The following is a 57671-nucleotide window of genomic DNA, read 5'->3' as shown; positions in this document are numbered from 1 at the left end:
TCGTTCAGCGGCCCGGGGGTGAGCAGCACGATGCGCGAGCGCTCGCCGGCCGGGCTGGCACGCATCAGCCCGTCGAGCAGCGAACGGAAGCTCGATGCGATGCGCTGCACCCGCAGGGCCGCGAATTCCTCGTGCAGCTGCGGGCCGATGATCAGCCGGTTCTCCAGCAGGTAGCCCAGGCCGGAGGGCGCCTGCAGCCGCTGCGCCAGCACCGTGAAGCCGCCCTCGGGCGTGCGCGCCAGGTCGAAGGCGGCAATGTGCAGGTGCGTGTTGCCGCGCGGCCAGAGGCCGTGCACCGGGCGCAGGTATTGCGGATGCGCGAACACCAGCGGCGGCGGCAGCAGCGCGTCGCGCAGCAGGGTCTGCGGGCCGTAGATGTCGGCCAGCGTCAGCTCGAGCAGCTTGGCGCGCTGCTGCACGCCCTGCTCGATGACGGCCCAGTCCTCGGCACTGACGATGAAGGGCAGCAGTTCCAGCGGCCAGGGCCGGTTGGATTCGCGCGGCTCGGCATAGACGTTGTAGGTGGCGCCATCCTCGCGCACGCGCTGCTGCACGCGCAGCTGGCGTGCGCGCAGGTCGCCCCAGCCGTCAGCGCCCAGCGTGTCGAAGAACCGCTGCCACAGCGGTGCCAGCGCAGCGGCCGCACCGCCCGCGGTCAGGGCACCGCGCAGCTCGTCGAACTGGCCCGGCGTGCCGCGGTGCGCGACGGCCGCCGCCAGCGCGGCGGCATCGGGCAGGTCGTCGTCGCCGAGCAGGCTGGATTGCATCCCCGCATCATGCCCTGCGCGAGGCGGCTCCCGCATCGGGCCCTCCCCCCTTGACCCGGTGTGATGTCAGCGCGCCGTGCGCAGGTCCAGCGTGAACGGGAACTCCAGGCTGCGTTCGGCCGGCTTCAGCGCCATCGGTCCCGGCGTGTGGCCGATCGTGAAGAAGCGGGCCAGCCGCCGACTCTCGGCCTCGTAGGCATTGACCGGGAAGGTGCTGTAGTTGCGCCCGCCCGGATGCGCCACGTGGTACTGGCAGCCGCCGAGCGAGCGTTCCATCCACCGGTCGACCAGGTCGATGGTGAGCGGCGCATGCGGCGCGATGGTCGGGTGCAGCGAGCTGGGCGCCTGCCAGGCGCGGTAGCGCACGCCGACGACGAACTCGCCGACGCGGCCGGTGGGCTGCAGCGGCGCCACCTGGCCGTTGACGGTGACCACATGGCGCGGGTCGACCAGGCCGCTCAACTTGATCTCGAGCCGCTCGAGCGACGAGTCGACATAGCGCACCGTGGTGCCCTGGGCGCCTTCCTCGCCCATCACATGCCAGGGCTCGAGCGCATTGCGCAGCGTCATGTGCACGCCGCGCGCCGTCAGCTCGCCCACCTTCGGGAAGCGGAACTCGAAGTGCGGCGCGAACCAGTCGAGCTTGAAGTCGAAGCCGGCGCGCGCCATCTCCTCGATCACGTCCTCCATGTCCATCCACACGAAGGTGGGCAGCAGGAAGCGGTCGTGCAGCTCGGTGCCCCAGCGCACCAGCTCGGCACGGTAGGGCTCGTGCCAGAAGCGCGCCACCAGCGCGCGCAGCAGCAGCTGCTGCACCACGCTCATGCGCGCATGCGGCGGCATCTCGAACGCGCGCAGCTCCAGCAGGCCCAGGCGGCCGGTGGAGGAATCGGGCGAGTACAGCTTGTCGATGCAGAACTCGCTGCGGTGCGTGTTGCCGGTGACATCGACCAGCACGTTGCGCAGCGTGCGGTCCACCAGCCAGGGCGGCATCTGCTGGCCGTAAACCGCCTTGCTGCGCTCGATCTCGGCCAGCGCGATCTCGAGCTCGTAGAGCTGGTCGTTGCGCGCTTCGTCGACCCGCGGCGCCTGGCTGGTCGGGCCGATGAACAGGCCCGAGAACAGGTAGCTCAGGGCCGGGTGGTTGTGCCAGTAGGCCAGCAGCGAGGCCAGCAGGTCGGGCCGGCGCAGGAACGGCGAATCGGCCGGCCGCGCGCCGCCCAGCACGAAGTGGTTGCCGCCGCCGGTGCCGGTGTGGCGACCATCGAGCATGAACTTCTCGCTGGACAGGCGCGACTGCCACGCGGCGTCGTACAGGAACTCGGTGTGCTCGACCAGTTCCTTCCAGTCGTGCGCGGGGTGGATGTTGACCTCGATGACACCGGGATCCGGCGTCACCTGCAGCATCTTCAGGCGCGGATCGCGCGGCGGCGGATAGCCTTCGAGCACGATCTTCACGCGCAGCTCGGCCGCGGTGGCCTCGATCGCGGCGAGCAGGTCGAGGTAGTCCTCCAGCCGCTGCAGCGGCGGCATGAAGACGTACAGCACGCCGCTGGCCGTGCCCTGGGCCTCGGCCTTCGGGCCGTTGGCGCGGCGCGGGTCGCGCACCTCGACCACCAGCGCGGTGCGGGTGATCCAGTGGGCGGATTCGAAGCGCTGGGGCGCGCGCGCCAGGTCCGCCGCAGAGAGGGCCGTGCCGCCAGCCGACGAGCCGTCACCGGCACCGGCCGCCACGCCCGCCTCCGGGTCTTCCCACAACGGCCGCTGCAGGCCCACGGTGCCGCCCTCGGCGAAGCCACCGCCGATGACATGCGAGGCGTACTGCGACTTCACGGTTGCCGCCGCCGGCAGGGCACCGCGCGGGGCGAAGGGGTCGGTCTCGATGTGGTACGGGTACTCGGTGCCGCGCACCCAGGGCAGCGAATCGAGCGGCAGGCGGTAGCCCATCGGCGAATCGCCGGGGAACAGGTACATGCGCTCGTCGCGGAAGAACCAGGGGCCGGTGACCCAGGTCGGGCCGCTCAGGCCGGGCCCATGTTCGGGCCGGATCGGCAGCGCGTAGCCCACCGGGTGGTCGAGCCCCTGCGCGAACACGCGCCGCAGGCGGATGCGTTCGAGCTCGTCATCGAGCCGCGCATCGAAGGGGTCGACGTTCACCGGCAGCCGGCGCTCGCGCCACAGGTAGTACCAGGTGTCCTCGTAGCCGGTCTGCACATGGTCGGCCGTAACACCCAAACGGCGCGTCAGCGCCTGCATGAAGGCCAGCGCATCGGCCGAGGTGTAGGCATGCGGATCGCGCTCGTCGGCGAACAGCGAAGGGTCGTGCCAGCAGGGTTCGCCGTCGGCGCGCCAGCAGATCGACAGTGCCCAGCGCGGCAGCTGCTCGCCCGGGTACCACTTGCCCTGGCCGAAGTGCAGGAAGCCGCCCTGGCCATAGTGCGCGCGCAACCGGTGCACCAGGTCCTGCGCCACCATGCGCTTGGTCGGGCCCAGCGCATCGGTGTTCCATTCCGCCCCATCGCGGTCGTCCACCGACACGAAGGTCGGCTCGCCGCCCATCGTCAGCCGCACGTCGCCGGCCACCAGCTGCTCGTCCACCGATTCGCCCAGCGCCAGCATGGCCTGCCACTGGTCTTCGGTGTAGGGCTGGGTGACGCGGGGCGATTCCCAGATGCGGGTGATCGCCATGTGGTGGCTGAACTCGACCTCGCACTCGTCGACCGCACCACTCACCGGCGCGGCGCTGGAGGGCTGCGGCGTGCAGGCCAGCGGGATGTGGCCTTCGCCAGCCAGCAGGCCCGAGGTGGGGTCGAAGCCGATCCAGCCGGCGCCGGGCAGGTACACCTCGCACCAGGCATGCAGGTCGGTGAAGTCGACCTCGGTGCCGCTGGGGCCGTCGAGCGCCTTCACGTCGGGCTTCAGCTGGATCAGGTAGCCGGAGACGAAGCGCGCGGCCAGGCCCATGTGGCGCAGCGTCTGCACCAGCAGCCAGCCGGTGTCGCGGCAGGAGCCGGAGGCATTGACCAGCGTCTGCTCCGGCGTCTGCACGCCGGGTTCCATGCGGATCAGGTAGCGGATGTCCTGCTGCAGCCGCTGGTTCAGGCCGACCAGGAAATCGATGGTGCGCTGTTCCTTCCGGTCGATGGTGTCGAGGAAGGCCTGGAAGGCTGGCGTGGCCGCGTCCTTCACGAGGTAGGGTGCCAGCTCCAGTGCCGGCGCCTCGTCGTAGGTGAACGGGAACTTCTCGGCACCGGGCTCGAGGAAGAAGTCGAACGGGTTGTAGACCGACATCTCGGCCACCAGGTCGACGGTGACGCGGAATTCGGTGGTCTTCTCGGGGAAGACCAGGCGCGCGAGGTAGTTCGAGAACGGGTCCTGCTGCCAGTTGATGAAGTGGCCCTCGGGCTCGATCTTCAGCGAGTACGACAGGATGTTGGTGCGGCAGTGCGGCGCCGGCCGCAGCCGCACGATCTGCGGCGAGAGGCCGACGCGGCGGTCGTACCGATAGTGCGTGACGTGGTTCAGCGCGACGTGGATCGACACGGGAAGCCTTCGGTTTTATGCAGGGACGAGGAAATCGCGGCTGATGCCGGCGCCGATGTCGTTGACACGGTCGAGGAACTGCGTCAGGAAGGCATGCAGGCCGGTGGCCAGGATCTCGTCGATGCGGCCGAACTGCAGGTCCGAACGCAGGCGGCCGGCGCGACGGCGGGTTTCGCCGCTCTGCTCGTTGGCCACCTGGTCGAGGTTCAGCACCACCTCGTTCATGCAGGCCGCCAGCGAGCGCGGCATGTCGGGCCGCAGGATCAGCAGCTCGGCCACCTTGTCGGGCCGGATCACGTTCCGGTAGACCTTGCGGTAGATCTCGAAGCCGGACACCGAGCGCAGGATCGCGCTCCAGTGGTAGAAGTCGACTTCCGGCGCGTCGTCCGAGCCCCAGGAGCCGAAGTAGTCGCCGGCCAGCGCGTGGAACTTCACGTCCAGCAGCCGCGCGGTGTTGTCCGCGCGCTCCAGGAAGGTGCCGATGCGGATGAAGTGCAGCGCCTCGTCCTGCAGCATCGTGCCCACCGACACGCCGCGCGACAGGTGCGAGCGGAACTTCACCCACTCGAAGAAGTCGGCCGGGTCGCGGTCGATGCTGCCGTCGCGCAGCTTGCGGTTGAACTCCAGCCAGGTCTGGTTGGTGGTCTCCCACAGCTCGGTGGTCAGCGTGCCGCGCACGGCCCGCGCGTTCTCGCGCGCGGCGCCCAGGCAGCAGGCGATGCTTGAGAGGTTGTTGGTGTCCTTCACCATGAAGTGCATGACGTTGGTGGCGTTCACCTTGTCATGCCGCTGCTTGAACGCCTGCGTGAGCTCGGAGATGCCCAGCACCCCGTCCCAGCCCTGCTCGGCGCGGTCGGCCGACTGCGGCAGCAGCGAGGTCTGGTAGTTGACGTCCAGCATGCGGGCCGTGTTCTCGGCGCGCTCCATGTAGCGGGACATCCAGAAGAGATGGTCAGCGGTACGCGACAGCATGTGTTGTGTTCTCCGTCAGGCCTCGAGCACCCAGGTGTCTTTCGTGCCACCGCCTTGCGACGAGTTGACGACAAGCGACCCCTCCTTCAACGCCACGCGGGTCAGCCCGCCCGGCACCATCTGCACGCTCTTGCCCGACAGCACGAAGGGCCGCAGGTCGATGTGCCGCGGCGCGATGCCCTTCTCGACGAAGGTCGGGCAGGTGGACAGCGCCAGCGTGGGCTGCGCGATGTAGTTGGTGGGGTTGGCCACCAGCTGCGCGCGGAAGGCCTCGACCTCGGCCTTGCTCGCCGCCGGGCCCACCAGCATGCCGTAACCGCCGGCGCCGTGCACTTCCTTCACCACCAGCTCCGCCAGGTGGTCCAGCACGTACTGCAGGTCGGCCTTCTCGCGGCACAGGTAGGTGGGCACGTTCTCCAGGATCGGCTTCTCGCCGAGGTAGAACTCCACCATCTTCGGCACGTAGGGATAGATGCTCTTGTCGTCGGCGATGCCGGTGCCGATGGCGTTGCACAGCGTGATGTTGCCCTTGCGGTAGACCTCCAGCAGGCCGGCGCAGCCCAGCGTCGAATCGGGCCGGAAGGCCAGCGGGTCGAGGAAGTCGTCGTCGACGCGGCGGTAGATCACGTCCACCCGCTTCGGGCCCTGCGTGGTGCGCATGTAGCAGAAGCCGTCCTTGACGAACAGGTCCTGGCCCTCGACCAGCTCCACGCCCATCTGCTGCGCCAGGAAGGCGTGCTCGAAATAGGCGCTGTTGTACATGCCGGGGGTCAGCACCACGACGGTGGGCTCGTTCACCGAGGCCGGCGCCACGTCGCGCAGCGTCTCGAGCAGCAGGTCAGGGTAATGCGCCACCGGCGCGATGCGGTGCTGCGCGAACAGCTCGGGGAACAGCCGCATCATCATCTTGCGGTTCTCGAGCATGTAGCTCACGCCCGAGGGGACGCGCAGGTTGTCTTCCAGCACGTAGTAGGTGCCGCTGCCGTCGGGCTGCGCCGCGCGCACGATGTCGATGCCGGCGATGTGCGAGTAGATGCCGCCGGGCACGTCCACGCCCATCATCTCGGGCCGGAACTGCGCGTTCTTCAGCACCTGTTCGGCGGGCACGAGGCCGGCCTTCAGGATCTCCTGGCCGTGGTAGACGTCGTGGATGAAGCGGTTGAGCGCGTTCACGCGCTGCGCCAGGCCGGCCTGCATGCGCTGCCATTCGTCGGCCGGAATGATGCGCGGGATCAGGTCGAAGGGAATCAGCCGCTCGGTGCCCGAGCCATCCTCGTCCTTCGCGCCGTACACCGCGAAGGTGATGCCGACGCGGCGGAAGATCATCTCGGCCTCTTCGCGCCGAGCGGCCATCACCTCGCGCGGCTGCTGCTGGAGCCAGCGATCGAAGTCGCCGTAGTGGGGGCGCACGGCACTGGCGCTGGCCTGCATTTCGTCGAAGCTCGGGGTCATGGGCTGCCTTCTCCTGCCGTAGGTTTAGCAACATCCGCACCAGCCGCGGGCAGGACCCAGTGCCAGTAGCGTCGCTGCACTGCGCGCGTGCACATCGCCGCACCATCGTGCCACAGCCATGCACCGCATTGGTCGGTGCGAACCAGAGGTATGCCGCGCTCCGCATAGCGCGCCAGCACATCCGGTGCCGGGTGGCCGAAGCGGCTGCGGTAGCCGGCCTGCACCACCGCCACGCGCGGCTGCACCGCATCCAGCCATTCGGCGCTGGACGAGGTGCGGCTGCCGTGGTGCGGCACCAGCAGGATGTCGCTGCGCAGCGCCGGGCCCAGGCGCTGCAGCAGCACGGCTTCCTGCGGGGCCTCGATGTCGCCGGTCAGCAGCGCGCTGCGGCCCTGGGCATCGACCACCCGCAGCACGCAGGACATCGCGTTCGACTTCTGCGGCTGCGCATAGTCTTGCGCCAGCGGGTGCAGCAGCTCGAAATGCACGCCGTCCCAGTCCCAGGACTGGCCCGCCTCGCAGCGCCGCTGCGGCACCGCGCCCTGCAGCAGCGCGTGGCCGGCCTCCAGCGAGCTCAGCAGTTCACGCGGCGGCAGCGCCGCCAGCACCGAGGCGGCGCCGCCGACATGGTCGATGTCGCGGTGGCTGAGCACCAGCAGGTCCAGGCCGAGGTCGTCCTGCGCCTGCAGCAGCGGCACCAGCACGCGCTGGCCGGCGTCGCTCTCGCGCGAATACTGCGGGCCGCTGTCGTACAGCAGCCGGTGCGTGCGCGTGCGCACGATCACCGCGGTGCCCTGCCCCACGTCCGCCGCCACCAGGTCGAACGCGCCCGGCCCCGGCCGCTGCAGCGGCGGCCACAGCAGCGGCACGGCCAGCGGCAGCGCCAGCCAGCGCAGCCGCCACGGCCACGGCAGCAGCCCGACCACCGCGGCGGCCAGCCCGCAGACGATGGCCCAGGTCGGCGCGGCCGGCACCTGCCACACCGCACCCGGCCAGCTCGCCAGCCAGGCGAGCATCGCGACCATGCCCTTGGCCACCAGCGCCGCCAGCCACCACAGCGGGGCGAGCACGACGCCCCCCATCGCCAGCGGCGTGATCATCAGGGTGACCAGCGGAATCGCGATCAGGTTGGCGATGAAGCCGACGATCGACAGCTGCTGGAAGAACACCAGCGACAAGGGCGCCAGCCCCAGCGTGGCCACCAGTTGCGAGCGCAGCGCGCCGTTGAGCGCGAGGCGCCAGCCCGGCGGGCGCGCCGGCCCGTCGGCGGCGTCGACCACCCGCTGCATCGGCTCGGAGGCCAGCAGCAAGGCCACGGCCGCGAACGAGAGCCAGAACCCCGCCTGCAGCAGCGCCCAGGGGTCCTGCACGATCACCGCCACGCCCGCGGCCAGCAGCACCATCAGCCAGGGCCAGCGCAGGCCGGCGCTGCGCAGCAGCACGCCCACCGCCAGCATCAGCAGCGTGCGCACGGCCGGCACGCCCCAGCCGGCCAGCAGGGCATAGCCCGTGGCCACCGCCAGCCCGCCCCAGCCTCCGGCCAGCGGCGCCGGCAGCCACAGCGGCAGCCGCGCGCTGCGGCGCCAGGCCCAGCCCACCACGCCGCCGGCCAGCCACGCGAACATCGTGACATGCAGGCCGCTGATCGACATCAGGTGCGCGATGCCGGTGTTGCGGAACAGGTCCCAGTCCTCGCGCTCGATCGCTGCCTGGTCGCCCACCACCAGCGCAGCCAGCACGCCGGCCAGGCGCAGGTCGCTCACTTCACGTGCTATCGCCTCGCGGAGGGCCTGGCGTACCCGCTCGACCGGGTGCGCCACGCCGTCGGCCAGCCGCTCGGCCGCCGGCCCGCGCGCCGCCACGCGCACGTAGCCGGTGGCACGCAGGCCCTGCTCCCACAGCCAGAGCTCGCTGTCGAAACCCTGCGGGTTGATCGCGCCATGCGGCCGCTTCAGCCGCACCGGCAGGCGCCAGCGCTGGCCCGCGCGCAGCTCGGCACGGGGGTCGGCCAGCGCGGCTTCGTCGGCGAAGCCGCGATACCAGCCGAGCGCGATGTCCGAAGGCAGCGGCACCGGCCGACCCTCGGGCGTGACGGCGGCCTCGACCTCGAACCGGAAGCGGGTGCCCGAGGGGCCGACCTGCGGCATCGCGGCGACGATGCCAGTGACCAGCAGGTCACGTCCCTCCAGCGCCGGCGCCAGCTGTTCGGCCAGCCGCACACCGGCACGCAGGCCGGTGCTGGCAAAGGCCAGCAGCGCGAGGCCCAGCACACCCAGGACCAGGCCGCCGCCAGCGGCCAGCTGCCGCTGGCGGACGCTCATCTGCCACCCTAGCGGCAGCAGCAGCAGGCCCGCGCCCAGCAGCAGCCCATAGTGCAGCGGCAGCCACAAGGCCGCCTGCTGCAACTGCAGCGCAACGCCCGCTGCCCACGCCAGCCCTCCCCAGGCGATGCGCCATCCCGGGTGGATCCCTGGTGTCGCCATGGTGACAGTGTAGAGGGCTCGCCCTGTCTGCCCGCGACCACGCACCCGGGGTCAACCCACCCCCAAGTCGCGGGGCGCATGTCACCGAAACGTTACATCCAGCAATTTGGCGTGAGATAAATCGTTCACGAGAGCCGACATGCGCGACCGATGCACGCTCGGCCTGTTCATCCTGACCCACCCTCACAGGAAGTTTTTGCCCATGCTCAAGCGCACCCGCTCCCTCAAGTCGACTGCCCAGCGAACCCTCGGCACGCTGGCCGTCGCCCTTTCCGCCACCTTCGGCCTGTCGGCCCAGGCGGCCCTCGTCAGCGAGCTCGGCGATGCCGGGCAGACGCAGGGCACGGCCCAGGTCACCACCGGCAACGGCGGGTCGATCAGCAGCATCTTCGGCTCGATCGCCTCGACCACCGACGCCGACCTGTTCGTCATCTACATCGCCAATCCGGCACAGTTCCGCGCAACGACCGACAACGCTGGCACCGATGCGGGCCTGGACACCGAGTTGTTTCTGCTGACCCTGGCAGGTGCGCCGGTGTATCTGAACGACGACGACCCGAGCGGTACCACGCTCGGCTCGACGCTGCCGAACGGCGACGCGCTGGGTCCCCAGAGCGCCGGCCTGTACATCCTTGGCATCTCGATGAGCGGCTACGACCCGGTCAACAGCAATAACCAGCTGCTGTTCGCGAACGGGCTGCCGACCGACTTGCGCGGCCCCGCCGGCGGTCTCCAGCCGAGCGTGTTGGGCGGCTTCGACGGCGGCGGCTTCTTCGATCCGGGCAACTACGAGATTCAGCTCCGCGGCGCCAGCTTCGCAGTGCCCGAGCCCGGCAGTGCGGCCCTGGTGCTGCTGGCCGGCGGTGCACTGTTCGGCGTGAGCCGCCGGCGCACCACCCAGGCCAAGGAAAGCAATACCGCTTCCGCCTGAGTCCCCAACGGGGCCGCCCCAACCGGGCGGCCCTTTTTGTTTCCCCGGGCACGACCCGACCAAGAACCTAGACGAGGACACTGTTCAATGGATAAGCAAGCAGGACTTCATCGCGTTTTGTCCGCCATCGCGGCCCGCACGTGGCCGGTTGGCGCCTTGTTGATCGCCGCCAGCGCCGCGCACGCCACGCCGGTACCGCAGAAGCTCGGTGGCGCGCTGCAGGAGCTGGCGGCACGCCAGTTCACCGCCGCCAATCCGCAGAGCGCGCTGGCACAGCAGCGGCGCGCCGCCGCCGCCATCAGCGGCGAGCAGATGACCGCCAGCGACACCGACTCGGTGATGCGCGACGAGCTCGGCCGCGTGCTGGTGAACATCCTGGTCGACGGCTCGGCCTCGCACGACCGCGTGCGCGCGCTGGTCGACGCGATTCCCGGCGTCAAGATCTCTGCCGAAGACAAGGGCTATCGCGCCGGCATCATCGAAGGCTTCGTGCCCGAGGCCGCCTTGATCCCGCTGGCCAAGCTGCGCGGGATCTCGGCGATCCATCCGGTGGTGCGCCCGGTCACCAACGTCGGCGCGGTCACGCAGCAGGGCCTGGTGCAGCACCGTGTCGACCAGATCTCGCAGGACGGCACCGGCATCACCGTCGGCGTGCTGTCCGACTCGTACAACACCGCCCGCTACATCGTCGGCACGACGACGACGCTGACGGTGCGCGAAGCACAGGACATCGCCAGCGGCGACCTGCCGGGCCCCGGCAACCCGGCCGGCAACACCACGCCGGTGACGGTGCTGAAGGACTACGGCACCTACCCCAACACCTCGGCCACCGATGAAGGCCGCGCGATGGCCCAGCTGGTGCACGACATGGCACCGAAGGCCCGCCTGGGCTTCGCCACCGCCTTCGACGGTGACGTGGCCTTCGCCAACAACATCCGCGCGCTGGCCGGCGTGCAAGGCCTGCCGAACTCGCGCCCTGACTTCGCCGCGCAGGTGATCGTCGACGACGTGCAGTATTTCAACGAGGGCATGTTCGCCGACACCATCATCGCGCAGGCGGTGGACGACGTGACGGCGATGGGCGTGTCCTACTTCTCCTCGGCCGGCAACACGCCACCGACGCAGGGCTATGCGTCGGACCTCCGCATCGTGCCGGTGGGCCCGAATGCCACCGCGGGCACCAACATCAACCTGACCGGCGTGCCGGCCAACCTGTACGCGGGCGGCTTCCACAACTTCCGCAGCGACGGCACGCAGGACATCGCGCAGACCGTCACGCTGTCGAACCGCCAGCTGCGCTTCGTGCTGCAGTGGGATGATCCGTACGACGTGACGCCGACCACTCTGGGCCCGGTCGTGCTGCAGCAGCCCGGTGCATTGACGAACGCTGCGCCAACCTTCAACACCACATTCAACAATCCGGTCGCAGGCAAGCAGTACCAGGTCGACGTGCAGGGGGTCTCCGACTTCGGTGGCGACCTCGATGTCATCGTCGCCATCATTCAGCCGGATGGCACGACCTTGCAGACCATTGACACGGGTGCGGGCGAGACCTTCTCGTTCTTCGCCCCGCAGGCCGGTACCTACACGATCCGCGTGACCGGGTTCAACAACGACCGCGGCACCTTCACCGTGACGGTCAATGAAGGCAGCGGCGTCTCCAAGATGACCAGCGACTTCAACGTGCTGTTCTTCCGCCCGGACAACGGCGCTTACCTCGGCGCCGTGGCCGAGAACAACCTGGCGAGCAACCGCCCGGTGGAACTGCCCGGCACGCTGACCTTCCCGACCGGCCTGACGCAGGTGCAAATGGTGATTGCCCGCGCGAACACGCCGAGCGCACCGCAACCGGCTTCGCGCCTGCGCTACAAGGTCCTCAATGCGGCGTTCCCGGCAGAGTACGTCTCCTACAACACACCCATCACCTACGGCCACAACTCGGCCGCGGGTGCCAACGGCGTGGCCGCGTACAGCCCGTTCCAGCCCAACATTCCGGAAGACTTCACGTCCACCGGTCCGGTGCGCATCGTCTGGGACCGCAACAACAACCGCATCCCGGATGCCCAGCAGGTGCGCCTGAAGCCCAACCTCGCCGCGATGGACGGTGGCAACACCACCTTCTTCAGCAGCGACACGGGCCGCGACCTGGACGCCTTGCCGAACTTCTTCGGCACCAGCGCGGCAGCGCCGAACGCAGCGGCCATCGCCGCGCTCGTGCTGCAGGCCAAGGGCGGCCCGGGCTCGGTGACGCCGGCGCAGATGCGCACGATGCTGCAGAACAGCGCCTTCCCGCACGATCTCGATCCCTATCGCGCAACGGCAGCGGCCGTGGCGTTGCCCAACCGCGGCAAGGTGTCGATCGCGATGGACGGCGACAACTCGGTGCAATCGGTCAGCGATGCCAATGGCACGACGATCGCCTACACCGGGACCAGCAGCATCACCAGCATCACGTTCAATGCGCAGAACGGCAACCCCGGCGGCGGCAACGTGTCGAACCCGAGCACGCCGGGCCTGGTGTACGACACGCGCAGCGTGGCGGCCGGCGGGCAGCCGTTCATCGTCGGCAGCGGCAGCGTCACGGCCGCCGACGCGACGGCGACCTTCAGCAACCCGGCGCCCGCACCGTCGGTGGCCGGGATGTACTACACGGTCAAGATCGACTTCACGCCGGGCGTGTTCACCGGGGGCAAGACCTTCAAGTTCGGCCTGGACCGCGACGAGTACCGCTCGGCCTTCCTGCCGCCCAACGGCGATTCGCGCAACGGTTCGTCGGCCGACCTGGCCGGCTCCGGCGTGCGCATCCCGGCCGGCACCATCGCCACCGGTGGCATCACCTTCACCGGCACGCTGGCCGATGGCTCCACCTTCAGCGGCGTGATGACCAACCGCATCGGCGCGGGCTACTCGTTCCTGGACGGCTTCGGCTTCATCAACGCGCAGAGCGCGGTGAACCAGCCGCTGCCCTGAACGAGAAGGCACCGGGGTGCCAAAAAGGGCGGTGGCAACACCGCCCTTTTTTCATGTCCCCGCGGCTGTCAGTGCGGCGCCTGCGGCTGCAGCAGCCGCTGCACGGCGCCCACCAGGGCCTCATGCTCGTCGCGGAAGCCCAGGCCCTGCAGCGCGCCGCGCAATTCCTCGCTGAAGCCTTGCGGGCCGACTTCGCGCAGTTGGCGCAGCAGTTCGGCCCAGGCCGTCTCTTGTTCGATCATCATGCGGCGATGCTAAGCAGCCGGCCCGGCGCCGGCCGGTGACTTTTTTCCCTCGCCGCCCCCCCGGGCTCAGGGGAGTCAGCCGCGGCGCCGCAGGTTCAGTGCATTGGCCGCCAGGATCAGCGCGGTGCCGGCCACCGTCAGCGCGTCGATGCGCTCGGCATACACCAGCCAGCCGGCCAGCGCGGTGAGCGGCACGCGCAGGAAGTCCATCGGCACCACCACGGTGGCATCGGCATGGCGCATGGCCCGGGTCATGCAGTAGTGCGAGAAGGTGCCGCAGAAGGCGATCAGCAGCACCCAGCCCCACACGGTGGACGAGGGCCAGCGCCAGACCGCCAGCGCCGGCACGATGCCGATCAGGCTTTGCACCACCAGCATCCAGAAGATGATGACCACCGCGTCGTCGCTGCGCGTCAGCGACTTCACCAGGATCACCGACACCGCGAAGCCCAGCGCCGCCGCCAGCGCGATGGCCTGGCCGGGGCTGATGCCGCTGCTGGCGGGCCGCACGATCACGGCCACGCCCATCAGGCCCACCACCACCGCCACCAGCTTCCAGCGCGTGAGCCGCTCGCCCAGAAAGGCCGCCGCCAGCAGCACCGTCCACAGGGGCATCGTGAACTCGATGGCCACCACCTGGGCCAGCGGAATCAGCGTCAGCGCGACGAACCAGCCGTACTGCGCCGCGTAGTGCACCGCGTTGCGGCCGGCATGCTGCAGCAGCCGTGCGCTGCGCATCGAGCGCAGGCCGCCATGCGCGCGCACCAGCGGGTACAGCAGGCCCATGCCGATGACCGAGCGCATCAGCATGATCTGGAACACCGCCAGTTCGCGCGTGGCCTGGCGGCCCGCGACCGCGATCACCACCATCAGCGAAAGCCAGCCGCCCATCCACAGCGCGGCCTTGCCGAGGGAATGGGCGTCGTCAGGGGTCGAGGGGGTCGTCAAGCGTCGGTATCCGCAGCATCATTGGGCCGCCAGCACGGCCGGGCCGGCAGTGTAGGTCGGCTGGCATATCCTCATGGTCCGGGAGACGATGCGATGAGCCCTGCCCCCTCCGCCCCGGCGCCGACCCAGCTGCCCGAGGCCGTGCGCCAGGCGCTGCAGCGCGGCAACCTGTTCGACGCGATCAAGCTGATGCGGCAGTCCGGCGTCACCAACCTGGGCGAGCTGCGGGCCGTGCTGGAGGCCGAGGCGCGGCGCGCCACGGCCGGCAAGCCGCCGGGCGCCGCCAAGGGCACCACCGCCAGCACCACCGCCTCCGGCGACGCGGCCCGTTCGACGCGCCGGCCACCGGCCAGGCCGGCACGTCCGGTGGCGCCCGTCCCCGAGGCCCAGCACCTGCCACGCCCCGCGACCATCGAGGACCTGACCCCGCGCGACGGCCTTTCGCCCGGCGAAGTGCCGCGCAGCAGCGAGCTGCCGTGGTGGCTGCTGATCATCGCGGTGATCGCCGGCGGCCTGCTGATGCACCTGTGGCGCCGCGGCGGCGACGTGTGACGGGCGCCTGCCGCCGCTACAGCGTGCGGCGCAGGGCCTCGAAGAACAGGCTCGACTGCTGCCGCTCGCCCTGGATCTGCCCGGCCACGCGGCGCGTCAGGGCCTCGTCCACCGGCGCCAGGGGCAGCCCGGTGGACAGCGCCAGCACCATCAGTTCGCAGGCCCGCTCGAGGTAGTAAAGGTCGTCGTAGGCGTAGGCCAGCTGCTCGCCGCAGACGATGACGCCATGGTTGCCGAGGAACACGATGTCGGCCCCGGCCATCGCCCGCGCGATGCGCTCGCCCTCGGCGGTGTCGAGCGCCAGACCGTTGTACTGCGCATCCACCGCGATGCGGCCGTGGAAGCGCATCGCGTTCTGCGAGCTGCGGGTGTCCAGTGCGCGCTGCGTGGTCAGCGTCAGCGCGGTGGCATGCGGCATGTGGGTGTGCAGCACGTGGGTCTTGCCGGCCATGCGGTGCACCGCCGCATGGATGAACATCGCGGTGGGCTCCACCTCGTGCCGGCCGGCGAGCCTGCGGCCCTGGGCGTCGACCATCACGATGTCGTCGGCCTGCACCTCGCGCCACAGCAGGCCGCGCGGGTTCAGCAGGAAGCGCGCGGAGCCATCGGGCAGCGCCGAGCTGAAGTGGTTGCAGACGCCCTCGGCAAAGCCGTGGTGCGCCGCGGCGCGCAAAGCCAGCGCCAGGTCTTCGCGGGCCCGCCGCACCAGCGGCGAGGCGTAGTCGTGCAGGTCGGTGGATGGGCTGTTCATCGGGCCGATTCTGGCCTGTCGCGGCACGGGGATCATGCGCCGCGTGTACGATCCCGTTCCCCTCGAACTCCGCACGCGTGTGGCCACCATGTCCGTCTACGACAAGATCTCCCAGCTCGGCATCACCCTGCCGCCGGTGGCCGTGCCGGCCGCGGCCTACGTGCCCTTCGTGCGCACAGGCAACCTGGTGTTCATCTCCGGCCACATCGCCAAGAAGGCCAACGGCGAACCCTGGGTCGGCACGCTGGGCCTGACGATGACCACCGAGGAAGGCAAGCAGGCCGCCCGCGCGATTGCGATCGAGCTGCTGGGCACGCTGCAGGCGGCGGTGGGCGACCTGAACAACGTGGTGCGCATCGTCAAGCTCATGAGCCTCGTGAACTCGACCACCACCTTCACCGAGCAGCACCTGGTGACCAACGGCGCCTCGGAGCTGTTCGCCGAGGTCTTCGGTGCCGCCGGCCAGCATGCGCGCAGCGCGTTCGGCGTGGCACAGATCCCGCGCGGCGCCTGCGTCGAGATCGAGATGATCGTCGACGTGCGGTGACCCGCCCGATGTCCCGGCCCGCCTCGACCGACCGGCTGTTCGTCGCCCTCGCCGTGTTCGCATTCGGCGCGGTCGGCGCGGCACTGGTCTCGCAACACGTGTTCGACATGCAGCCCTGCCCCTGGTGCGTGCTGCAGCGCCTGATCTTCGTGGCCGTGGGGCTGGCCGCGCTGCTGGGGCTGGCCTGGCGCACGGCGCTGGGCCGGCGCATCGGGGCGCTGCTGGCCGCCGCGTTCGCCGCCTGCGGCATCGGCGCCGCGCTGTGGCAGCACTTCGTCGCGGCCGCCTCGGCCTCCTGCAAGGAGACGCTGGCCGACCGCATCGTTGGCGGCCTGGGGCTGGACAGCCTGTGGCCCGAGGTGTTCGCGGCTTATGCCAACTGCGCCGAGGCCAAGGTCGACCTGTTCGGCCTGCCCTACGAGTTCTGGAGCCTGGCGCTGTTCGTGCTGCTCGGCGCCGCCGCGCTGCGCCTGATGCGCACGCCGCGCTGACACGGGTCCTGACGCAGCGCAAGGCGGCCGGCACGGCCACCGGGCAGCATGCGCGGATGACCCAAGACAGCGATGTGTTGATCGTCGGCGCCGGCCCGGCCGGGCTGGCGCTCGCGGTCGCGCTGGCCGATGCCGGCCTGCGCAGCCTGGTGCTCGAACAGCAGCCGCTGTCCGCGCTGGAACAGCCCGCCGAGGACGGCCGCGAGATCGCGCTGACGCACCGTGCGCGCCGGCTGATGCAGGCCTGGGGCTTGTGGCAGCGGCTGCCCGAAGAGGCCATCGCGCCGCTGCGCGAAGCCCGCGTGCTCGACGGCGAAGCGCCGACCACGCTGAGCTTCGGCGCCGGCGACCGCCGCGGCCAGGAGGCCCTGGGCTGGCTGGTGCCCAATCACCTGATCCGTGCCGCCGCGCTGGCCGCTGCGCAGGCCCACCCCTCGGTGCAGCTGCTGGGCGAGGCCCGCGTCAGCGCGCTGAGCCTCGGCAGCCACGGTGCCCGGCTGCACCTGGCCGACGGCCGCGACGTCAGCGCGCCGCTGGTCGTGGCCGCCGACAGCCGCTTCTCCGGCACGCGGCGCCTGGCCGGCATCGGCGCCTCGATGCACGATTTCGGCCGCAGCGTGGTGGTGGGTCGCGTCGCCCGCAGCGCGCCGGATGACGGCATCGCCTGGGAGTGCTTCCGCTATGGCAACACGCTGGCGCTGCTGCCCTTGAACGGCGGCCTCAGCTCGGCCGTGGTGACGGTGGACAGCCGCCAGGCCGCCGAATGGCTGGCGCTGGACGATGCGGCCTTCGCCGCGCGCATCGAGGCCCAGGCCGGCGGCCGGCTGGGCGCGCTGCAGGCGGCCGGTCCGCGCCACCATTACCCGCTGGTGGCCGTGTATGCCCACCGCTTCGCGACCCATCGCTGCGCGCTGATCGGCGATGCCGCGGTGGGCATGCACCCGGTCACCGCGCACGGCTACAACTTCGGTCTCTATGGCGTCGAGGCCCTGGCCGATGCCTTGCGCCAGGCCCGTGTGGCCGGCCAGGACATCGGCAGCCTGGCGGCGCTGCAGCCCTTCGAGCGGCGCCACCGGATGGCAACCTTGCCGATCTACCTCGGCACCAATGCCATCGTCTCGCTGTTCACCGACGAACGCACGCTGCCCAGGCTGGTCCGCCGCACGGTGCTGTCGGCCGCTGCGCAGGCGCCGCTGCTGGGCGGCGCGATCCGCGGGATGATCACCCGGCAGCTGATGGGTCAGCGCTGGCGCGAGGCGCGCTGACGCGCAAAGAACGCGGCCATCAGGCCCAGGGCGACCAGCACCAGGCTGGCCGGCTCGGGCACCGTCTGGCCGGCCGGCGGGTTGCGCACTGCGAGCAGGAAGTCCTGGCTGCCGGCCTTCTCCAGCGCATAGACGCTGAACAGGCTGGTCGTGACGCCGGCCGCGCCGGCCAGCAGCGCATTGGCCTGCGTCTTGTACGCGCTGGTGTCGGCGAAGCTGCCGCTGGAAACGGTGAAGTCGGTGTCGTACACCAGGTTCCACACTGCCAGCTGCATCGCGGTGGATTCGGCCGCGGTGTCGACCATCGTCGGGTTGGCGCTGACGTAGGTCAGCAGCTTGCCCAGCGCGGTGGACTTGCTGGCGTCGCTGTAGCGGCCGCCGAAATAGCTGGCGCCGTCCACCACGTTGTACTGCAGCATCGGGTTGCTGCTGAACGAGAAGTGCTCGGTCAGCTCGATGCAGTAGGTGTTGAACGCGCTGGTGTCGAACTTCCCGCCCGGCGTGCCGCTCAGCGAGCCGGTGAAGCCACCGGCCGCGCCGGCGTAGCTCTGGCCGATGCCGTAGGTGGCATGGACGCTGTTGCCGCTGCCATAGGTCCAGCCTGTGAGCGTGACGTTCGCGGCCGAGGCCGCCAGGGCGGCGCCGGACAAAGCCAGGGCCGTGGCCGCGCGGGCCATCCAGAGATGCATGTGCTTGTTCCCAACGAAGTGCTTGTCTCGCCTGGCTCGGCGAGATCAGTGCATCGGAGGATACGGATACAAGCAGTTTCAAACCACCCCGCGCTCCGGGAGGCCGCGCCCCGCCTGCGCATACTTGCCGTGAGCGATGTCACGACAAGCCGCGGCAGTGCCGGTGGCGGCCGTCACCAATGCCCACCGAGCGTCGCGTACAGGCGGATCACCGGATCGTTCGGCGAGGGCTGGTTCGGGTCCTCGCGCACCAGCATGCGGTCATTGTTGCCGCCGGCGTTGTAGGACCAGCGGCTCCAGTGCAGCTTCTGCGTTTCGAAGTAGCGCAGCAGGTCGCCCTCGTAGCGCAGCTGGCCGATCGCCTGGCTGCTGGCGCCGAACTGGTCGACGTACAGCGGCACCTGGTAGTCGCCGCGGAACTTGAGCGGCCATTGCAGGTACCACGCGATGAAGCCGGGGCTCAGCGTCTTCGGGTAGTTGTCCGTCTCCCTGCGGCGGTCGTTGAACACCTGCTCCATGTCCTGCCCCGGCTTGCCGCCGTCCAGCAGCGATTGGTAGCCGTCGGGCGGGTTGGCCATCGGATAGGCGGGCTTGGTGTCGTCGACGGTCCAGCTGCCGTCCTGCACCCATTCCTTGGGCATCAGGAAGTTCACCTCGTAGATCAGCCGGTTGCGGTAGAAGGGCAGCAGCTCGGTGGCGTATTCGGGCCGCGCGTACTCCATCGTGTCGTAGTTGTAGTCCGGGCCGACGAAGAACGGCGTCACGCTGTCCAGGCCGCTCAGGTTGTCCATCAGCGCCTTCTGGAAACGCAGCAGCGTCATCACCCGGTCCGGGTCGCCGGTCTTGTTGACGCTGGGCTCGGCCAGCAGCCCATAACCCGCAATGTAATCGTCCGCGTGGTAGCGGGCGACCAGCGTGCGCCAGGCCCGCTGGTAGTAGGCGAAGTCGGCGCAGCGCGTCGGCTCCGTGCAGTCCAGCGTGATCTTGGTGATGTCGTAGAAGGCCGGATCGTTGGCAACCTTGTCGTTGGCCCGCATCTCCAGCAATATCCAGATCTTGCGGGCCTGAAGCAGCCGCACCCATTCGTCGATCTGCGCCAGGTAGTTCGGGTCGAAGCCGGTGTCGTTGTCGGCCCGGTTGTCCGGGATGTACGAGATGCGCAGCCGTGCCAGGTTCATGCCGAACTTGCCGGCCAGGGCGTCCGCATCGGCCGCCGTCAGGCCTTCGAGGTTGGCGCCGCGCAGCCGTATCGGCTGGCCGTCCGGGCCGTGCAGGTCGCTGCCGTGGATGCTCAGCCGCAGCGGCCCGCAACCCTCCGGCGGGCAGGCCGTCTTGCGGGGCGTTGCGCTGTTGGCCTGGCGTAGCGAGTCAACCGGGGTGGCCGCCGTGTCGCTGCCGCCACCGCAGGCGGCCAGCAAGGCCGCGGCGGCCAGCGTGGCGGCCTGCAGGCCGCGCCGGAACCGGCGAATCGGGTGCGGAAGTTCGCGCATCGGGTAAGCCTCCAAGGTGCTTGTCAGACAGGCACCTTAGGCAGGGCCGCGGCGCTTCGCCAGCGGCACCCCGGCGAACGGTTGATCGCTCGCCGCGAGGCGTTGTCCGCGGCCCGCGAACGGGCGCGCAGTCCTCAGCGCAGAGAAGCGTTGAGCTTGTCGAGCGCAGCCGCGCCCGGGCACAGCTCGGCCTCGCCAAGCTGGTTCAGCGGCCTGGCCACCGTGTTGAGGCCGTGGTGCATGTCCTGCGCCCGCGGGTCGACGTAGAGCAGCCCCGTCACCACCTCGCCCTGTGCCTGCAGCGCCTGCACCTGGGCCATGGCCTTGACCCGGTCGGTCGGGTCGTAGTCGGCATGCAGCTTGCGCAGCCGCATCACCGTGCCATCGGGCTGCGGCAGCATGATCACCGCGCCGGGTTCGGGCTCGGCGTGGATTTCGGGCGCCAGGTCGATGAAATCGATGCGGCTGACCGCGTCGTTGTGCTCGCGCACATGGTCGTAGCTGCGCGTGCTGCCGGCGTGGTTGTTGAAGGCCACGCAGGGGCTGATGACGTCGATGAAGGCCGCGCCGCCATGCGCGATGGCGCCCTGGATCAGCGGCACCAGCTGCGCCTTGTCGCCCGAGAAGCCGCGCGCCACGTAGGTGGCACCCAGCTGCAGCGCCATGCCGATGAGGTCGACCGGCGCATCGGGATTCACGACGCCCTTCTTGCTCTTGCTGCCGCGGTCGGCGGTGGCCGAGAACTGGCCCTTGGTGAGGCCGTAGACGCCGTTGTTCTCGACGATGTAGACCATGCGCACGCCACGCCGCATGGCATGCGCGAACTGGCCCAGGCCGATGGAGGCCGAATCACCGTCGCCCGAGACACCCAGGTACAGCAGCTCGCGGTTGGCCAGGTTGGCGCCGGTCAGCACGCTGGGCATGCGGCCGTGCACGGTGTTGAAGCCGTGGCTGGCGCCGAGGAAGTAGTCCGGCGTCTTCGAGCTGCAGCCGATGCCCGAGAGCTTGGCCACGCGGTGCGGCGCGATGTCCAGGTCCCAGCAGGCCTGGATGATGGCGGCCGAGATCGAATCGTGGCCGCAGCCGGCGCACAGCGTGGAGATCTTGCCTTCGTAGTCGCGCCGCGTGTAGCCGACCTTGTTGGTCTTCAGGGTCGGGTGGTGCAGCCGGGGCTTGGCAATGTAGGTCATCGGGTCACACCCTTTCCTTGCGCGGGGCGACCGCGAGCTGGTGCACATGGCCGGTGATGGCCTGGGTGATGAAGCGTGCGGTGATCGGCGTGCCGTCGAAGTGCAGCACCTTGATCAGCCGCGCGGGGTCGATCTCGAGCTCGTTGATCAGCAGCGTGCGCATCTGCGCGTCGCGGTTCTGCTCGACGACGAACACATGGTCGTGCGTGGCGATGAACTCCGCCACGCTGGCCGGGAACGGGAACGCGCGCAGGCGCATCGCGTCGAGGTGGATCTGGCTCTCTGCCAGCGACTCCAGCGCCTCGTCCATCGCCGGCGAGGTGGAGCCGAAGTACAGCACGCCCAGGCGCGTCTTCTTCGCCGCGGCATGCAGCTGGGGCTGTGGCACCAGGGTGGCCGCGGTGGCGAACTTCTTCAGCAGGCGCTCGACGTTGTAGATGTAGTCCGGCCCCGCCTCGGAGTAGCGTGCATAGGCGTCACGCGTGGTGCCGCGGGTGAAGTACGCGCCCTTGCTCGGGTGCGTGCCGGGCAGCGTGCGCCAGGGAATGCCGTCGCCGTCCACGTCCTTGTAGCGGCCGAAGTCGCGGCCGGCCTCCAGCTCCTCGGCCGTCATCACCTTGCCGCGGTCGTAGCGGCGGCTGTCGTCCCAGGCCAGCGGTTCGCACAGGCGCTGGTTCATGCCGATGTCGAGATCCGTCATCACGAACACCGGCGTCTGCAGCCGGTCGGCCAGATCGAGCGCGGTGGCCGCGAACTCGAAGCATTCCTTCGGGTCCTGCGGCAGCAGCAGCACATGCTTGGTGTCGCCATGCGAGGCATAGGCGCTGCTGATCAGGTCGGCCTGCTGCGTGCGCGTGGGCATGCCGGTGGACGGCCCGCCGCGCTGCACGTCGATGATGGTCATCGGGATCTCGGCGAAGTAGGCCAGGCCGATGAACTCGGTCATCAGCGAGACGCCCGGACCCGAGGTGGCGGTGAACGCGCGCGCGCCGTTCCAGCCGGCGCCGGTGACCATGCCGATCGAGGCGATCTCGTCCTCGGCCTGCACGATGGCGAAGCGGTGCTCGCCGGTCTCCGGGTCGACACGGAACTTGCGGCAATAGCGGTCAAACGCCTCGGCCACCGAGGACGAGGGCGTGATCGGGTACCACGCGCAGACCGTGGCGCCGCCGTACACGCAGCCCAGCGCGGCGGCGGCATTGCCTTCCATGAAGATGCGGTCGCCCACCTTGTCGGACGGCACCACGCGCAGGCCGCAGCCGGCATGCTGCGGCGGCATCAGGTGGTCGCGTGCGAAGCCGCGGCCCGAATGCAGCGCGCGCACGTTCGATTCGAGCAGCCGTTCCTTGCCCTTGTACTGCTCGCCGAAGAGCCGCTCGATCACCGCCGCGTCCACCTCCATCAGCACCGAGAGCGCGCCCAGCACCATGATGTTCTTGAACAGCGTGCGCTGGCGCGGGTCTTCGTAGGTGGCGTTGCAGATCGCGGTGACCGGCATGCCGATGACCGTGATGTCGTCGCGGAAGGCGCCGGGCGACAGCGGCTTGGTGGAGTCGTAGAACAGGTAGCCGCCGGGCTCGACCTCGGCCACGTCCTGGGCCCAGGTCTGCGGGTTCATCGCCACCATCATGTCGATGCCGCCGCGCCGGCCCAGCCAGCCGCGCTCGCTCACCCGCACCTCGTACCAGGTGGGCAGGCCCTGGATGTTGCTGGGGAAGATGTTGCGCGGGCTCACCGGCACGCCCATGCGCAGGATGGCCTTGGCGAACAGCTCGTTGGCCGAGGCCGAGCCCGAGCCGTTGACGTTGGCGAACTTGATGACGAAATCGTTGACCGCTTCGAGCCGCTTCATGCCAGGGTCTCCACTCTCACCGCACTTTGCGTGCTATCACGGCAGGCTGCACCGGCCTTCGTCGTCAGCAGCAGGAACTTCTGCATGTCCCACGCGCCGGTGGGACAGCGCTCGGCGCACAGGCCGCAGTGCAGGCACACGTCCTCGTCCTTGACCATCACGCGCCGTGTCTTCAGCTCGGGGCTGACGTACAGCGCCTGGTCCGCATGCAGCGTCGGCGCATTCAGCCGGCCGCGCAGCTCGGCCTCGTCGGCATTGCCGGTGAAGGTGATGCAGTCCATCGGGCAGATGTCCACGCAGGCATCGCACTCGATGCACAGCTTCGGGCTGAACACCGTCTGCACGTCGCAGTTCAGGCAGCGCTCGGCTTCCTTGAACGCGGTGGCCACGTCGAAGCCCAGTTCCACCTCGACCTTGATGCTGGCCAGCGCCTTCTCGGCCTTGGCCCAGGGCACCTTGAAGCGCAGGTCGTTCGACACCGCGTTGTCGTAGCTCCACTCGTGGATGCCCATCTTCTGCGACATCAGGTTCACGTGCGGCGGCGGCCGCTGCGTCACCGCCTCGCCGTGCAGGAAGCGGTCGATCGAGACCGCAGCCTCATGGCCGTGCGCCACCGCGGTGATGATGTTCTTCGGGCCGAAGGCCGCATCGCCGCCGAAGAAGACCTGCGGCAGCGAGGACTGGAAGGTCGTCGCGTCCAACTGCGGCAGGCCCCACTCGTCGAAGGCGATGCCGCAGTCGCGCTCGATCCACGGGAAGGCGTTCTCCTGTCCGACCGCGATCAGCACCTCGTCGCAGCCGATCTCGACGTCGGGCTGGCCGGTGGGCACCAGCTTGCGCCGGCCCTTGTCGTCGTACACCGCCTGCACGAGCTCGAAGCGCATCGCAGTGAGCGTGCCCTTCTCGTCGTGCACGAAGGCCTTGGGCACGTGGTAGTTGAGGATAGGGATGCCTTCGTGCATCGCGTCCTCCTTCTCCCAGGGCGATGCCTTCATCTCCTCGAAGCCCGAGCGCACGATGACCTTCACCTCGTTGGCGCCCATGCGGCGTGCCGAGCGGCAGCAGTCCATCGCGGTATTGCCGCCACCGAGCACGATGACGCGCTTCTTCACGCTGGTGATGTGGCCGAACGAGACCGAGGCCAGCCAGTCGATGCCGATGTGGATGTTCTCGGCCGCTTCCTTGCGGCCGGGGATCTCGAGGTCGCGGCCGCGCGGCGCGCCGCTGCCGACGAAGACGGCGTCGAAGCCTTCCTTCAGCAGCGCGCCCATCGAGGCCACGTACTGGCCCGAACGGAACTCGACCCCCAGGCCGAGGATGTAGCCGCACTCCTCGTCGATCACCTCCTCGGGCAGGCGGAAGCGCGGCACCTGCGTGCGCATGAAGCCGCCGGGCTTCTTCTCGCCATCGAACACGGTGACCGCATAGCCCTGCGAGGCCAGGTCGCGCGCGACGGTCAGCGAAGCCGGCCCGGCGCCGACGCAGGCCACGCGCTTGCCGATCTTCGGCTGCGGCCGCGGGATGCGCGCGCGGATGTCGTCGCTCTTGAAGTCGGCCGCCACGCGCTTGAGGCGGCAGATGGCCACCGGCTCGGGCTTCTCGGCGTTGTGTTCCTCCACGCGGCCGCGCCGGCAGGCGGGCTCGCAGGGCCGGTCGCAGGTGCGGCCGAGGATGCCGGGGAACACGTTGGACACCCAGTTGACCATGTACGCATCGTCGTAGCGGCGCTGCGCGATCAGGCGGATGTACTCGGGGACGGGGGTGTGGGCGGGACACGCCCATTGGCAATCGACGACCTTGTGGAAGTAGGCCGGATCTGCCACGTTGGTGGGCTGCAAGCGTCTGTCTCCTGGTCAAGGATGCAGGCGGGTGGCCCTCGTGCGGCCATTGTTGTCGTTGAAGCCTGCTCGGTGCAGTCTACGCCCGCGCCGAGCGACCGCGGAATGCAGGGACACCCGCAGGCTTGACCTAATACAGGCGCTGCACAATCGCTGCCCGTTCGACGAGGAGACGAGATGAAAGCCCTTGGCATGACGATGAAGCGCAGCACGCGCCTGGTGCTGTGGTCCGCGGTGGCCCTGGTGGGGGCCGGCAGCGCCGGTGCACTGATGGCCCAGGCCAGCGGCCTGAGCCGCACGCTGGTGGGCCGCGCCGATGTGTCGGTGCCCGGCCGCGAAGCGGTCGTGGCCCGCGTCGAAGTGGCGCCCGGTGCGAAGGCGGGCCGCCACACGCATCCCGGCGACGAGATCAGCTACGTGATCGACGGCGAGGCCACGCTGCTGATCGACGGCGAAGCCCCCCGCGTGGTGAAGGCGGGCGAATCGTTCGTGATCCCGGCCGGCGTGGTGCACGATGCCCACAACGCCGGCAGCACGCCGACCCGGCTGGTCGGCGTCTACGTGGTCGAGAAGGGCAAGCCGCTGGCCACGCCGGCGCCTTGAGCGGCGGCCGGCAGATCGCCGGCGACTTGATCGCCAGCCGGCCCGCCGCCGGTCGGTGCCAGCAGCGGCGCACCGAGTTCCACCCGGTTGCGACCGCCCTGCTTGGCGCGATACATAGCGCGGTCCGCGCTGGCCACCAGGGCCGACGCGGTGGCCGGCCCCTGCCCTGCTTCGGCCACCGCCACGCCGACGCTGGCGGTCAGCGTGAAGCCCAGGGCGGCGGCGGATTCCGCCTCCAGCGTGCCCCGCAGCCGTTCGCCGGCCGCCAGGGCCGAGGCCCGATCGCTGCCCGGCATCAGCACCAGGAATTCCTCGCCACCCCAGCGGCCGACGATGTCCCCGGCGCGCGTGTGCGCGGCCAGCGCACGGGCCGCGAAGACGAGCGCCTGGTCGCCCACCGCATGGCCCAGTGAATCGTTGATGCGCTTGAACTGGTCGATGTCGATCAGCGCCACGGCCACGCCGGCCCCGGACCGCGCATGCTGGGCCCAGGCCTGCGCCAGCCGGGCCTCCATCGCGCGCCGGTTCAGGCAGCCGGTGAGATGGTCGTGCGCGGAGCTGTGCCGCAGTTGCACGATCAGCCGCGACATCAGCAGGAACAGGTAGCCGAAATTGAAGATGGCCGACACCACCAGCGAGCCCAGCACGTTCGGCACATGCGAAGCCTCGCGCACCTGCGCGATCTGCTGCGCGCCCATGGTCAGCTGCATGGCCATGGCCGCCAGCGCCAACAGGCCGTAGACGATGCCCGCGGTCAGGCCGATGGCGGTGGTCAGGCGGCCATAGTCCTGCCGCAGCCGGCGCCACAGCGAGGGCGCGGACCCGAGCAGCACGGCCGCCACCGACCCCTCGTAGCCCAGGCGCCGCACGGCCAGGGCCGCGGCAGGGTCGGTCATGGCGTACTCGGCCACCACCACCGTGCCAATGCCCAGCACCAGCACGCCGAAGGTGAGCCGATCGAGCTGCGCGCGGCCGGACGCGAAGACGTCGACACCGCGCACGATGCAGCAGAAGCCCAGGATCGAGCAGGCCAGCGCCGGCGCCGGCGGAAACACGCCGGCCGACAGCGCGTGGGTGGACAGCAGCACCGACGCAGCATGCGCCAGGCCATAGGCCGCCCAGTGCGCCAGCACGCGCCGTTGCTCGCGCACCAGCAGCGCGGCCACGACCCAGCCCAGCCCATAGAGCAGCAACTGGACGCCAGCGATGTATTCGACCGGCACGACGGTGCCTTTCCCCAAGCACCCCGACATCAGGGGCCTGTCGGATTTATCGGCCGCCGGACCCTCCGACTTGAGCGCCCGCCGGGCCCGCCGGGCAGTGCCGCACCACCGGATCGAGCCAGGCGGCGCCGGCCACCAGCACCTGCACCAGGCCGAAGAAGGCCACGGCCCACAGCGCGCTGCCATGCTCGATCAGCACGCCGCACAGCGCCGCGCCCACCGGGTTCAGGACGTAGGCGATGAGCCGGAAGCTGCTGTTCACGCGGCCCTGCAGGCCGTCGGGGATCATCGCGATGCGGTGGCTGAACTGCACCACGTTGTAGATCGGCCCCACGAACTGGTTCACGCCGAACACCAGGCCCAGCGCCAGCGCGCTGCCGGCCCAGCCGAACAGCGGGAAGGTGATGGCCTGCAGCGCCAGCGTGCCGACGATCACCTGCCCGAACGACAGCCGCCGCCGCACGGTGCCGCCGACCAGCGCGCCGAGCATGCCGCCAGCGCCGGCCAGGCTGAAGATCAGGCCGATCTGCGCCTCGCTCGCACCCTGGCGCTTGGCCAGCACGATCAGCAGCAGCGGCATCGCGGCCTGGATGAAGTTGCTGACGCCGGTGATCAGCGCCATGTCGCGCACCAGGCGCTCGTGCCACAGCCAGCGCAGGCCTTCGGCGATCTCGGCACGCAGGTCCCGCGCCGGCGCTGCGTCGCGGCGGTCGAAGCGCGTGCGCAGCCGCCACAGCAGCATGGCCGAGAGCGCGAACCCGCAGGCATTCACCGCGAAGGGCAGGCCGCGCCCCAGCGTGCCGAACAGCCAGGTGCCCAGCGCGGGGCCGGCGATGGCGGCCCCGGCGAAGCCGACCTGGTTCTGCGCCGCCGCCTGCGGCAGCTGGCCGGCCGGCACCACGCGCGGCAGCGCGGCCGTCTCGGCGATGTTGAAGAACACCAGCAGGGTGCCCTCGATCACCGCGACCAGGTAGATCTGCGGCATCGCCAGCACGCCGGCCCACATCGCCAGCGGCAGGCTGCCGACCGCGATGGCACGGCCCACGTCGCACACCAGCATCACGCGGCGGCGGTTCCAGCGGTCGATCAGCGCACCCACCGGCAGGCTCAGCAGCAGGTAGGGCAGGATGCGCAGCGCCGAGACCCAGCCGACGATCACCGGCGACTGCGTGATCGCCAGCACCAGCAGCGGGTAGATGATGCCGGCCGCATACGAGCCGAGGTTGGAGACGACCTGCGCGCTCCACAGCAGCATGTACTCGCGCTGCCGCCACAGCGGCTGGCGCTGGTCGTCGCCTGTGTCGCTCACCCGAGCACGCGCAACACCTTCACGAAGCCCTCGACCTTGCGGCCCTTGCGGGCCCGCTTGCCGGCATGTTCGGCCAGCCCGGTGCCCTTGAGCTCGTCGTCCTTGGGCTTGCCGCCGCGGCCCTGGCCGAGCAGTTGCAGCCGCTCGGCACAGGTGGCCACCGAGACCAGCGGCGTCTTCGCGTCCACGTCCATCAGCGTCAAGCCCTTGCCGCCATTGGATTGCAGCTTCAGCTCGTCGAGCGGGAACACCAGCAGGCGGCCGTCCATCGCCAGGCAGGCCACCTGCGTGTGGGCCGGTCCGACCACCACCGGCGGCAGCACGCGGTCTTCGTCGGCCAGTGTCAGGAAGGCCTTGCCGGCCTTCTGCCGGCCCTGCATGTCGCCCGCCTTGGCCAGCAGCCCGAAGCCGCCGGTGTTGGCCAGCAGCAGCGTGGTGTCGGCCGCGCCGGCGAAGTAGTGCAGCGGCTGGGTGCCGGCTTCCAGGTCGATCAGGCTGGTGATCGGCACGCCGTCGCCACGGCCGCCGGGCAAGGCGCTGACTAACACGGAATACACGCGGCCACTGCCCTTGGCCGCCGAACCGAAGACCAGCAAGGTGTCCACCGTGCGGCAGGCGAAGGTGCCGTACAGCGCGTCGCCGGCCTTGAACTGCAGGCTGCCGGCATCGACCTCGTGGCCCTTCAGCGCCCGCACCCAGCCCTTGAGGCTGACGACCACGGTGACCGGCTCGTCGACCACCTTGATCTCGGCCACCGCGCGCTTCTCGGCCTGGATCAGCGTGCGGCGATCGTCGCCATGCTGCTTGGCGTCGGCCTCGATCTCGCGGATCAGCGTGCGCTTGAGCGCCGCGGCGCTGCCGAGGATTTCCTCGAGCTTCTGCTGCTCCTCGCGCAGCTTGGCCAGCTCCTGCTCGATCTTGATGGCTTCGAGCCGCGCCAATTGGCGCAGCCGGATCTCGAGGATGTCCTCGGCCTGCCGGTCGCTGAGCCGGAAGCGCTCGATCAGCGCCGGCTTGGGCTCGTCGGCGTGACGGATGATGTGGATGACCTCGTCGATGTTCAGCAGCACCAGCTGCCGGCCTTCGAGGATGTGGATGCGGTCGCGCACCTTGTCCAGCCGGTGCTGGGTGCGGCGCTGCACCGTCTGCTGGCGGAAGGCCACCCACTCCTGCAGCATCTGGCGCAGGCTCTTCTGCATCGGCCGCCCGTCGCGCCCGACCATGGTCATGTTCACCGGCACGCTGGTCTCGAGGCTGGTGTGCGCCAGCAGCGTGGTGATCAGGTCCTGCTGCTCCACCGTGCGGCTCTTGGGCTCGAACACCAGCCGCACGGCCGCTTCCTTGCCCGATTCGTCGCGCACCGCGTCGAGCACCGCGAGCACCACGCCCTTGAGCTGCAGCTGTTCGCTGCTCAGCGCCTTCTTGCCGGCCTTCACCTTGGGGTTGGTGAGCTCCTCGATCTCCTCCAGCACCTTCTGCGCGCTCACGCCCGGCGGCAGCTCGGTCACCACCAGCTGCCACTGGCCACGCGCCAGGTCCTCGATCTTCCAGCGTGCCCGCGCCTTCAGGCTGCCGCGCCCGCTGGCATAGGCCTCGCGGATCTCGGCGTCGCTGGAAATCAGCTGGCCGCCGCCGGGAAAGTCGGGGCCGGGCACCAGCGTGTACAGCTCGTCGTCGGACAGCTTCTCGTCGCGGATCAGCGCCACCGCGGCGGCGGCCACTTCACGCAGGTTGTGGCTGGGGATCTCGGTGGCCAGGCCCACCGCGATGCCCGAGGCGCCGTTCAGCAGCACGAAGGGCAGGCGCGCGGGCAGCAGGCGCGGCTCCTGCTCGCTGCCGTCGTAGTTGGGCACGTAGTCCACCGTGCCTTCGTCGATCTCGTCGAGCAGCAGTCGGGCGATCGGCGTCAGCCGCGCCTCGGTGTAGCGCATCGCCGCGGCGCTGTCGCCATCGCGGCTGCCGAAGTTGCCGTGGCCATCGATCAGCGGGTAGCGCTGGCTGAAGTCCTGTGCCATGCGCACCAGCGCGTCGTAGGCCGCGGTGTCGCCATGCGGGTGGTATTTGCCGAGCACGTCGCCGACCACCCGCGCGCTCTTCACCGGCTTGGGCGCGCCGCTGGCGCCGAAGCCCAGGCCCATGCGCTGCATCGCGTACAGGATGCGGCGCTGCACCGGCTTGGCACCGTCGCAGACATCGGGCAGCGCCCGGCCCTTGACGACGCTCAAGGCGTATTCCAGGTAGGCCCGCTGCGCGTAGTGGGCCAGCGTGATCGTATCGCCGCCTTCGGGCGGCTCGGCCGGCGGCATCAGGGAGAGTTGTTCAGCCATGCGAGAGGACAAGAAAGCCGGGGCCCCTGCGGGCCCCGATGGCTGCATTGTGCCGCGCCGGGCGGCCGGGGCCGGTTACTTCGTGCCGCGGATCATGTCGCAGCGCTTGACTTGATTGGGCACCGGATCGAAGCCGAAGGAATCGTTGGTGCAGGGCAGGCCATCGGCAGCCTCGCGGTAGGCGAACAGCCCGTTCGCGCCATAGCGCACGATGGCCGGGCCGCGGAAGCTGCACACCTCGCGCTCGTTGGCGCAAGGGGTCCACGGCAGGTTCACCGGCGACAGCGGCGGGCGCGGGTCGGCGCCCAGCGAGTATTCGCATTGCTTCGCGATGTCCGGTGCCGGGTCGCCGAAGACCGCGTTGCTGCAGCGCACGCTGCCGTTCACGTCGCGCATGGCGTAGCGGCCGTCGATGCCGTAGCGCACGCGGCCGGAGCCCGGCACGCGGCATTCGTCGCCTTCGTTCGCGCACAGGACCCAGCCACCGGTGTTGCGGCCGATCTCGCGCCAGCCCCGGTAGCGGCTGTCCTGCCGCCACCCCTGCGACACCTGGCATTGCTTGCGCTGGTCCGGCGCCGGATCGCCGAAGGTCTCGTTGCCGCAGGGCACCTGGCCCCGCACCACGCGGAACGCATAGCGCCCCTCGGTGCCGTAGCGCACCAGCGCCTCGCCGCTGACACGGCAGGTCTCGCCTTCATTGGCGCAGGGCCGCCAGTCGCTCTGGGCATGGGCCGCGAGCGGCGCGAACATCCCGCAAAGGCTGGCCAGGGCTAGGGCGAGACGCTTCATGGTGTCGGACCTTTCATCGGGCAAAGCAGCAATCCGGCATTGAACCACGCCGACTCAGCGTGGAAACTGTTCGCGCAGCTTGAGCTTCCAGAACTTGCCGGTGGAGGTGCGCGGCACCGCCGGAATCACCTCGTAGCGATCGGGCAGCTGCCACTTCGCGAAGCCGGCCTGCACCAGATGGGCGTTCAGGGCGGCGGCGTCAGCGCTCTGCCCCGCCCTGAAGGCGATGCAGGCCAGCGGCCGTTCGCTCCATTTCTCGTCGGGGATCGCGATCACCGCGGCCTCGGCCACGGCGGGGTGGCCCATCAGCGCATTCTCCAGATCGACCGAGCTGATCCACTCGCCACCGGACTTGATCAGATCCTTGGTGCGGTCGGTGATGCGCAGGAAGCCGTATTCGTCCAGCGTCGCCACGTCGCCGGTGCGCAGCCAGCCGTCGGCGGTGAACTTCTCGGGCGACACCGGCACCTCGTGGTACGAGCCGGTGATGAAGGGGCCGCGCACCTGGATCTCGCCCATGGTCTTGCCGTCCCAGGGCGCCGGGTGGCCTTCGTCGGTGAGCAGGCGCAGGTCGACCAGCGGTGCCGGCACGCCGGCCATCGCGGCACGGCGGTACCGCTCGTCATCGCCGCTGTCCCGCAGTTCGGCACGCGGGTAGGCCACGGTGGCCAGTGGCGAGGTCTCGGTCATGCCCCAGCCCTGCTTGATGGTCACGCCATGGCGCGCGAAGGCACGGATCAGGGCTTCGGGGACCGCCGCGCCACCGACCAGCGAACACATGCCCGCGGGCAGGCGCCAGCGGCCAGGCTGCTCCTTCAGCGAGCGCTCATAGGCCTGGATCAGGCCGAGCCAGATCGTCGGCACGCCCAGCGCCATGGTCGGCGGCTCGACCGTGATCAGGTCCAGCAGGTCGTCCGGGTGCAGGTGAGGCCCGGGGAACACCATCTTCACGCCCAGCATCACCGCGCCGTACGGCACGCCCCAGCAGTTGGCATGGAACATCGGGGTCACCGGCAGCACCACGTCGGTCGAATGCAGGCCCCAGTGGTCGGGCAGCCCGGCCACCAGCGTGTGCAGCACGGTCGAGCGGTGCGAATACACCACGCCCTTGGGCCGGCCGGTGGTGCCACTGGTGTAGCACATGGCCACCGGGTCGTCCTCGGCATGCGGGACCGGGGTGAAGCCGTCGGCATCGGCCGCAGCCAGCAGCGCCTCGTAGTCGACGAAGCCCTCGGGCACCGGCGCGCCGGAGAACGGAAACACGATCACCTTCTCGAAGGCGTGCAGGCCGGCGAACTGGCGATACAGCGGCAGCAGCACGTCGTCGACGATCAGGAAGCGGTCCTTCGCATCGGCGGCGATCCACCCGATCTCGTCGGGCGACAGGCGCAGGTTCAGCGTGTGCATCACGCCGCCGGCGGCGGGAATGCCGAAGTAGGCTTCGAGGTGGGCATGGTGGTTCCAGCACAGCGTGGCCACGCGCTCGCCGCGCTGCAGGCCCAGCGCCAGCAGGGCCGCGCCGAGCGCCTTGGTGCGCCGGTACCACTGGCCGTAGGTGTGGGTGCGCAGGCTCTTGTCCGGCAGGCGCGAGACGATGGTGTTGCCGGCGAACAGCGTGCCGGCACGCTCCATCAGCGGGTTCAGGGACAACGGCACCTGCATCATCGTCGCGCGCATCGCGGGGCTCCTTGCTACATGCGGGGTTCAGTGCACCTTCAGCTGCCGGGCGCGCTGGTTCTGGCTGCGCTGCAGCAGCGCCCAGTACAGCTCCAGCACCTGCTGCACGTGGGCACGGGTCTCGTCGATCGGCGGCAGCGCGCCGCCGTGGCGCCGCACCGCGGCCTCGCCGGCATTCCAGGCCGCCAGCGCCAGGTCGATGCGACCGAAGCGCCGGATCAGGTCGGCCAGCATGCGCGCGCCGGTGTGGATGTTGGTGCGGGCGTCGAACAGGCGCTCGTCCGCCGGGCGCTGCACATCGCCCGCGCCGGCATAGCGCTCGGCCGTCTCGGGCGTGATCTGCATCAGCCCGCGCGCGCCGCGCGGCGACACCGCCCGCGCGTCGAAACCCGACTCCACGGCGATCACCGCGGTGAGCAGTTCGCGGTCGACGCCATGGGCCTGCGCCGCTTCGCGCAGCCAGGGCGCGACGACGCGTACTTCAGGCGCTATTTCCAGCCAGGTGAGCAGCGCGGTCGAGGCATCGGCCTTGCCCGGCACGCGGATCACTTTCGGCCGCGGGTCGGCCAGCAGTGGCTGGTAATGCGAGTCCAGCGGCGCGTCCGCGACGTGGGCCACGCCAAGGCCGTCGACGTATCCCCAGGCGCCGCCGGCCCGCGCCGCGCCCGTGGCCAGCACGAGGCCACAGGCCAGCAGGGCGAGGCCGGGCAGACGGCGCACCGGCCGGGGGAGGAAGCGGCGGCAATGAGGCGAAACAGCCATGCGGACACTGCGTCGGCCGCGGCGCGGCCGGGCCGGACATTCTGCCCGAGGCGGGCAGCGCCGAGCGGCCACAGCCTCAGCGGGCTTCCTGGCCGAGCGCGACGCGCGCGTGGAACTCGCGGTCGAGCATGCTCATCACGATCAGCGTGTCGTAGCCATCGGCGCCATCGATGCTGACACGCACGCTCTCGCGCAGCCGCCCTTCCTCGACGAATCCCTCGCTGGCGTAGAGCGCCAACGCGCGCTGGTTGAGCGACTTCACGTCGAGCCAGAAGCGGTGTGCATGCAGGTCGCGGAAGGCCATGCGCTTGAGCAGTTGCACGCAGGCGCGGCCCAGGCCCTGGCCCTTGGGCTGCAGCACGACGCGCTTCAACTCCACGCTGCGGTGGACATTGCGGCAGCCCTGCAGGATCACGAACCCGGCGCGCTCGTACGCAGGCCCGGCCTCGACGATGAAGTGCCGCAGATCGGGGAAACGCAACGCGCCTTCGTGCTGCGTGCGCTCCCAGGGCGAGATGAACGGCAGGTTGCGCGCATCGGTCTCGACCGAGACCACGAAGTCCAGGTCGCTCAGCATCGTCGGCCGCAGGCGCAGCCGCTGGTCAGGGGAACTCATCGCGTCGATTGTGCGGTGGAAGCCGCGCTCGATCGGGCATGAAAAAGGGCCGCGGATGCGGCCCTTGTCGACAACGCGGCTTCAGCCCGCCATCAGTTGCCGCAACCCATCGCGGTGATGCGATCGTCGGCGGCCTTGGCTTGCGCCAGACCGAAGCCGAAGTCGTTGTCGCGGCCGGCGGCGCCCAGGTCCATCGCGCTATTGTTCAGCGACGAGCGGATCTGCTCAGCCGTGCAGTCGGTATGGCGGCTCCACACCAGCGCGGCGACGGCCGAGACATGCGGCGTGGCCATCGAGGTGCCGCTGTACGCGGCGTACTGCACATCGGACACGAAGACCGAGACGGTGGACGACTGACCCAGTTGGCCCAGCATTGTCTGCCCGTCAGCCTGCGTGGTGCCGACCGACGGAATCGTGGTCACCACGCCGTTCAGCGTGCCGTTCAGGTCGCCCGCGGTGTTGTTGTAGATCACCGCGCCGATGCCACCACTGTTCTGGCAGTTCAGCACCTTGTCCGAGAACGCGATGTTGCCGCGCGAGATCAGGCAGACCTTGCCGGTCATGCTGCCCGGCGTGGCGGTGTCGCCCAGGCCGAAATCGGCCAGCGGGCCCGTCGCCGTCAGCAGCGGCGATCCGGCCATGCCCAGCGCGCCATAGCTCGATTCACCCACCGAGACCGAGGCGCCGAGCTGGCTGCCCGCCGGCACGGTGGACAGCACGTTGACGCCGGGACCGGCGATCTCGACGTCCGCGTTCGACTGCGAGAAGCCCGCCTTCGCCTTGCTGGAATCGACCGCGGCGACCGACACCACTTCAGCGAAGCCCGCCGGGTAGGAGGTGGTGGTGTCACCGGCATTGCCCGCCGCCGCGATCAGCAACATGCCGCGGTTGGCCATGAAGGTCGCGATCTTCTGCTCGATCGGGCTGGCCGAGGAGCCACCGAGCGACATGCTCACCACGTTGGCATGCGCGCGCCAGCAGCTGAACATGGCCTTGGCGATCGTCAGGCTGCTGGCGCTGCCGGACGCATCGAACACCTTGGCGATGCGCAGGTTGATCTTCGCGCTGGGCATCACGCCCACGACGCCGATGTCGTTGTTCACCGCGGCGATCGTGCCGGCCACGTGCGTGCCGTGCGAGTTCTCGTCGGTGTTCCAGTCGCCCGAGGTCGTGAAGTTCTGGCCCGACTTGGGAACCGCCGCCAGGTCGGGGTGGCTGCCATCGATGCCGGAATCGACGATGCACACCGTGCGGTTGCCGGCAGCGGCGTCGGACACCTGGTCGGCCTGGACCATCGGGATGCCGTATGGCACGGTCTGCGAACCGGCGGTCGCGACCGCGCGGCCGCCAACCTTGCCCAGGATGTGACGCGGCGCGCCAGCATCGACAAAGTCGACCTGCGACATCGCACGCAGCGCGGCCAACCGGGCGCGCGGCATCGTGACGATCATGGCTCCGGCTTCGTCCATGTCGGCCTCGACCTTGCCGCCGGCCTTCAGGATGGCGGCCTTCAACAGGATGCCGGCGCCAGTCTTGTAGCCAACAGCAACGCGCACCTGGTTTGTGGCCTGTGCCTGGGCAGCCAGCGGGGTCACCAGCAAGGAAGCTGCCACACCAAATGCAGCGCATACCGCCGCAATGGATGTTTTACCAAAACGCATATGAATATGCTCCGACAGGCGGTTGAAAGCCAAGATGGTTGCGGGACGTCGAAACCCCGTCAATCCCCCTGACAAGAGGGGAGTAGAAACGCTGAGTCGCGCTGGTGCGGCCTGCACCTAGACATCCACCTCGACGCTGTCGCCATGCACCTCCATGAGCTCGCGGCGGGCCGCGGCCTCGCCCTTGCCCATCAGGCGTGTCATCGCCTGCACGGTCTCGTCGAAGCCCACCAGCCCATAGGCGACCGGCAGCAGCCGGCGCGTCTCGGGGTTCAGCGTGGTCTCCCACAGCTGTTCGGCACTCATCTCGCCCAGGCCCTTGAAGCGGCTGATGCTCCACGTGCCTTCGCGGGCGCCTTCCTTGCGCAGCTTGTCGAGCGTGGCGTCGAGCTCGCCCTGGTCAAGCGCATAGAGCTTGGCCGCCGGCTTCTTGCCGCGCGCCGGCGCGTCGATGCGGAACAGCGGCGGCTTGGCGACGTAGACATGGCCCGCCTCGACCAGCTTCGGGAAATGGCGGAAGAACAGCGTCAGCAGCAGCACCTGGATGTGGGAGCCGTCGACGTCGGCGTCGCTGAGGATGCAGACCTTGCCGTAGCGCAGCCCGCTCAGGTCGGGGTTGTCGTTCGGGCCATGGGGGTCGACGCCGATGGCCACCGCGATGTCGTGGATCTCGTTGTTCTTGAACAGCAGGTCGCGCTCGACCTCCCAGGCATTGAGCACCTTGCCGCGCAAGGGCAGCACGGCCTGGGTCTCCTTGTCGCGGCCCATCTTGGCCGAGCCGCCGGCCGAGTCGCCCTCGACCAGGAACACCTCGTTGAGGCTCAGGTCGCGGCTTTCGCAGTCGGTCAGCTTGCCGGGCAGCACCGCCACGCCCGAGCCCTTGCGCTTTTCCACCTTCTGGCTGGCGCGCTGGCGCGTCTGGGCCTGGCGGATCACCAGCTCGGCCAGCTTCTTGCCTTCAGCCACGTGCTGGTTCAGCCACAGCTCGAGCGGCGGGCGCACGAAGGCCGAGACCAGCCGCAGCGCGTCGCGGCTGTTCAGGCGCTCCTTGGTCTGGCCCTGGAACTGCGGGTCGAGCACCTTGGCCGAGAGCACGAAGCTGGCTCGCGAGAACACGTCCTCCGGCATCAGCTTCACGCCCTTGGGCAGCAGCGAATGCAGTTCGATGAAGGCCTTGATGGCACCGAACAGGCCGTCCTTCAGCCCCGACTCGTGCGTGCCACCGGCCACCGTCGGGATGAGGTTCACGTAGCTCTCGCGCAGCGTTGCGCCTTCCTCGGTGAAGGCCAGCGCCCAGGCTGCGCCCTCGCCCTCGGCGAAGTTCTCGGTCTCGTTGCCGGAAGCGAACTGCTCGCCTTCGAGCAGCGGAATCAGCGGGTCGGCCGGCAGGCCCTGCAACAGGTAGTCACGCAGGCCGCCCTTGTACAGCCAGGTCTGTGCCTCGCCATTCTTCTCGTAGCTCAGCGACACGGACACGCCGGGCATCAGCACCGCCTTGCTGCGCAGCAGGTGCGCGAGTTCGTGGCGCGGCAGTTCGGTGGTCTCGAAATACTTCGGGTCGGGCCACACCCGCACGCTGGTGCCCTGCTTGCGCTCGCCGGGCGCCGCCTTGCGCACGACCAGGGGTTCGATCACGTCGCCCCCGGAGAACGCCAGCGCGGCCGCCTGGCCCTCGCGCCACACCGTCACCTGCAGCCGCCGGGCCAGCGCGTTGGTCACGCTGACACCCACGCCATGCAGGCCGCCGGAGAAGCTGTAGGCGCCGCCGGCGCCCTTGTCGAACTTGCCGCCGGCATGCAGCCGGGTGTAGACGATCTCGACCACCGGCACCTGCTCTTCCGGATGCAGGCCGAAGGGGATGCCGCGGCCGTCGTCGTCGACGCTCACCGAGCCATCGGCATGCACCGTGACCGCGATGCGCTTGCCGAAGCCGGCCAGCGCCTCGTCCGCGGCGTTGTCGATGACCTCCTGGATCACGTGCAGCGGGTTGTCGGTGCGGGTGTACATGCCCGGCCGCTGCTTCACCGGTTCCAGGCCCTTGAGGACGCGGATCGAGGCTTCGCCGTAGCTGCCGGCAGCTGATTTGTTGTGGGTTGCCATGGCGCCGAATTCTAGAGATGGCCCTAGGCACGCTCCGGAAAGTCCGCCTTGGCTACAGTCGCCCGATGAGGAATCAGAACACGATGCAGGCGAGGGTCCCGCTGTCGATGCGCCAGGTGCTGCTGTGCGGCGCGGCGATCGTCACCCTGTCGATGGGCATCCGCCACGGCTTCGGTCTGTGGCTGGGTCCGATCACGATGGACCGCGGCTGGACGCGCGAGACCTTTGCCCTGGCCATCGCGATCCAGAACCTCGCCTGGGGCGCGGCCGGGCCGCTGGCCGGCATGGTGGCCGACCGCTTCGGCGCCTTCCGCGTGCTGCTGGTCGGCGCGCTGCTGTATGCGTTGGGCCTGGTGATGATGGGCCTGTCCACCAGTGGCCTCGCCTTCATGGGCAGCGCCGGCCTGCTGGTGGGCATCGCCCAGTCGGGCACCACCTATGCGGTGGTCTACGGCGTGATCGGCCGCAACGTGGCACCCGAGAAGCGGTCCTGGGCGATGGGCATCACCGCGGCGGCCGGCTCCTTCGGCCAGTTCCTGATGGTGCCGGTGGAAAGCTGGCTGATCGGGCACTGGGGCTGGCAGCAGGCGCTGTTCGTGCTGGGCTGCGCGGCATTGGCCATCCTGCCGCTGGCGACGGGGCTGCGCGAGCCGCGCACGCCGGCCGCCAGCGGCCAGCATCATCAGAGCATCGGCCAGGCGCTGCGCGAGGCCTTCGGCTACCGCAGCTTCCAGTTGCTGATGGCAGGCTACTTCGTCTGTGGCTTCCAGGTGGTGTTCATCGGCGTGCACATGCCCAGCTACCTGAAGGACAAGGGCCTGGGCCCCGAGGTCGCCACCACCGCGCTGGCGCTGATCGGGCTTTTCAATGTCTTCGGCACCTATGCCGCGGGCGTGCTGGGCCAGCGGCTGCAGAAGCGCCACATCCTCTCCGCCATCTACGCGATGCGCGCCGTGGCCATCGTGCTGTTCCTGCTGGTGCCACTGTCGCCGGCCAGCGTCTACGTCTTCTCCTCGGTGATGGGCCTGCTGTGGCTGTCCACCGTCCCACCCACCAACGCCGTGGTGGCGCAGATCTTCGGCGTGCAGTACATGTCGATGCTCGGCGGCTTCGTGTTCCTCAGCCACCAGGTCGGTTCCTTCCTCGGCGTGTGGCTGGGCGGCCGGCTCTACGACCTGACTGGCGGCTACACCGTGGTGTGGTGGATTGCGGTGGCGCTGGGCGTGTTCGCCGCACTGATCAACCTGCCGGTACGTGAAGCCGCGATCGCGCGCGCGCCACGCCCGGCATTGGCGCCGCAGTCCGCATGAAGACCCGCCGCCTGCTCTGGCATGCCGCCGCGCTGCTGGCGCTGGCCGCGGTCTTTGCGTGGTACTTCAATCCGCACCTGATGGTCGACCTGGCCAACCGCGTCTGGGCCTGCTTCTGAACCGCATGCACGCCGAGCTGCCCCCCTCGCCCTGGCTGCTGCGCTGGGGCCACCTGCTGCACCCGGGCATGCGCGCACTCGACCTGGCCTGCGGCAGCGGCCGGCATGTGCGCTGGCTGGCCGACCGGGGCTTGCGCGTGACCGCGGTCGATCGCGACGCCGCGGCCGTGCAGCCACTGCAGGCCATCGCCGACGTGCGGGTGGCCGATGTCGAAGGCGGACCGTGGCCGCTGCCGGACCAGCAGTTCGACCTGGTGCTGGTCACGAACTACCTGTGGCGCCCGCTGTGGCCCCGCCTGCGCGCCGCGCTCGCGCCCGGTGGCCTGCTGGTCTACGAGACCTTCGCGCAAGGCAACGAAACCGTCGGCAAGCCGTCGCGGCCCGACTTCCTGCTCGCGCCAGGCGAACTGCTGGCGCGCTGCGACGGCCTGCGCATCGTGGGCTACGAGGACGGCTTTCTCGATGCGCCGCCACGCTTCCTGCAACGCATTGCCGCGCTGCAGCCCGACCCCGCGGCGTCACAGCCGCTGCGCGTCGCCCTGCCGACCCGGTGACGCCCGACGGCCCGGCTAAAATCGCCGGTTCCCAAGGAATTCGCATGAAACCCATTGTTGGCAGCATCGTCGCGCTGGTCACGCCGATGAACGAGGACGGCAGCGTCGACTACGACGGCCTGCGCCGCCTGATCGACTGGCACATCAGCCAGGGCACCGATTGCATCGGCGTCGTCGGCACCACCGGCGAATCGCCCACCGTCTCGGTGCAGGAGCATTGCGAGATCATCCGCGTCTCGGTCGAGCATGCTGCGGGCCGCGTACCCATCATGGCCGGCGCCGGTGCCAATTCGACGCGCGAGGCGATCGAGCTGACCCGCTTCTCCAAGTCCGTCGGCGCCGACTGCACGCTGCAGGTCGTGCCCTACTACAACAAGCCCTCGCAGGAAGGCATCTACCAGCACTTCAAGGCGATTGCCGAAGCGGTCGACCTGCCGGTGGTGCTGTACAACGTGCCCGGCCGCACCGTGGCCGACATGCTGCCCGAGACCACGCTGCGACTGGCCCAGGTGCCCGGCATCGTCGGCATCAAGGAAGCCACCGGCAACATCGAGCGCGCGGCCTGGTTGATCAAGCATGCGCCCAAGGGTTTCTCGATCTACTCGGGCGACGACGGCACCGCCGTCGCGCTGATGCTGCTGGGCGGGCATGGCAATGTCAGCGTCACCGCCAACGTGGCGCCGCGGCTGATGCACGAGCTGTGCGTCGCCGCCATCGACGGCCAGGTGCAGCGCGCGCGCGAGATCCACCTGCGACTGCTGTCGCTGCACAAGCAGCTGTTCTGCGAGCCGAGCCCGGCGCCGACCAAGTGGGCCATGTCGCGCCTGGGCCTGTGCCGGCCGGATGTGCGGCTGCCCATCGTGCCGCTCACCGAAGCCGGCCAGGCACTGGTCGAGCGCGCGCTGCGCGAAGCCGATCTGCTGTAATCGGGCCCCGCCCGCACCCGCGCTCGCCACTTCCGTTTCGTCCGGCCCCATTGTTTGGCCATCCGGGCCAAGGGCCTGTTCTGGAGATCCGCACTGTGAATCGTGTGTTCGTCGTCACCCCGACCCGCGCGGCCGCGCTGGCCCTGGTCGCCCTGCTGGCCGGCTGTTCCTCGCTGGAGAACACGATCTCCGACGACAAGGTCAACTACCGCTCGCAGGCGGCCAAGACGGAGCCCCTGGAGGTGCCGCCCGATCTGACCCAGCTGGCGCGCGACACGCGCTACCAGCCGCAGGCCGGGGTCATCAGCGCCACGGCCATGCAGCAAGGCGGCGCGGGTCCGGCGGTCGCCGTGCCCGCCGTGGCCGTGAACCAGGCGGGCGACTTCCGCATCGAACGCCAGGGCAACCAGCGCTGGATCGTCAGCACCTTGCCGCCGGAGCGGATCTACCAACAGATCCGCAACTTCTGGCTCGAACGCGGCTTCACGCTGACGCTGGACAACGCCGAGATCGGCATGATGGAAACCGACTGGGCCGAGAACCGCGCCCGGCTGCCGCAGGATCCGGTGCGCAACCTGCTGGGTAAAGTTCTTGACGGCTTCTTCTCGACCAGCGAACGCGACCGCTTCCGCACCCGCATCGATCGCAGCGGGACCGGCAGCGAGATCTTCGTCAGCCACCGCGGCCTGGTCGAGGTAGTGACCGGCGACCGGCGCGACAGCACCGCCTGGCAGCCGCGCCCGTCCGATCCCCAGCTCGAAGCCGAGATGCTGTCTCGCCTGCTGCTGCGCCTGGGCGCCAAGGAAGAAGTGGCCCGCAGCGTGGTGGCTGCCGGACCCACCGGCGCTGCGGCCGCCGGCCCGGCGGCACAGCCGCGCGCGCGCCTGCTGGCCGACCAGCCCGGCGCCGCGCTGCAGGTGGACGAGGCGTTCGACCGCGCCTGGCGGCGCGTGGGCCTGGCGCTCGACCGCAGCGGTTTCACGGTCGAAGACCGCGATCGCAGTGCCGGTCTCTACTACGTGCGTTACGTGGACCCGAAGCTCGCGGGCAAGGACGAGCCGGGCTTCTTCGCCAAGCTGTTCGGTACGGACAAGTCGCAGGCGCTGGTCCAGCGCTACCGTCTGCAGGTGAAGGCGACCGGCGACAAGACCACCGTGGTGGTGCTCAACAACCAGGGCAGCGCGGACAAGGGCGAACATGCCAACGCCATCGTGACGCGGCTGCTCGAAGAGCTGAAGTAGCGGCGCTGGGTCGTCCGCTCCGCCGCCGCGGCAGCGCGCGGCGGGCACAAAAAAGCCGCCCGAAGTGGGCGGCTTTTTTTGTCGCAGTGCTCAGCCGGATTACTTGCTGGCAGCAGCCGAAGCGGCGGCAGCAGCAGCGGCGTCGGCGGCGGGGGCCGAAGCAGCGTCGGCCGCCGAAGCAGCGGGGGCCGGAGCGGGCGCCGGGGCCGGGGCGGCAGCCGGAGCGGGCGGCGGGGCAGCCGGCTCTTCCTTCTTGCCGCAGGCGGCGAGCGCAACGGCAGCAACCAGGGAAGCCAACAGGAGCGACTTGTTCATTTGTGTCCTCAGTGAAAAATGTCGACGAATTACCGGTAATTGAATCTGGCGCGGACCGCGTCGATCCGGCATTTCAGACTCGGTCGAAAACCAGGCTTGAAAAGCTCGAGCCTTTTCAAGCCCAGCCCCGGATTGTAGCAAGCTTGTTAGGGGTGTTCCCTAGAGACCCAATGTGGTGGCAGGCCACGCGGGCTCGCAACGTTGCGCAATAGCCTCACATTGCTCGTACAGCGCCCTCAGGTCGGCCGGCGCGGTGACGTGGCGCGCACGCCAGCGCTCGCGGTCCAGCACCTCGACGGCCTGCGCTCCGGCCAGCAGCAGCGAAGGCAGTTCGATGCGATCGTCCGCGCCCGGGCACCGGGCCTCGAAGCGGTGCGCCCAGTCGCGCCGCCAGGCCGCGAAGCGCGGGCAGCGGCGGGCCACCGGCTCGAAGTCGGACGACAGCATCCGAAAGACGCGGCCATGCGGCCGGGCCCAGCGCTGCAGTGCGTCGATCACCGCCGGCTCGTCGAGGGGCCAGTCCACGAAGTCGGCATCGACGCAGACGAGCTCGCGCGCGCCGGACTCGCTGGCCGTGAGCAGCAACTGCCGCCAGGCGCCGACCAGCTCGGCGCGGCCCTCGATCGCAGGGTTCGGTGCCTCATTCATCCTCGCTCTCCCGTGCATGCAACCAGCCGGCCTGCGCCCATTCGTCGAGCAATGCGCGCGCGCCCTCGCTCAGCTGGGTCCAGGCACTGCCGGGCAGGCTGCGTCGATCGGCCAGGCGGCGCATCAGCCGTGCATCGCGCCCGCTGGCGACGAAGGCCTCGCCGTTGATGAACACATGGTGCGCGTCATACAGCATGCGGCTGCGCCGGTCCAGCACCAGCGCGGCCGGCGCCGCGGGCAGCGCCTGTCCGGCATCGAACCACACCTGCGACTTCGGCTCGCTGAGCACGCTGCCCAGCGCGCGGTCCAGCGCCTGGGGTTCGGCCAGGACCCGTTCCAGCACCTGCTGCGCGTAGGCGCGCAGGCTGGCCGGCAGGGCCCCCGGCGTCTCCGTGGCCGGTTGGCGCGCGTCACGGTAGATCGGCTCCCGCGCGCGGGGCTCCAGGTCCTCGGCCAGGCGCGGCAGCAGCTGCTGCGCCAGCTCGGTCGCGGTGGCGGCACGAAAGCCGATCGAGCAGGTCATGCACTCGTCCACCGCCTGGCCATCGTGGCCCCACAAGGGCGGCAGGTACAGCATGTCGCCCGGCGCCAGCACCACGTCCTCGCGCGGCTCGAAACTTTGGAGGATCTTCACCGGCAGCCCGTCGACCAGCGAGCGATCGGTCAGCGGGCCGAAACGCCAGCGGCGCCGGCCATGCACCTGCAGCAGGAAGACGTCGTAGGAATCGTAGTGCGGCCCGACGCCGCCGCCGGCGCTGGCATACGAGATCATCAGATCGTCGAGCCGCGCTTCGGGCACGAAGCGAAAGCGCGACAGCATGGCGCGGGCCGCGGGCACATGCAGGTCCAGTCCCTGCACCAGCAGGGTCCAGTCGGGGCGCGTGGTGGGCGGAATCGAACGCCGCGCGAAAGGGCCATGGCGCAGGCGCCAGGCGCCGTCGAAGCGCGTCAGCAGCCGCGACTCCACCCCCTCCTGTCCCGCCAGCGCGAACAGCGCTGCCCGGTCCAGCGGCGGCTGCACCCCGGCCCAGGCGCCGCGCACCAGCAGCGGCTTCCTCTGCCAGTGCCGGCGCATGAATTGCGCCGGCGACAGGCCGCCCAACAGATCCAGCGTCGCGTCAACGTTCATGCCGGGCATTGTCGCTTCGCCGATGTGCGATCATGCCCCGATGCTGATCACCGACCCCTGCGTCGTGAGCCTCACCTGGACGCTGGCCGACGGCCAGGGCGAGCCCATTGACGAACTGACCGAACCGCTGGAGTTCTTCTACGGCGGCGACGACCTGCTGCCCAAGCTGGAAGAGGCGCTGGCCGGCCAGGAGGCCGGTTTCGAGATCCACCTGCACCTGGAGCCCGAACATGCCTTCGGCGACTACCGCGCCGAGCTGGTGTGCTTCGAGGACCGCGCGCTGTTCCCGGACACGCTGGAGGAAGGCATGCAGTTCGACGGCCTGCCCGAAGGCGCGCAAACCACCGGCATGCCGCCGGACGTGATCTACACCATCACCGAGATCTACCCCTCGCACGTGGTGCTGGACGGCAACCACCCGCTGGCCGGCGTCGCGCTGCAGCTGCAGGTGAAGGTGATTGCCGTGCGCGAAGCCACCGAGGAAGAGCGCGAAGCCGGCTCCGTCACCTCGGACGGCATGGTCAGCGTGCTGTCGACGGCACCGTCGTCGCAGCAGCTGCACTGAGCCCGGTTCGCTCAGCGCTTGCCGGTCGAGCCGAAACCGCCCTCACCACGCGCCGAGGCCTCGAACTCGTCGACGCGGCGAAAGGCCGCCTGCACCACGGGCACGACGATCATCTGCGCGATGCGCTCGAGCGGCTGGATCGTGAAGCTCGCGCTGCCGCGGTTCCAGCAGCTCACCATCAGCGGGCCCTGGTAGTCGCTGTCGATCAGGCCCACCAGGTTGCCCAGCACGATGCCGTGCTTGTGGCCCAGCCCAGAGCGCGGCAGGATCATCGCGGCCAGGCCGGGATCGCCGATGTGGATGGCCAGGCCGGTGGGGATCAGGGCCGACTGGCCCGGCTCGAGCACCAGCGGCGCGTCCAGGCAGGCGCGCAGGTCCAGTCCGGCGCTGCCCGGCGTGGCATAACTCGGCAATTGCTCGGCCATGCGGGCATCGAGCACTTTCACGTCGATCGTCGTCATGAGGTCAGTCGGTTGGCAATCTCGCGCACCAGCGTGCGCGCCAGGCTCAGCTTGTCGGCGGTGGCGATCTCGCGCTCGCCCTGCTCGTCCACCAGCAGCAGGGTGTTGTCGTCGCGCCCGAAGGTGGCCGGGCCCAGGTTGCCCACCAGCAGCGGCACGTTCTTGCGGATGCGCTTCTCGCGCGCATGCTTGACGAGGTCGCCGCTCTCGGCCGCGAACCCGACGCAATAGGGACGCTGCGGCAGCCGCGCCACCGCGGCCAGGATGTCGGGGTTCTCGGTCAGCTCGAAGGCCGGCACGCTGCGGCCGGATTCCTTCTTGATCTTGTGCTCGGCCAGGCTGGCCGGTCGCCAGTCCGCCACCGCCGCCGTGGCGACGAACACCTGCTGCGCCGGCGCCAGCGGCAGCACGGCATCGTGCATCTGCTGCGCGCTCTGCACGTCGATGCGGCGCACATGGCGCGGCGTGGGCAGGTGCACCGGCCCGGCCACCAGCGTGACCTCGGCGCCCGCCTCCTGCGCCGCGCGCGCGATCGCAAAGCCCATCTTGCCGCTGGACAGGTTGGTGATGCCACGCACTGGATCGATGGCCTCGAAGGTCGGGCCGGCGGTGATCAGCACCTTCCGGCCCGCCAGCAGCTTGGGCTGGAAGAAGGCGATCAGCTCGTCGCGGATGTCCTCGGCCTCGAGCATGCGGCCGTCGCCGGTCTCGCCGCAGGCCTGGTCACCGGCATCGGGCCCGAACAGCGTGGCGCCGTCGGCCACCACCTGCGCGACGTTGCGCCGGGTGGCCGGGTGGGCCCACATCTCGCGGTTCATCGCCGGGGCCAGCAGCAGCGGGCAGCGCTCGAGCGGCCGCGCCAGGCACAGCAGCGACAGCAGCTCGTCGGCACGGCCCTGCGCCAGCTTGGCGATGAAGTCGGCCGACGCGGGCGCCACCAGGATCGCATCGGCCTCGCGCGAGAGGTTGATGTGCGCCATGTTGTTCGGCTCGCGCGCGTCCCACTGGCTGGTGGCCACCGGGCGGCCGGACAGCGCCTGCATCGTCACCGGCGTGATGAAGGCCTGCGCGGCCTCGGTCATCACCACCTGCACGGTGGCACCGGCGCGGCCGAGCTCGCGCACCAGTTCGGCGGACTTGTAGCAGGCGATGCCGCCGGACAGGCCCAGCACGATGTGGCGCCCGGCCAGGGAGGGGAGTGTCGACATGGCGCGCAATGTAGCGCAGCGCGCCCTGCCGTCGTGCCGGCAGGGCTGCCGTTCACTCGGGCTTGTGCCAGAAGCGGTCGAACTCGAGGTAGTTGAACAGCACGCGGTCGACGCGGCCGTAGATCTCGCGCTCGGGCACGAAACCCCATGCGCGCGAATCGGCCGAGTTGTCGCGGTTGTCGCCGATGGCCAGCAGGTGCTCCGGCGGCACCGTGCAGGTCCAGGCTGCAGGCCGCTCACTTTGGCAGTCAGGCTCGCCCAGCGCCTGCAGCGGCAGCCGGCCCATCACGAAGGGGTTGAGCTTCATCTCGTGCGGGCGACCGCCGAGCGTCTCGCGCAGCAGGCGCTGGCCCGCGTCGGCCGGATGGGTGCCCCAGCCCAGGTCCTCGGCCTGCAGCGGCTGGCCGTTCACGGCCAGGATGCCATCGCGGAACTGCACCTTGTCCCCGGGCAGCCCGACGATGCGCTTGACGTAGAACTGCGACACATCCGGCGGGTAGCGGAACACGGCGATGTCGCCGCGCTGCGGCGTGCCCATCGGGATCGCAGTGTTGGTGAAGGGCAGCCGCGGGCCGTAGGCCAGGTGGTTGATCAGCAGCATGTCGCCCACGCGCAGCGTGGGCTCCATCGAGGCGCTGGGCACGCGCTGCCAGTCGGCCAGCGCCACCCGGCAGGTGAACACCAGCGCAATCACGGTGAAGAAGTCGGCCCCCCAGTGCACCCACCAGGGCTTGTGCTGCCGGCCACGGCGCAGCAGCAGCCAGGCCAGGCTCAAGGCGCCGGTGGCCAGCAGCAGCACGGCCAGCAATTCATTGAACGCGTATCCGATCTTCATGGGGCAGGCGAAAGGCTGTGGTCGATGGCAAGGATTGTCGGCGCGGCCCGCCGCCGCTCGTGCCAGCCAATCGGCCGTTCGGCCGCACTGCCGCGCGTTGATCAGGCGCCGTGGCACTTCTTGTATTTCTTCCCGCTGCCGCAGGGGCAGGGGTCGTTGCGGCCGGGCGCCACCTCGACGCGCCGCTGCTCGGGCTTGGCGCCGTGGTCCAGCCAGTACACCCGCAGGTCCTGCACGCCGAAGCAGGCATCGTCGATCAGGTCCTCGCGGCTCGGCGAACCATCGGGGTAGGACTCCAGCGCGTAGGCCTTCAGGTCCTCCGGCGGCAGCATCAGCGCCATCACGCGCATCAGGCAGTCGTCGTACCAGCGACCCTCCTCGCTGTCGTCGGGTTGCGGCCAGTCCGCGGAGAAGGCCTCGGTCGCGGCGCGGAAGCCTTCGGCCCACAGCGCGCCGGTCTGCAGCAGTTGCTCGGCTTCCTCGGCGCTCATGTGGCCGGCCTCGACCACTTCGCGCCGCATCGCGTCGTCGTACTGGATCATCAGCGGGGCGATGCGCAGCGTGTCCGGCTCGTCGAGCAAGGCCTCGGGGTCGAGCTGGCGCGCCAGCACGTTCCAGCGCGCCATCAGGGCCTGCAGCGCCTGCCCGGCATCGGCCGGGTCGGCAAAGGCGCGATCGAAGGCATCGCCGAACATCGCCGGCAGCCATTCGCTCGGCAGCATCGTGCGGCGGCCGGCCAGCAACGCGGTCATGAAGCCGTCGACCCATTCCACCGACACGTCGATGCCGAAGCCGGCCAGGCGGTCGCACAGCTGCTCGATGCGTTCGATCTCTTCTTCGGTGTTGTGCTGCACGGGCAGGGTCATGGGCGAATCCGGTGTTGCTTTCATGCATTGTCGCCGGCCCGAGCGACCCGCCGGCCGGCCTCGCCACGCACCAGCACGGCGCAGTGATGCACCACGCCGCAGCCTGGCTGCACCGCGGGCAGGACTGCACCGCCAAGCGACCTCTTTTCGGCCATTCGTCCCTGAAAAGGCCTTCTACCGTGGGCCTGGCACCTGCCTTCGCCGGTGCCACTGCGCACCCGAAGAGGCCCGCCTTGAACACCAAGACCATCCGCCGCGGCATCCCGTTCTCCGCCGAAGTCGCACCGCTCGTCAGCCGCATGCCGGTGGTGGACGAGTACCGCGAAGCCATGCTGCGCCTGCAGACGCTGTGGGACAGCCTGTCGATGCTCGGCCAGATGAGCGGCACGGTGCCGGACATCGGCAGCACGCGGCGCGAGTTCCAGTCGCTCACCGAAACCCTGCTCGACAGCCTGGCGCGCAGCCTGCTCACCAAGCAGCTGCAGCAGATGCGCGGCCAGGCCCAGGTGGCGATCGACATCCTGGTGCGCAACCTGTTCGAACGCACCGCCGATGTCGGTTTCCTGTCGGCCGACAGTGCACTGGTCGCGTTCTGCGACCCCGCGCGCGAAGACCGCCCGACGCGCGAAGCGATGCAGGCGCGCTTTCGCGACTACGTGGCCCAGTATTCGGTCTACGACGACGTGATCGTGCTGGATCCGCAGGGCCGGCTGCTCGCGCGCCTGGACACTGCCGCCGCGGCCGTCGACTGCAGCGAAGCCTGGGTCGGCCAGGCCGCACAGGCCGGCGGCCATGTCGAACGCTTCGGTCCCTCGGCGCTGATGGGTGGGCGCAGCGCACTGCTGTACGCGCAGGCCATTCGCAGCGAAGGCCGCGTCTGCGGCGTGCTGGCGCTGTCGTTCCGCTTCGCCGACGAGATGACCGGCATCTTCCGGCAGCTGCGCGATGCCGGCGGCCGCGCGGTGATGGCACTGGTGGACGCGCAGCACCAGGTGGTGGCGAGCTCCGACCCCTGGCAGTTGCCGCTGGGCGCCGCGCTGCCCGCCGCGCCCGCCGACACAACCACCGGCGCCGGCCACCATCGCATGCGCTTCGCCGGCCGCGACTACCTGTGCGTGCTGACGGCTGCCACCGCGTACGAGGGCTATCGCGGCCCCGGCTGGAGCGGCTGCGTGCTGGTGCCGATCGACCTGGCCTTCGAGCACGAGAAGGACACCGGCGCAGCGTCGCAGGACCAGGCGCTCGACGGACTGGTCGGTGCACTGGACACGAACGCACTGTTCGACGAAGAGCTGCACCGCATCCCGCGCCAGGCCGCGCGGATCCAGCGCGACCTCTCGCGCGTGCTGTGGAACGGCCGCCTGCGGCCGGCCAGCGCTGGCGTCGGCAGCGATTTCGCGGGCACCCTGCTGCGCGAGGTCGGCCACACCGGCGAGCGGATCCGCGCGCTGTTCGCGCAGGCCACTGGCAACCTGCACCGCTCGGCGCTGGGCACGGTGTTCGACACCGCGCAGGCCCGCGCCCGGCTGGCCGTGGACATCATGGACCGCAACCTGTACGAGCGTGCGAACGACTGCCGCTGGTGGGCCCTGAACGGCGAACTGCGCGACGTGCTGGCGCAACCGGCCGGGCAGCGCGACGGCGCCCGCGCCACGGCGGTGTTGCAGGCCATCAACCGCCTGTACACGGTGTACGCGCTGCTGCTGCTGTTCGATGCCCAGGGCCGGGTGGTGGCGGTGTCGCAGCCGGCTGCGCAGGACTGGGTCGGCCGCCCGCTGCAGGCCGACTGGCTGGCCTCGACGCTGAGCCTGCGTGACAGCCAGTCCTTCGTGATGTCGCGCCACGGCGCGAGCCCCCTGTACGGCGAGCGGCCGACCTACGTCTACAGCGCTGCGCTATTGCCCGAATTGAGCGGCCCCGTGCTGGGCGGCATCGCCATCGTCTTCGACGGCGAGCCGCAATTCGCCGCGATGCTGCGCGACGCCCTGCCCGCCGGCGGCGACGGCCGCCCGCTGCCCGGCAGCAGCGCGCTGTTCGTCACCCGCGGCGGCCAGGTGGTGGCCAGCACCGACGCGCGCTGGCCGGTGGGCGGCCAGGCCCCCGTGTCGCCCGCCACGCTGGCGCGCGGCCAGGCCCACAGCACGGTGATCGACATCGACGGCGTGGCGCACGCCGCCGCCTTCAGCATGGCCGGCGGCTACCGCGAGTACCACGGCACGCCGCAGCGGCCCGACGAGGACGTGGCCGCACTGGTGCTGATGCGCCTGGGCCAGCGGCTCGAACAGGCCGGCACCGCCCTGCCCGCCTTCGAACCGCCGCCGGCGCCGCGCCAGGCCAGCAACGACGGTGCACTGGAGATCGCCTCCTTCGTCGCCAACCAGCAGTGGCTGGGCCTGCCGGTGGCGCAGGTGCACACCGCACTGGAACATCCGCGCGTCGCCGCCCTGCCCGGCGTGCCGCCGCATGTGCTGGGCATGCTGCCGTTCGAGGGTCGGATGATCATGACCATCGACCTGGGCGCGCTGCGCGGCGGCGCGCCGGCGCCGGCCGATGCGCCGGTGATCGTGGTCACCACCGCGCAAGGCAAGCCGCTGGCGCTGCGGGTGCAGGAGCTGGGCCCCGTGTTCCAGGCCGCCGGCAGCGACCTGCAGCCACTGGGCCTGAGCCTGGGGACCGGCAGCATCGGCCAGCAGGCCGGCGCCGGCGGCGACCGCCTGGTGCGCGGCCATGGCCCGATGCTGACCTTGCTGGACGCCGACCGGCTCTACAGTCTTTGCGGGTTAGCAGCCTGAGGCTTCGGGCACCGTGATGCGCGGCGGCGCAGGGTGGAAGCGCGCCATCGACAGCACGTCCGCATACTGGCCCTCGCGCAGCGCGTAGCCGCGGTGGTAGCCCTCCTGCACGAAGCCGAAGCGCCGGTACAGCGCGATGGCACGGGCGTTGTCGGCGTACACCGAGAGCTCCAGCCGCAGCACCTGGCCCCAGTGGTCGGCCCAGTCGCACAGCGCGGCCATCAGCGCGCTGCCGACGCCCTGGCCCTGCGCCGCGGACCACACCGCGATGCCGATCGACATCACATGCCGGCGCCGCACCGCCACGCCGGCCGGATGCAGCCCGGCATTGCCCACCACCTCGGGCCGGCCATCCGCATCCGGCCGCTCGGCCACCAGCAACAGGTCGGGCTTGCCGGGCGCGAGCATGTCGCCGAGCCGGGCGCGCCACATCTCCTCGCTGTGGAAGGGCACCTGCATCAGCTGCGGCAGCACCAGCGGGTCGCCCATGGTGCGCGCCATCGCGGCCGCATCGGCCAGCGTCGCGCGGCGCACGGTGATCGGCGGCCGCGCGCTGCCCGTCATCGCATCAGGCGCGCTCGGCGACCCAGGCCTGCACCGAGGCCAGCGCCTGGGGCAGCTGGGCGGCGCTGCTGCCACCGGCCATCGCCAGGTCGGGCTTGCCACCGCCCTTGCCGCCGACCTGCTGCGCGACGAAGTTCACCAGCTCGCCGGCCTTGACCTTCGCAATGCTGTCGGCGGTGACACCGGCGGCCAGCTGCACCTTGTCGCCATCCACCGCGGCCAGCACGATGGCGGCGGTCTTCAGCTTGTCCTTCAGCTTGTCCATCGTGTCGCGCAGCGTCTTGGCATCGGCGCCAGCCAGCGTGGCCGCCAGCACCTTGATGCCCTTGACGTCCACCGCCTGCGCCAGCAGCTCGTCGCCCTGGGCCGAGGCCAGCTTGCCCTTCAGCGCGGCGATCTCCTTCTCGAGCGAGCGCACCTGCTCGAGCACGCTGCCGAGGCGCGATTGCACCTCGGCGGGCGTGACCTTCAGCGCCCCGGCCACGCCACCCACGGTGGATTCGAGTGTCTGCAGGTAGGCCAGCGCGTTGTCGCCGGTCACCGCCTCGACGCGGCGGATGCCGGCGGCCACGCCGCCTTCGGCGACGATCTTGAACAGCCCGATGTCGCCGGTGCGCTGCACGTGGGTGCCGCCGCACAGTTCCTTGCTGGTGCCAATGCTCAGCACGCGCACGGTCTCGCCGTACTTTTCGCCGAACAGCATCATCGCGCCGCTCTTCTGCGCATCGTCCAGCGCCATCACCTGGGCCTGCGTCGCGGCATTGGCCAGCACTTCCGCGTTGACGATGGCCTCGACCTTGCGGACCTGCTCGTCGGTCATCGGCGCGGTGTGCGCGAAGTCGAAGCGGGTGCGCTCGGCATTCACCAGCGAGCCCTTCTGCTGCACATGCCCGCCCAGCACCTCGCGCAGCGCCTTGTGCATCAGGTGCGTGGCGCTGTGGTTGCGCATGGTCTTCGCGCGCAGTTCGCCGTTCACGCGCGCGGCGAAGACGTCGCCCACGCTCACCGTGCCTTCGGCAATGCGGCCGTGGTGGCCGAACACGTCGGCCTGGATCTTCACGGTGTCCTCCACCAGCACGCGCGTGGTGGCGTTGCGCAGCTCGCCGCTGTCGCCCGCCTGGCCGCCGCTCTCGGCGTAGAACGGGGTCTGGTCCAGCACGATGACCACGTCGTCGCCGGCCGTCGCGGCCTGCACCGGCGTGCCGTCGAGGTACATCGCCAGCACCCTGGCGCCGTCGACCGCCAGATGCTCATAACCCTGGAAGGACGTGGCCGAACCGCTGTACTCGAGGCCCTGCGCCATCTTGAACTTGCCCGCCTCGCGGGCGCGCTGCTTCTGCTCTTCCAGCAGCACGTGGAAGCGCGCCTCGTCGACCGTGACGCCGCGCTCGCGGCAGACGTCGGCGGTCAGGTCGACCGGGAACCCGTAGGTGTCGTGCAGCTTGAAGGCGGTGTCGCCGTCGATCTGCTTCGCACCGCTGGCCAGGGCCGCTTCCAGGATCTCCATGCCGTGGGCGATGGTCTTGAAGAAGCGCTCTTCCTCCTGCTGCAGCACCTCGGTCACGCGCGCGGCGCTGCGGCGCAGCTCGGGGTAGGCCTCGCCCATCTCGGCGTCGAGCGCGGCCACCAGCTTGTGGAAGAAGGGCACGCGCGCGCCGAGCTTGTAGCCGTGGCGGATGGCGCGGCGCGCGATGCGGCGCAGCACGTAGCCGCGGCCGGCGTTGCCGGGAATGACGCCGTCGACCACGGTGAACGCGCAGGCGCGGATGTGGTCGGCGATGACCTTCAGGCTCGGGCTGGTGGCGTCGCAATCGCCACCGCCGGCCTCGTCGACGGCCTTCTTGGCCGCCGCCAGCAGCGTGACGAAGAGGTCGATCTCGTAGTTCGAGTGCACATGCTGCAGCACCGCGGCCAGGCGCTCCAGGCCCATGCCGGTGTCCACGCTGGGCTTGGGCAGCCGATGCATCACACCGTCTTCGGTGCGATTGAACTGCATGAACACGTTGTTCCAGATCTCGATGTAGCGGTCGCCGTCCTGCTCGGGCGACCCCGGCGGGCCGCCGGCCACGTCGGGGCCGTGGTCGTAGAAGATCTCGGAGCACGGACCGCAGGGGCCGGTGTCGCCCATCATCCAGAAGTTGTCGGACATGTAGCGGCCGCCCTTGTTGTCGCCGATGCGCACGATGCGCTCGGCGGGCAGCCCGATCACGTTCTTCCAGATGTCATAGGCCTCGTCGTCCTCGGCATAGACGGTGGCCCAGAGCTTGTCCTGCGGCAGCTTGAAGTGCACCGTCAGCAGTTCCCAGGCGAACTTGAGCGCGTCGTGCTTGAAGTAGTCGCCGAAGCTGAAGTTGCCCAGCATCTCGAAGAAGGTGTGGTGCCGCGCGGTGTAGCCCACGTTGTCCAGGTCGTTGTGCTTGCCGCCGGCGCGGATGCACTTCTGCGACGTGGCCGCGCGCGTGTAGGGCCGCTTGTCGAAGCCGAGGAACACGTCCTTGAACTGGTTCATCCCGGCGTTGGTGAACAGCAGCGTCGGGTCGTCGCCCGGCACCACCGGGGACGAGGCCACGATCTGGTGGCCCTTGGACTCGAAGAATTTCAGGAACGTGGAGCGGATGTCGGCGGCTTTCATAAGGTTGCAATTCTACTGGCGGGCATCCGTGCGCTAGTCCTCACCGCAGCACCCTGCTGGCCGCAGCAGCCCACAGGGCATGCCCACACCGCTTACAGTTGCCGGATCCCATTCACCGCTTGCCGGCCTCGTTGCCGAGGGCCGCATGCCCATTGCCTTGCCAGACCATCGCCACCCCCTGATCCGCCCGGGACTGCGCCGGCTGTTCAACCTGGGCCCGCTGCAACGCTGGGCCAGCGCCATCGGCGCGCTGCTGCTGCCGCTGGCCGCGGCGGCCTGGGAGCCGACCCAGCCGGTGGAGATCGTCGTGCCGGCCGGCACCGGCGGCGGCGCCGACCAGATGGCACGCTTCGTCCAGGAGATGGTCACCAAGCACAAGCTGATGAGCCAGCCGATGAAGGTGGTCAACAAGGCCGGCAACTCGGGCGCCGAGGGCCTGCTGGACGTGAAGGCCGACAAGGGCAACCCGCACAAGCTGGTCATCACGCTGTCGAACCTGTTCACGGTGCCGCTGGCCACCGGCGTGCCGTTCGGCTGGCGCGACATCACGCCGCTGTCGATGATGGCGCTGGACCAGTTCGTGCTGTGGGTCAACGCCGACACACCGTACAAGACCGCGCAGGACCTGCTGGCCGCGATGAAGGCCAAGGGCCCGAACGGCTTCAAGCTCGGCGGCACCGGCAGCAAGCAGGAAGACCAGCTGATCAGCGTGCTGCTCGAGACCGCCGCCGGCACACGCATCCAGTACGTGCCGCTGAAGGGCGGCGGCGATGTCGCCAAGTCGCTGGCCGCCGGCGAGGTGGACCTGACGGTCAACAACCCGATCGAGGCCGAGGGCCTGTGGCGCAGCGGCAAGCTCAGGCCGCTGTGCGTGTTCGACGGCGGCCCGCTGGGCTACACGGCCAAGCTCTCGAACGGCCAGTCGTGGAACGACATCCCCACCTGCATGTCGGCCGGCATCCCGGCGCAGTACCTGATGCTGCGCGGCTTCTTCATGACGCCGCAGGCCACGCCCGACCAGGTGGCCTACTACGTGCAGCTGCTGGCCAAGGTGCGCGAGCTGCCCGAGTGGCGCGACTTCATGGCCAAGGGCGCCTTCCGCCAGACGGCGTTGAGCGGCGCGCAGTACGTGGAGTGGCTGGACCGCGCCGAGAGCTACCACCGCGTGCTGATGCGCGAAGCCAAGCTGATGGCCAAGTGAGCCTGCGGCCCGGCAAGGGCCTGGCCGCTCACTTTGCCCGGCAGCAGCGCTCGAGGAAGGCGAACACCCGCTCGTCGCCGCAGAACGCGACGTTGAAGCGCATCCACGGCGTCGGCGCCATGTCGACGCTGAACAGGTGGCCGGGGCCGAGCAGGATGTCGCTCTCGGCCGCCTCGATCGAGGCCTGCGCCGAATCCGGAATCGCCGGATGGCGGGCCCACAGCAGCATGCCCGCCTTGGGCTCGGCGAACAGCTCGAAGCCCAGCGCGTCCAGCCGCTGGCCCACCCGCTCGTGCGCCTGCGCCAGGCGCTCGCGCAGGGCCTTCAGGTGCTTGCGCCAGCGCCCTTCGGTCAGCGCGCCGTAGGCCAGGCGCTCGCCGAACTCCGACGAGGTCAGGCCCGCCAGCAGCTTCATCTGCGCCAGGTCCTCCACCAGGTCGGGATGGCCCACCACGTGGCCGACGCGGATGTTCGGCGAGATCGTCTTCGAATAGCTGCCGATCTGCACCACGCGGTTGAGCTGGTCCAGGCTGGCCAGTGACGCGCGCGGCTGCGGATCGAGGTCGGCATAGATGTCGTTCTCGACGATCAGCAGGTCGTGCTTCTCGGCCAGCTGCAGCACGCGGTGCAGCTGCGCCAGCGGCACCACCGTGCCGGTGGGGCTCTGCAGCCGCGGCTGCGTGAAGAACACGCGCGGCTTGTGCTGCTCGACCAGCCGCTCCAGCGCAGCCAGGTCGTAGCCGCCGGGCAGGCGCGGCACGCCGATCAACTTCGCGCCCAGGAAGCGCAGGCCGAACAGCTGGTTGGCATAGCCGGGATCGTCCACCAGCACGGCGTCACCCGGCCGCACCAGGCGCCGCGCGGCCAGGTCCAGGCCCTGGCTGCTGCCCTGCGTCAGCAGCACCTGCTCGGCGGTGACGGCGATCTCCTGTTCGGCCAGCGCATCGCGGATCAGCTGGCGCAGCGGCGGGTAGCCCTTGGGGTCGCCATAGCCCCCGAGGTCCATGTCCTCGGCCGCCAGGCCGCGCAGGCTGCGCTTCAGGCCGTCCTCGAACAGCCAGTCGTGCGGCAGCCAGCCGCAGCCGGGCTTCATCGACAGATGGCGGTTCTCGAAGATCTTGCGCAGGTACCACATCGCGTCGAAGGCCGCACCGCTGGCCCCCGGCGCCGCGAGGGCCGCAGCGTGCGAAGCGCCCGCGCGGCGCCGCACGAAGAAGCCCGAGTGCGGGCGCGACACCAGCCAGCCCTGGGCCACCAGCCGGTCGTAGGCCTCGACCACGGTGAACACGCTCACCGCATGGGCCTGCGCGAACTGACGGATCGACGGCAGCTTGGTGCCGGCACGCAGCCCGCCCTCCTCGATCAGCTTGCGCAGGCCGTCGACGATCTGCGTGACCAGCGGCACCGGCGAATGGGCTTGGAGCGTGAGCATGAGGAAGGGACCGGGTTCGTCTGTACAGGGGTTCGGACCAGCACAGTGCATCGTGCCAAGACCCCGTTCTGTACATGGTATCGCCCGACCCGGGCTCCTAGAGTCGCGGCCAATGACAGCACGGAAACGCACATGCAACGCGAAGCCCACCTGAACAACGCCGCCCTGATGGCCCGCCGCCGCGCCGCGCTGCCGGCCGGCCTGGGCCAGGCACACGAGATCTTCGTCGAACGCGCCGAGAACGCCGAGGTGTGGGACGTCGAGGGCCGGCGCTACATCGACTTCGCCGGCGGCATCGCGGTGCTGAACACCGGCCACCGCCACCCGCGCCTGGTGGCCGCGGTGCAGCAGCAGCTCGAGCGCTACACCCACACCTGCTTCCAGGTGCTGGCCTACGAGCCCTACGTCGAACTGGCCGAGCGCCTGAACGCGATGGCGCCCGGTGCCTTCGCGAAGAAGAGCTTCCTGATGAGCACCGGCGCCGAGGCGGTGGAGAACGCGATCAAGATCGCCCGCGCCTACACGAAGCGCTCGGCGGTCATTGCCTTCGGCGGCGGCTTCCACGGCCGCACGATGATGGGCATGGCCCTCACCGGCAAGGTGGCGCCCTACAAGCTCGGCTTCGGCCCCTTCCCGGCCGAGATCTACCATGCGCGTTATCCCAACCTGCTGCACGGCGTGAGCATCGACGACGCGATGGATTCGATCGAAGCCATCTTCAAGTGCGACGTCGAGCCGGCCCGCGTGGCCGCGATCATCCTCGAGCCGGTGCAGGGCGAAGGCGGCTTCTACGCCGCGCCGGTGGCCTTCGTGAAGCGGTTGCGCGCGCT

At 70.0% G+C, this 57671-nt stretch carries 48 protein-coding genes (1 of these 48 running past the window's edge); 16 read left to right on the top strand and 32 right to left on the bottom strand.

Annotated elements, in window-relative coordinates:
- The 5 genes from ACILR4_RS14065 to ACILR4_RS14045 all read right to left on the bottom strand — a co-directional run.
- Positions 1-767: the 5' end (the start) of a circularly permuted type 2 ATP-grasp protein gene (locus tag ACILR4_RS14065; protein WP_395701492.1), read on the bottom strand. The gene continues 1789 nt to the left of window position 1, outside the view; only the first 767 of its 2556 coding nucleotides appear in the window; the start codon lies at positions 765-767; its stop codon lies off the left edge, out of view.
- A gap of 66 nt (positions 768-833) precedes the next feature.
- Complete coding sequence (locus tag ACILR4_RS14060) at positions 834-4310, bottom strand: DUF2126 domain-containing protein (protein ID WP_395701491.1); 3477 nt, start codon at positions 4308-4310, stop codon at positions 834-836.
- A 15-nt stretch (positions 4311-4325) separates the two neighbouring features.
- Positions 4326-5282, bottom strand: coding sequence for an alpha-E domain-containing protein (locus ACILR4_RS14055; RefSeq protein WP_395701490.1), 957 nt, complete (start codon positions 5280-5282; stop codon positions 4326-4328).
- A gap of 15 nt (positions 5283-5297) precedes the next feature.
- A complete protein-coding gene (locus ACILR4_RS14050) occupies positions 5298-6734 on the bottom strand; it encodes a circularly permuted type 2 ATP-grasp protein (protein ID WP_395701489.1) in 1437 nt (478 codons plus the stop codon).
- The gene (locus tag ACILR4_RS14045; protein WP_395701488.1) at positions 6731-9217 is read right to left on the bottom strand and encodes a DNA internalization-related competence protein ComEC/Rec2; all 2487 of its coding nucleotides are present in this window, start codon (positions 9215-9217) and stop codon (positions 6731-6733) included. Before ACILR4_RS14045 ends, ACILR4_RS14050 begins: the two co-directional genes overlap by 4 nt.
- 202 nt (positions 9218-9419) lie before the next feature.
- Here ACILR4_RS14045 and ACILR4_RS14040 point away from each other — a divergent pair, with 202 nt between their 5' ends.
- Positions 9420-10148, top strand: coding sequence for a PEP-CTERM sorting domain-containing protein (locus ACILR4_RS14040; RefSeq protein ID WP_395701487.1), 729 nt, complete (start codon positions 9420-9422; stop codon positions 10146-10148).
- A gap of 156 nt (positions 10149-10304) precedes the next feature.
- Positions 10305-13118 carry a S8 family serine peptidase gene (locus tag ACILR4_RS14035; RefSeq protein ID WP_395701486.1) on the top strand — a complete coding sequence of 938 codons (2814 nt, stop codon included), beginning with the start codon at positions 10305-10307 and terminating at the stop codon, positions 13116-13118.
- 68 nt (positions 13119-13186) lie between these two features.
- On the opposite strand, the gene ACILR4_RS14030 is transcribed toward ACILR4_RS14035, so the two are convergent.
- Together ACILR4_RS14030 and ACILR4_RS14025 are read right to left on the bottom strand one after the other, a co-directional pair.
- Positions 13187-13363, bottom strand: a complete 177-nt coding sequence (locus ACILR4_RS14030; protein WP_395701485.1) for a hypothetical protein — start codon at positions 13361-13363, stop codon at positions 13187-13189.
- Positions 13364-13438: 75 nt separating this feature from the next.
- On the bottom strand, positions 13439-14311 hold the full coding sequence (locus tag ACILR4_RS14025; protein ID WP_395701484.1) for a DMT family transporter: 873 nt from the start codon (positions 14309-14311) through the stop codon (positions 13439-13441).
- Between the two features lie 93 nt (positions 14312-14404).
- Between ACILR4_RS14025 and ACILR4_RS14020 the strand changes: the two genes are divergently transcribed.
- Entirely contained in the window at positions 14405-14863 is a 459-nt protein-coding gene (locus ACILR4_RS14020) for a hypothetical protein (RefSeq protein ID WP_395701483.1), read from the top strand.
- 16 nt (positions 14864-14879) lie between these two features.
- On the opposite strand, the gene ACILR4_RS14015 is transcribed toward ACILR4_RS14020, so the two are convergent.
- Positions 14880-15614, bottom strand: coding sequence for an aldolase (locus ACILR4_RS14015; protein WP_395701482.1), 735 nt, complete (start codon positions 15612-15614; stop codon positions 14880-14882).
- A gap of 88 nt (positions 15615-15702) precedes the next feature.
- On the opposite strand from ACILR4_RS14015, the gene ACILR4_RS14010 reads away from it, so the two are divergent.
- Genes ACILR4_RS14010 through ubiM form a run of 3 tightly spaced genes read left to right on the top strand, consistent with a single transcriptional unit; the run spans position 15703 to position 17917 of the window.
- Entirely contained in the window at positions 15703-16161 is a 459-nt protein-coding gene (locus tag ACILR4_RS14010; protein WP_395701481.1) for a RidA family protein, read from the top strand.
- A gap of 8 nt (positions 16162-16169) precedes the next feature.
- Entirely contained in the window at positions 16170-16652 is a 483-nt protein-coding gene (locus tag ACILR4_RS14005; RefSeq protein ID WP_395701480.1) for a disulfide bond formation protein B, read from the top strand.
- Positions 16653-16708: 56 nt separating this feature from the next.
- Positions 16709-17917: a 5-demethoxyubiquinol-8 5-hydroxylase UbiM gene (gene ubiM / locus ACILR4_RS14000; RefSeq protein ID WP_395701479.1), complete on the top strand. Its 1209-nt coding sequence runs from the start codon at positions 16709-16711 to the stop codon at positions 17915-17917.
- Here ubiM and ACILR4_RS13995 read toward each other — a convergent pair.
- From ACILR4_RS13995 to ACILR4_RS13975, 5 genes are all read right to left on the bottom strand, one after another.
- Entirely contained in the window at positions 17893-18606 is a 714-nt protein-coding gene (locus ACILR4_RS13995; RefSeq protein ID WP_395701478.1) for a PEP-CTERM sorting domain-containing protein, read from the bottom strand. The genes ubiM and ACILR4_RS13995 overlap by 25 nt on opposite strands.
- A gap of 173 nt (positions 18607-18779) precedes the next feature.
- Positions 18780-20096 (bottom strand): cellulase family glycosylhydrolase, encoded by a 1317-nt coding sequence (locus ACILR4_RS13990; RefSeq protein ID WP_395701477.1) that lies wholly within the window; start codon positions 20094-20096, stop codon positions 18780-18782.
- A gap of 134 nt (positions 20097-20230) precedes the next feature.
- Positions 20231-21286 (bottom strand): 2-oxoacid:ferredoxin oxidoreductase subunit beta, encoded by a 1056-nt coding sequence (locus tag ACILR4_RS13985; RefSeq protein ID WP_395701476.1) that lies wholly within the window; start codon positions 21284-21286, stop codon positions 20231-20233.
- Positions 21287-21290: 4 nt separating this feature from the next.
- A complete protein-coding gene (locus ACILR4_RS13980) occupies positions 21291-23138 on the bottom strand; it encodes a 2-oxoacid:acceptor oxidoreductase subunit alpha (protein WP_395701475.1) in 1848 nt (615 codons plus the stop codon).
- A complete protein-coding gene (locus ACILR4_RS13975; RefSeq protein WP_395701474.1) occupies positions 23135-24976 on the bottom strand; it encodes an FAD-dependent oxidoreductase in 1842 nt (613 codons plus the stop codon). Before ACILR4_RS13975 ends, ACILR4_RS13980 begins: the two co-directional genes overlap by 4 nt.
- Before the next feature lie 177 nt (positions 24977-25153).
- Between ACILR4_RS13975 and ACILR4_RS13970 the strand changes: the two genes are divergently transcribed.
- Positions 25154-25579 (top strand): cupin domain-containing protein, encoded by a 426-nt coding sequence (locus ACILR4_RS13970; protein WP_395701473.1) that lies wholly within the window; start codon positions 25154-25156, stop codon positions 25577-25579.
- Here ACILR4_RS13970 and ACILR4_RS13965 read toward each other — a convergent pair.
- From ACILR4_RS13965 to ACILR4_RS13925, 9 genes are all read right to left on the bottom strand, one after another.
- Positions 25534-26802 (bottom strand): diguanylate cyclase, encoded by a 1269-nt coding sequence (locus tag ACILR4_RS13965; protein ID WP_395701472.1) that lies wholly within the window; start codon positions 26800-26802, stop codon positions 25534-25536. The genes ACILR4_RS13970 and ACILR4_RS13965 overlap by 46 nt on opposite strands.
- A 46-nt stretch (positions 26803-26848) precedes the next feature.
- Positions 26849-28111 (bottom strand): MFS transporter, encoded by a 1263-nt coding sequence (locus tag ACILR4_RS13960; RefSeq protein ID WP_395701471.1) that lies wholly within the window; start codon positions 28109-28111, stop codon positions 26849-26851.
- Positions 28108-30438 carry a DNA topoisomerase IV subunit A gene (gene parC, locus ACILR4_RS13955; RefSeq protein ID WP_395701470.1) on the bottom strand — a complete coding sequence of 777 codons (2331 nt, stop codon included), beginning with the start codon at positions 30436-30438 and terminating at the stop codon, positions 28108-28110. The genes ACILR4_RS13960 and parC overlap by 4 nt, the downstream gene beginning before the upstream one ends.
- A 75-nt stretch (positions 30439-30513) precedes the next feature.
- Positions 30514-31227, bottom strand: a complete 714-nt coding sequence (locus ACILR4_RS13950) for a hypothetical protein (protein ID WP_395701469.1) — start codon at positions 31225-31227, stop codon at positions 30514-30516.
- 54 nt (positions 31228-31281) lie between these two features.
- Complete coding sequence (locus ACILR4_RS13945; RefSeq protein ID WP_395701468.1) at positions 31282-32904, bottom strand: long-chain-fatty-acid--CoA ligase; 1623 nt, start codon at positions 32902-32904, stop codon at positions 31282-31284.
- 27 nt (positions 32905-32931) lie between these two features.
- On the bottom strand, positions 32932-33624 hold the full coding sequence (locus tag ACILR4_RS13940) for a lytic transglycosylase domain-containing protein (RefSeq protein WP_395701467.1): 693 nt from the start codon (positions 33622-33624) through the stop codon (positions 32932-32934).
- A 118-nt stretch (positions 33625-33742) separates the two neighbouring features.
- Positions 33743-34282, bottom strand: a complete 540-nt coding sequence (locus ACILR4_RS13935; protein ID WP_395701466.1) for a GNAT family N-acetyltransferase — start codon at positions 34280-34282, stop codon at positions 33743-33745.
- 92 nt (positions 34283-34374) lie between these two features.
- Positions 34375-36060 (bottom strand): S8 family serine peptidase, encoded by a 1686-nt coding sequence (locus ACILR4_RS13930; protein ID WP_395701465.1) that lies wholly within the window; start codon positions 36058-36060, stop codon positions 34375-34377.
- Positions 36061-38043 carry a DNA topoisomerase IV subunit B gene (locus ACILR4_RS13925; RefSeq protein ID WP_395701464.1) on the bottom strand — a complete coding sequence of 661 codons (1983 nt, stop codon included), beginning with the start codon at positions 38041-38043 and terminating at the stop codon, positions 36061-36063.
- Positions 38044-38126: 83 nt separating this feature from the next.
- Between ACILR4_RS13925 and ACILR4_RS13920 the strand changes: the two genes are divergently transcribed.
- The 5 genes from ACILR4_RS13920 to bamC all read left to right on the top strand — a co-directional run bounded on the left by ACILR4_RS13920 (position 38127) and on the right by bamC (position 42193).
- Positions 38127-39353 (top strand): MFS transporter, encoded by a 1227-nt coding sequence (locus ACILR4_RS13920; RefSeq protein ID WP_395701463.1) that lies wholly within the window; start codon positions 38127-38129, stop codon positions 39351-39353.
- A complete protein-coding gene (locus ACILR4_RS13915; protein ID WP_395701462.1) occupies positions 39350-39472 on the top strand; it encodes a hypothetical protein in 123 nt (40 codons plus the stop codon). The genes ACILR4_RS13920 and ACILR4_RS13915 overlap by 4 nt, the downstream gene beginning before the upstream one ends.
- 5 nt (positions 39473-39477) lie before the next feature.
- Positions 39478-40026 carry a class I SAM-dependent methyltransferase gene (locus ACILR4_RS13910; protein ID WP_395701461.1) on the top strand — a complete coding sequence of 183 codons (549 nt, stop codon included), beginning with the start codon at positions 39478-39480 and terminating at the stop codon, positions 40024-40026.
- A 44-nt stretch (positions 40027-40070) separates the two neighbouring features.
- Positions 40071-40952: a 4-hydroxy-tetrahydrodipicolinate synthase gene (gene dapA / locus ACILR4_RS13905; RefSeq protein ID WP_395701460.1), complete on the top strand. Its 882-nt coding sequence runs from the start codon at positions 40071-40073 to the stop codon at positions 40950-40952.
- A gap of 95 nt (positions 40953-41047) precedes the next feature.
- Positions 41048-42193 (top strand): outer membrane protein assembly factor BamC, encoded by a 1146-nt coding sequence (bamC, locus tag ACILR4_RS13900; protein ID WP_395701459.1) that lies wholly within the window; start codon positions 41048-41050, stop codon positions 42191-42193.
- A gap of 99 nt (positions 42194-42292) precedes the next feature.
- On the opposite strand, the gene ACILR4_RS13895 is transcribed toward bamC, so the two are convergent.
- The 3 genes from ACILR4_RS13895 to ACILR4_RS13885 all read right to left on the bottom strand — a co-directional run bounded on the left by ACILR4_RS13895 (position 42293) and on the right by ACILR4_RS13885 (position 44285).
- Positions 42293-42508: a hypothetical protein gene (locus ACILR4_RS13895; protein WP_395701458.1), complete on the bottom strand. Its 216-nt coding sequence runs from the start codon at positions 42506-42508 to the stop codon at positions 42293-42295.
- A 159-nt stretch (positions 42509-42667) separates the two neighbouring features.
- Entirely contained in the window at positions 42668-43156 is a 489-nt protein-coding gene (locus ACILR4_RS13890; protein ID WP_395701457.1) for a hypothetical protein, read from the bottom strand.
- Positions 43149-44285, bottom strand: a complete 1137-nt coding sequence (locus ACILR4_RS13885) for a JmjC domain-containing protein (protein ID WP_395701456.1) — start codon at positions 44283-44285, stop codon at positions 43149-43151. Before ACILR4_RS13885 ends, ACILR4_RS13890 begins: the two co-directional genes overlap by 8 nt.
- A 40-nt stretch (positions 44286-44325) precedes the next feature.
- On the opposite strand from ACILR4_RS13885, the gene ACILR4_RS13880 reads away from it, so the two are divergent.
- Positions 44326-44850, top strand: a complete 525-nt coding sequence (locus ACILR4_RS13880) for a peptidylprolyl isomerase (protein WP_395701455.1) — start codon at positions 44326-44328, stop codon at positions 44848-44850.
- Positions 44851-44861: 11 nt separating this feature from the next.
- Here the strand turns inward: ACILR4_RS13880 and dut are convergent, their stop codons facing one another.
- From dut to ACILR4_RS13860, 4 genes are all read right to left on the bottom strand, one after another.
- Positions 44862-45311 (bottom strand): dUTP diphosphatase, encoded by a 450-nt coding sequence (gene dut, locus ACILR4_RS13875; RefSeq protein ID WP_395701454.1) that lies wholly within the window; start codon positions 45309-45311, stop codon positions 44862-44864.
- Positions 45308-46519 carry a bifunctional phosphopantothenoylcysteine decarboxylase/phosphopantothenate--cysteine ligase CoaBC gene (gene coaBC, locus ACILR4_RS13870; protein ID WP_395701453.1) on the bottom strand — a complete coding sequence of 404 codons (1212 nt, stop codon included), beginning with the start codon at positions 46517-46519 and terminating at the stop codon, positions 45308-45310. The genes dut and coaBC overlap by 4 nt, the downstream gene beginning before the upstream one ends.
- A 52-nt stretch (positions 46520-46571) precedes the next feature.
- The gene (gene lepB / locus ACILR4_RS13865) at positions 46572-47354 is read right to left on the bottom strand and encodes a signal peptidase I (protein WP_395701452.1); all 783 of its coding nucleotides are present in this window, start codon (positions 47352-47354) and stop codon (positions 46572-46574) included.
- Between the two features lie 101 nt (positions 47355-47455).
- Entirely contained in the window at positions 47456-48220 is a 765-nt protein-coding gene (locus ACILR4_RS13860) for a UPF0149 family protein (protein WP_395701451.1), read from the bottom strand.
- 233 nt (positions 48221-48453) lie between these two features.
- On the opposite strand from ACILR4_RS13860, the gene ACILR4_RS13855 reads away from it, so the two are divergent.
- On the top strand, positions 48454-51012 hold the full coding sequence (locus tag ACILR4_RS13855) for a chemotaxis protein CheW (RefSeq protein ID WP_395701450.1): 2559 nt from the start codon (positions 48454-48456) through the stop codon (positions 51010-51012).
- Here ACILR4_RS13855 and ACILR4_RS13850 read toward each other — a convergent pair.
- Positions 51001-51576, bottom strand: a complete 576-nt coding sequence (locus tag ACILR4_RS13850; protein ID WP_395701449.1) for a GNAT family N-acetyltransferase — start codon at positions 51574-51576, stop codon at positions 51001-51003. The genes ACILR4_RS13855 and ACILR4_RS13850 overlap by 12 nt on opposite strands.
- Before the next feature lie 4 nt (positions 51577-51580).
- The gene (alaS, locus tag ACILR4_RS13845) at positions 51581-54208 is read right to left on the bottom strand and encodes an alanine--tRNA ligase (RefSeq protein WP_395701448.1); all 2628 of its coding nucleotides are present in this window, start codon (positions 54206-54208) and stop codon (positions 51581-51583) included.
- 145 nt (positions 54209-54353) lie between these two features.
- Here alaS and ACILR4_RS13840 point away from each other — a divergent pair, with 145 nt between their 5' ends.
- A complete protein-coding gene (locus tag ACILR4_RS13840; protein WP_395701447.1) occupies positions 54354-55409 on the top strand; it encodes a Bug family tripartite tricarboxylate transporter substrate binding protein in 1056 nt (351 codons plus the stop codon).
- Between the two features lie 28 nt (positions 55410-55437).
- Here the strand turns inward: ACILR4_RS13840 and ACILR4_RS13835 are convergent, their stop codons facing one another.
- Entirely contained in the window at positions 55438-56841 is a 1404-nt protein-coding gene (locus ACILR4_RS13835; protein WP_395701446.1) for a PLP-dependent aminotransferase family protein, read from the bottom strand.
- Between the two features lie 132 nt (positions 56842-56973).
- On the opposite strand from ACILR4_RS13835, the gene ACILR4_RS13830 reads away from it, so the two are divergent.
- Positions 56974-57671 (top strand): aminotransferase class III-fold pyridoxal phosphate-dependent enzyme (locus tag ACILR4_RS13830; RefSeq protein ID WP_395701445.1); only part of this gene is annotated, 698 nt, incomplete at its 3' end.

The sequence above is a fragment of the Aquabacterium sp. genome, from assembly GCF_044226965.1.
In the GTDB taxonomy this organism is placed as follows: Bacteria; Pseudomonadota; Gammaproteobacteria; order Burkholderiales; family Burkholderiaceae_C; genus Pseudaquabacterium.
Note: the sequence above shows the minus strand (reverse complement) of the source record. Positions and strands in the feature narration are given on the sequence as shown.

Excerpts from the sequence above, each read along its gene's own strand:
- ACILR4_RS13980 (WP_395701475.1), bottom strand. The coding sequence starts at position 23,138 with ATGAAGCGGCTCGAAGCGGTCAACGATTTCGTCATCAAGTTCGCCAAC.
- ACILR4_RS14020 (WP_395701483.1), top strand. The coding sequence starts at position 14,405 with ATGAGCCCTGCCCCCTCCGCCCCGGCGCCGACCCAGCTGCCCGAGGCC.
- dut (WP_395701454.1), bottom strand. The coding sequence starts at position 45,311 with ATGACGACGATCGACGTGAAAGTGCTCGATGCCCGCATGGCCGAGCAA.
- ACILR4_RS13840 (WP_395701447.1), top strand. The coding sequence starts at position 54,354 with ATGCCCATTGCCTTGCCAGACCATCGCCACCCCCTGATCCGCCCGGGA.
- ACILR4_RS13935 (WP_395701466.1), bottom strand. The coding sequence starts at position 34,282 with ATGAGTTCCCCTGACCAGCGGCTGCGCCTGCGGCCGACGATGCTGAGC.
- ACILR4_RS14045 (WP_395701488.1), bottom strand. The coding sequence starts at position 9,217 with ATGGCGACACCAGGGATCCACCCGGGATGGCGCATCGCCTGGGGAGGG.
- ACILR4_RS14010 (WP_395701481.1), top strand. The coding sequence starts at position 15,703 with ATGTCCGTCTACGACAAGATCTCCCAGCTCGGCATCACCCTGCCGCCG.
- ACILR4_RS14040 (WP_395701487.1), top strand. The coding sequence starts at position 9,420 with ATGCTCAAGCGCACCCGCTCCCTCAAGTCGACTGCCCAGCGAACCCTC.
- lepB (WP_395701452.1), bottom strand. The coding sequence starts at position 47,354 with ATGAAGATCGGATACGCGTTCAATGAATTGCTGGCCGTGCTGCTGCTG.
- ACILR4_RS13945 (WP_395701468.1), bottom strand. The coding sequence starts at position 32,904 with ATGCGCGCGACGATGATGCAGGTGCCGTTGTCCCTGAACCCGCTGATG.
- ACILR4_RS13920 (WP_395701463.1), top strand. The coding sequence starts at position 38,127 with ATGCAGGCGAGGGTCCCGCTGTCGATGCGCCAGGTGCTGCTGTGCGGC.
- ACILR4_RS13915 (WP_395701462.1), top strand. The coding sequence starts at position 39,350 with ATGAAGACCCGCCGCCTGCTCTGGCATGCCGCCGCGCTGCTGGCGCTG.
- ACILR4_RS13995 (WP_395701478.1), bottom strand. The coding sequence starts at position 18,606 with ATGCATCTCTGGATGGCCCGCGCGGCCACGGCCCTGGCTTTGTCCGGC.
- ACILR4_RS13890 (WP_395701457.1), bottom strand. The coding sequence starts at position 43,156 with ATGAATGAGGCACCGAACCCTGCGATCGAGGGCCGCGCCGAGCTGGTC.
- ACILR4_RS13835 (WP_395701446.1), bottom strand. The coding sequence starts at position 56,841 with ATGCTCACGCTCCAAGCCCATTCGCCGGTGCCGCTGGTCACGCAGATC.
- ACILR4_RS13985 (WP_395701476.1), bottom strand. The coding sequence starts at position 21,286 with ATGACCTACATTGCCAAGCCCCGGCTGCACCACCCGACCCTGAAGACC.
- ACILR4_RS14005 (WP_395701480.1), top strand. The coding sequence starts at position 16,170 with ATGTCCCGGCCCGCCTCGACCGACCGGCTGTTCGTCGCCCTCGCCGTG.
- ACILR4_RS14050 (WP_395701489.1), bottom strand. The coding sequence starts at position 6,734 with ATGACCCCGAGCTTCGACGAAATGCAGGCCAGCGCCAGTGCCGTGCGC.
- ACILR4_RS13925 (WP_395701464.1), bottom strand. The coding sequence starts at position 38,043 with ATGGCAACCCACAACAAATCAGCTGCCGGCAGCTACGGCGAAGCCTCG.
- parC (WP_395701470.1), bottom strand. The coding sequence starts at position 30,438 with ATGGCTGAACAACTCTCCCTGATGCCGCCGGCCGAGCCGCCCGAAGGC.
- ubiM (WP_395701479.1), top strand. The coding sequence starts at position 16,709 with ATGACCCAAGACAGCGATGTGTTGATCGTCGGCGCCGGCCCGGCCGGG.
- ACILR4_RS13950 (WP_395701469.1), bottom strand. The coding sequence starts at position 31,227 with ATGAAGCGTCTCGCCCTAGCCCTGGCCAGCCTTTGCGGGATGTTCGCG.
- alaS (WP_395701448.1), bottom strand. The coding sequence starts at position 54,208 with ATGAAAGCCGCCGACATCCGCTCCACGTTCCTGAAATTCTTCGAGTCC.
- ACILR4_RS14055 (WP_395701490.1), bottom strand. The coding sequence starts at position 5,282 with ATGCTGTCGCGTACCGCTGACCATCTCTTCTGGATGTCCCGCTACATG.
- ACILR4_RS14015 (WP_395701482.1), bottom strand. The coding sequence starts at position 15,614 with ATGAACAGCCCATCCACCGACCTGCACGACTACGCCTCGCCGCTGGTG.
- dapA (WP_395701460.1), top strand. The coding sequence starts at position 40,071 with ATGAAACCCATTGTTGGCAGCATCGTCGCGCTGGTCACGCCGATGAAC.
- ACILR4_RS13860 (WP_395701451.1), bottom strand. The coding sequence starts at position 48,220 with ATGACCCTGCCCGTGCAGCACAACACCGAAGAAGAGATCGAACGCATC.
- ACILR4_RS13895 (WP_395701458.1), bottom strand. The coding sequence starts at position 42,508 with ATGAACAAGTCGCTCCTGTTGGCTTCCCTGGTTGCTGCCGTTGCGCTC.
- ACILR4_RS13990 (WP_395701477.1), bottom strand. The coding sequence starts at position 20,096 with ATGCGCGAACTTCCGCACCCGATTCGCCGGTTCCGGCGCGGCCTGCAG.
- ACILR4_RS13910 (WP_395701461.1), top strand. The coding sequence starts at position 39,478 with ATGCACGCCGAGCTGCCCCCCTCGCCCTGGCTGCTGCGCTGGGGCCAC.
- ACILR4_RS13885 (WP_395701456.1), bottom strand. The coding sequence starts at position 44,285 with ATGAACGTTGACGCGACGCTGGATCTGTTGGGCGGCCTGTCGCCGGCG.
- ACILR4_RS13850 (WP_395701449.1), bottom strand. The coding sequence starts at position 51,576 with ATGACGGGCAGCGCGCGGCCGCCGATCACCGTGCGCCGCGCGACGCTG.
- coaBC (WP_395701453.1), bottom strand. The coding sequence starts at position 46,519 with ATGTCGACACTCCCCTCCCTGGCCGGGCGCCACATCGTGCTGGGCCTG.
- ACILR4_RS13970 (WP_395701473.1), top strand. The coding sequence starts at position 25,154 with ATGAAAGCCCTTGGCATGACGATGAAGCGCAGCACGCGCCTGGTGCTG.
- ACILR4_RS13880 (WP_395701455.1), top strand. The coding sequence starts at position 44,326 with ATGCTGATCACCGACCCCTGCGTCGTGAGCCTCACCTGGACGCTGGCC.
- ACILR4_RS14030 (WP_395701485.1), bottom strand. The coding sequence starts at position 13,363 with ATGATGATCGAACAAGAGACGGCCTGGGCCGAACTGCTGCGCCAACTG.